This is a genomic window from Novosphingobium sp. BL-S-34 (assembly GCF_056857015.1).
This window is the reverse complement of record NZ_CM166472.1, coordinates 2,806,814-2,862,722: the sequence shown is the minus strand read 5'-3', so window position 1 is coordinate 2,862,722 and position 55,909 is coordinate 2,806,814. Positions and strand designations below refer to the sequence as shown.

Genomic DNA, 55,909 nt, shown 5'->3' with positions numbered 1-55,909 from the left:
CAAAAGTGACGAGCGCCCCGGCGGATTCGGTGTCGCCTTCCGGCAGCGCCAGCACCTGCCCGGTCTGAAACGTCAGGTTCCAGCGGCGGTTGCCGATCCATTCCGCTTCCTGCACTTTCGGCTGGAGCGCCGGCGCCGCTTCGAGCAGATGGCCGAGCTGGGTCACCTGCTGGCCCGCACCTGGGCCGGAGACGATCAGCTTGCCTTTGGCGTCCTTCCGGTTGATCGCTTCCAGTTCCTGCCCGGTCTCGTCGATGAGCACGAAACGGTCCGCCTTGCGGAGCACCGCATGGGGCTCTCGCTCGACGATGTCGATCACCAGCGTGTCCGGCAGCTGGCGCGAGACGCGCGCGTCCTTCACCCACGACAGACCCAGCAGTTCGCTGCGCAGCCCGTCGAGATCGACCTGGGTCATTGCCCGGTCGCGCTCGGCCAGGGCCTTTTCGTAGACTTTCAGCTCGTTGAGGTTCTTCACCCCGCGCACTTCGACGCGCTTCACCTCGAAACCGGCATCGGCGGCGACCTGGGCGAACTGCTTGCCCGCCAGCATCGGCACGCCGGCCGCATTGGCCACGACCCAGATGAGCAAGCCCGCGCCGCCGAGTATGGCGACGAGGAAGATCTTGTGAAGCTGCTCCTCGGTGAAGGGCAGCCAGCTCATCACCGTATCGACGGCGGTGCCGCTGGTCGCCTTGGCCTGGCGGACCTTGGCCTTGGTGTTCTGGGCCGCGGCGGCCTTTCGCGCTGTCTTCGGCTTGCGCCGGATCGTCTGGCTCATTTGGCCCCCTTGGCGACCTTTCCGGCGTCGGCAAGCGCTTCGGCAATCACTGCTTCCACGAGATCGGGATATTCCATGCCGCAGGCGCGCGCCTGCTCGGGAACCAGGCTGAGCGGCGTCATGCCGGGCTGGGTATTGACCTCCAGCAGGAACAGACCCTCGATCCCCTGCGTGTCGTCCCAGCGGAAGTCGGCGCGGCTGGCGCCCTTGCAGCCCAGCAACTGATGGGAGCGCAAGGCAAGGTCCTTGCAGGCCGCCGTAATCTCGTCCGGAATTTCCGCCGGGCAGACGTGCTCGGTCATGCCGTCGGTATACTTGGCGTCGAAGTCGTAGAAGCCGGACTTGGGCTTGAGTTCGGTGACCAGCAGAGCGCGATCACCGATCACCGCAGTGGTCAGTTCCCGGCCGCGAATGAAGGGTTCGGCGAGCAGGCGGTCGAATTCCTGCCACGGGCCCTTGGCGTCCGGCGCGATCGGATTACCGTAATTGCCCTCATCGGTGACGATGGCGACGCCCACGGAGGAACCCTCGTTGACGGGCTTGAGCACATAGGGACGCGGCAGTGGATCGCGTTCGTGGATCGTGGCGCTCTCGACGATGCGGCCGCCGGGCATGGGAATGCCGTGAGGTACGAGCGCCTGCTTGGTCAGCTCCTTGTCGATGGCGATGACCGACGTGGCGAGGCCCGAATGCGTGTAGGTAAGGCCCATCAGGTCCATCATGCCCTGCACCGTGCCGTCCTCGCCCGGCGCGCCGTGGAGCGCGTTGAACACGACGTCCGGCTTCGCCTCCGACAGGCGCAGCGCGACATCGCGGTCCATGTCGATGCGCGTGACCGTGTGGCCCTTGGACTCAAGCGCCTTGGCCACGCCCTCGCCGCTCATCAGCGAGACCGGCCGTTCGTTCGACCAACCGCCCATCAGGACCGCGACGTGGAGCTTGGAGAGGGTCACTGCGTCAACTCACTTCTTGCTTCAGCGGATAGTCCAACCCGCTGGATTTCCCATTCGAGCGTCACGCCCGAGTTTTCCTTGACCCGGCGGCGGACTTCCTCGCCCAGGGCCTCGATATCGCTGCTGGTGGCGTCGGCCACGTTGAGCAGGAAGTTGGTGTGCTTCTCGCTCACTTGCGCGCCGCCGAGAGTCAGGCCGCGGCATCCGGCTTCGTCCACGAGCTGCCAGGCCTTGTGGCCTTCCGGGTTCTTGAACGTCGAGCCGCCGGTCTTGCTGCGCAGCGGCTGGCTGGCTTCGCGGCTGGCGGAAATCCGGTCCATCTCGGCCTGGATCGCCTCGGATTCGCCCGCGCGGCCCTTGAAGCGCGCAGCGACGACCACGGCGCCTTCGGGCAGCTGCGAATGGCGATAGGTATAGCCGAGGTCGGCGTTGTTCAGGGTGACCAGCGTGCCGTCGCGCAGCACCACGTCGCAATCGACCAGCACGTCCTTGACCTCGACGCCATAGGCACCGCCGTTCATGCGCACGAAGCCGCCGACCGTGCCGGGGATCGAGCGCAGGAATTCGACACCGGCAATGCCGTTGTCGCGCGCGGTGGAGGAAACGAGGATGCCGCTGGCGCCGCCGCCGCATTCCAGTGTGACTTCATCGACGCGGCCGACTTTCGCGAAAGCCTTGCCGAGCCGGATCACCACGCCCGGAACGCCGCCGTCGCGCACGATCATGTTGGAGCCGAGGCCGAGCGCCATGACCGGGACCGACGGATCGAGATCGCGCAGGAAGCCCTGCAGATCGGCAAGATCCTTCGGCTCGAACAGCCACTCCGCCGCGCCGCCCGACTTGAACCAGACGAGCGGCGCCAGCGGCGCATCGGCCTTGAGCTTGCCGGCTACCTGGGGAAGGCTTGGCGCTTCGCTCAAGCAGCCCTCCGCTTGACGATCGCGTCGGCAAGACCGGCTGCCCACTTGGTGATGTCGCCCGCGCCGAGGCAGACGACCATGTCGCCCGCCTGAATCGACGTGGCCAGGACATCGGCCAGCGCGTCCGGTCCGGCGACGACTTGCGCCGAGCGATGTCCGCGCGCCTTCATGCCCGAAACCATGTGCTCGGAATCGACGCCTTCGATGGGCTGCTCGCCCGCGGCATAGACCGGGGCGGCGTAGACCACGTCGGCATCGTTGAAGGCCGCTTCGAAGTCTTCCATGTGATCGCGCAGGCGCGTGAAGCGATGCGGCTGGACCACGGCGATGACGCGATTGCGCACGCCTTCGCGGGCGGCTGCCAGCACGGCGCGGATTTCGACCGGGTGGTGGCCGTAATCGTCGATCACGGTGACGACACCGCCCTCGACCTCGACTTCGCCGACTTTGGTGAAGCGGCGCTTCACGCCGCCGAACTTGGAGAAGCCGGTCTGGATGCACTCTTCCGAACAGCCCATCTCCACCGCCACGCCCACGGCGGCGAGCGCGTTCTGGACGTTGTGGCGGCCCGGCATCGGCAATTCGATGCCCTCGATCCGGCGGAACGAGCCGTCGCGCTGGCGCAGGGCCACGTCGAAGCGGTTGCCGCCGGGGATCGGCGTCACGTTCTCGCCGCGAATGTCGGCCTGGGCGGAGAAGCCGTATGTCACCACGCGGCGGTCGCGCACCTTGGGGATGATCGCCTGCACTTCCGGGTGATCGATGCAGAGCATCGCCGCGCCGTAGAAGGGCACATTCTCGATGAATTCGACGAAGGAGTCCTTCACCTTGTCGAACGAGCCGTAGTGATCGAGGTGCTCGGGATCGATGTTGGTGACGACAGCGATGGTGCCGTCGAGGCGCAGGAACGAACCGTCGCTCTCGTCGGCTTCCACCACCATCCAGTCCGAAGCGCCGAGGCGCGCGTTCGAACCGTAGGAATTGATGATGCCGCCGTTGATGACAGTGGGATCGACCCCGCCGGCATCGAGCAGCGCCGCGACCATCGATGTCGTGGTGGTCTTGCCGTGCGTACCGGCCACGGCCACCGTGTTCTTGAGGCGCATCAGCTCGGCCAGCATTTCCGCGCGGCGGACCACCGGAATGCGGTTTTCGAGCGCGTAGACGACTTCGGGATTATCGCGCTTCACGGCGGTGGAAGTGACGACCACGGCGACGCCTTCGACGTTCTCCGCCGCCTGGCCGATCATCACCTTTATGCCCCGGCCGCGCAGGCCTTCGACCACGTAGCCCTCGGCAATGTCGGAGCCCTGCACCGAATAGCCCAGGTTGTGCATCACTTCGGCAATGCCGGACATGCCGATGCCGCCAATGCCCACGAAGTGGATCGTGCCGATGTCGGTGCCGACGCCCCTCACTGTGCGGGCTCCTTCGCGAGCTTGCTCTTGGCCAATCCACTTTGAGCACGCGCCTCGCCGCCCTTGGCGGGCATGGCTTTCTCCAGGCGGATCACGTCCATGATCGGGGCTGCGCCGAAGCTTTCGACAAGGTCGGCAAGATCGCTGGCGGCATTGGGATAACCGCAGTTCCACGAGGCGTGGGCGGCGTTGGCAAGGGTTTCGGGGTGCTGGGCCATGGCCTGAATCTGTTTCGCGAGCATGGTCGCGGTGAAGCTTTCCTGTCGGATTGCGCGGGCGCCGCCGGCCGCGACGATCTCGCGGGTATTGGCGGCCTGGTGGTCGTCGGTGGCAATCGGCAGCGGGATCAGGATCGCCGGTCGGCCGACCGCGGTAAGCTCCGCGATGGTCGAGGCGCCGGAGCGGCCGATGAAGAGATGGGCGCCGGCAAGCCGCTCGGCCATGTCTTCGAAATAAGTCGCGAGTTCGGCGGGGATGCCGTGGCCGGCATAGCGCGCGCGCACGGCATCGATATCCTCGGGCCGGCACTGCTGGATCACCTGGAGCCGCGAACGCAGCGCCGGGGGCAGCATGGCAAGGCCGTCAGGCACGACTTCGGAAAGCACGCGGGCGCCCTGGCTGCCGCCGGTCACCAGGATGCGCAGCAGGCTGTCCTCACCGAATTCGGGGAACGGCGCGTCGCGCAGGGCCAGGACTTCCTCGCGCACCGGATTGCCGACCAGCGTGACTTTGTCCGCCAGCTTTGGATCGAGCCGGTCCACTTGCGCAAAGGCCGTGGCGATGGCGTTGACCTTGCCGGCGAAGTAGCGATTCACCCGGCCGAGCACCGAGTTCTGCTCGTGCAGCACCGTCGGGATCTTCGCCGAACGGGCGGCGAGCATCGTCGGCAGGGCGGGATAGCCGCCAAAGCCGACCACGGCAGTCGGCTCGAAACTCTCGAACAGGCGCAGCGCCATCGCGCGGCCGGACAGGATGCCCTTGAGACCCTTGAGCCAGTTCAGCGGGTTCTTGCCGGCAATCCGGCCCTGCGGCAGGACATGAGCGGGCAGATAGTCGGGCTTGCCGGGAATGGCCGCGCCGCGCTCGTCGGTGATGAGCGCGACGTGATGGCCGCGACGGTCCAACTCCGCGGCGAGCGCGAAGGCGGGGATGAGGTGGCCGCCCGTTCCGCCCGCGGCGAGGACGTAGTGGCGGCTGACCGAGCCGGATACGGCCGAACTCATGAAGAAAAGTCTCCAACGGCGCGCAGTGAGAACTTCTCGCGCTTGATGAACGGATTGCGGCGCGTGATCGCCAGCAGCAGGCCGACGGTCATGCACATGGCCACCGTGGACGAGCCGCCGTAGCTGATCAGCGGCAAGGTCATGCCCTTCGACGGGAAGAGCTGCAGGTTGACCAGGATGTTGATGAAAGCCTGCCCGCCGAACTGCGAGGCGATGCCCGAGGCGGCGAGCACGGTGAAGAGGTCCTCCTCGTCCACCAGGCGCAGCATGACCCGCGTCAGCAGGGCAAGATAGATCATGACGATGACGACGCAGGCGATCAGCCCGAATTCCTCGCCGATGACGGAGAAGATGTAGTCGGTATGCGCTTCGGGCAGCGCCATCTTGCGCGCGCCCATCCAGAAGCCCTGCCCGAACCATCCCCCGTTCAGGAGCGTGCGCTGCGCAAGGTCCACCTGGTCGAAGGCATTGCCGCCGGACAGGAAGGAATCGATGCGGTTGCGGCCGTTGTCGTATGTGAAATACATCAGGACGATACCCGCGACGCCCAGCCCGGCGAACATGCCGATGCGCTTGAGCGGAATGCCCGCCAGCAGGATCATCACGAAGAACGTGCCCGAAAACAGCATGGTGGAACCGAAGTCCGGCTGCGCCATGAGCAGCGCGCCCAGCAGGCCCATGAGGCAGAAGCAGATCGCCACCACCGGAATATGCGGATCGCGCGCGCGCCAGGACAGGATCCAGGCCAGCAGGATCGGGAAGCCGGAGCCCAGGAACTGCGACGGCTGGATCGAAAAGCCCAGCTTCAGCCAGCGCCGCGCGCCGTTCACTTCGGAGCCGATCACCGGCACCAGCACCAGCCCGACCAGCATGACGGCAGCAATCAGGATGCCCACGCGGCGCGCGCTGTCCTTCGACAGGCTGGACGCCCAGAACATCGCGCAAAGGCCCACGAACTGCCAGCGCAAGTGCAGCCAGAAGAAGTGGAGCTGCGAGAGCTTTTCATGCGCGGTAGACAGGCGCCGCGCACTCGCGGGCGAACCGGCCGCCACCGCAACGGCGCCGATGCCCATGAGGATCAGCACGATGGCCAGGACGGTGCGGTCGATCTCCTGCCACCAGATCGCCAGCTGGCCCCGGCGGTTGCGGTTGTAGCGGACGTTGGCGGGCTGAACGCCCGAAGCGGAACCGGGAGCGGCAGTGGCCATCAGTGCTTCACCCCATCTTCGCCTTCACCCTCGGGCGTATCGGCGGATGCGCCCTGCTCCTGCTCGCCATGAAGTTCGAGCAGAGCCTCGACGATCTGGCGGAAGGCCAGTCCGCGCGCTTCGTAGTCGCGGAACTGGTCGAAGCTGGCACAGGCGGGCGAAAGCATGATGACGTCGCCGGGCCTGGCGCGGGTCATCGCATCGCGGATGGCTTCGGCCATCATCTCGCTGCGGTGCACTTCGGTGTAAGGCGCGAGGATTTCCGCGAAGCGCGGCCCGGCATCGCCGATGGTATAGGCAGCCGCGACATTGCCGAAGAACGGCGCGCATTCGTCAAGGTCGTCGCCCTTGGGAAGACCGCCGAGAATCCAGTGGAGGCGCGGCTCGGGATCGGGCGGAAACGCGGCCAGCGCCGGTGCGGTCGAGGCCGGGTTGGTCGCCTTGCTGTCGTTGATGTAGAGCACGCCGCCGGCCTCGGCCACGCGCTCCATGCGGTGCGGCAACCCGCTGAAGGTGCGCAGCGCGGGCTGCCACTGCTCCGCGGGAATGCCCAGGGCCTCGACGATGGCGACGGCCACCGCGGCGTTCTGCAGGTTGTGCGGGCCTTGCAGCGAGGGCCAGTCCTTCTGGAGCGGCGCAAGGTCCTGCCCGCCGACGCGGCGGACGGCGTCGGGCGCGCGGCGCAGTTCCTCGGTCTCGGCAATGTCGGAGGTCTCGCGGTCGCCGGTCCCGAAGATGGCGGGGCGCGCGGCGTCCTGCATCGCGAAGAGGCGCGCCTTGGACATGGCATAAGCCTCGAACCCGTCATAGCGGTCGAGATGGTCCGGCGTGATGTTGAGCAGCGCGGCCACGTCGCAGTCCAGGCTGCGGGTGAGATCGATCTGGTAGCTGGACAGCTCCAGCACGTAGACGCCGCCCTCCGGCAGCGGATCTTCGCCCAGCACCGGCACACCGATATTGCCGCCGACGCGGGTGGGCACACCGGCGCTTTCCAGCAGGTGGCAGACCAGCGACGTCGTGGTCGACTTGCCGTTGGTGCCGGTTATGCCGACGACGCGGTGCGCGGGAAGGCTGCCGCGGGCCAGCGCGAAAAGCTCGATATCGCCAATCACCGGCGCACCATGGCGGCGCGCGGCTTCGGCGATCGGGTGCTTGTTGAGCGGTACGCCCGGCGAGACGACTACGCCGTCATAGCCCGTCAGGTCGGCGGTGACGGGGTCCGCGACTTCGATGCTTTCCTCGTGACGGCGCGCGCAGAGGGCGTGGCGCGGCTCTTCGCGCGAATCCCACGCCATGACGTGGGCGCCGCTGGCCAGCAGCGTCTCCACCGCCGTGAGTCCGGAGCGCGCGAGTCCGAGCACCGCGTAGCGTTTTCCGGCAAAGGCGGGGGAGACGATCAAGACCCGGCGCCCCTTATCGCAGCTTGAGCGTGGAGAGGCCGAGGACGGCAAGGACGATTGAAATGATCCAGAAGCGGATCACGACGGTCGATTCCTTCCAGCCCTTCTGCTCGAAGTGGTGATGGATCGGCGCCATGCGGAACACGCGGCGGCCGGTGCGCTTGAACCAGAACACCTGGATGATGACCGAAGCCGCTTCCAGCACGAACAGCCCGCCGACGATGGCCAGCACGATCTCGTGGTGCGCGGCCACGGCAATGGCGCCGAGCGCGCCGCCGAGGGCAAGGCTGCCGGTATCGCCCATGAAGACGGCCGCGGGCGGGGCATTGAACCAGAGGAAGGCAAGGCAGGCGCCGATGATCCCGGCGCAGAACACGGCGAGTTCACCCGCGCGCGGAACGTGCGGAATGCCGAGGTAATTGGCGTAGTCGACGCGGCCCGCCAGGTAGCAGATGATCGCGAAAGTACCCGCTGCGATGATGACCGGCATCGTCGCCAGCCCGTCCAGGCCGTCGGTCAGGTTCACGGCATTGCCCGCGCCCACGATCACCACGGCCGCGAAGACGTAGTAGAATGGCCCGAGCGGAATGTAGCGGCCCGACAGGAAGGGCACATAGAGGTTGGTGTTGAGCTGGCTGACGATGATGTACGAGGCGATGCCCGCCACCACGAACTCCAGCCCCAGGCGCAACTTGCTCGACAGGCCGGCCGTGCTGCGCTTGGCGACCTTGTCATAGTCGTCCAGGAATCCGATGATCCCGAAGCCCACGGTCACGGCCACGCAGGCCCAGACGAAGGGGTTGGTCACGTCCATGAACAGGATCATCGAACTGACCAGCGCGGTGAGGATCATCAGCCCGCCCATCGTGGGGGTGCCGCGCTTGGCAAGGTGGCTCTGCGGGCCGTCCTCGCGGATCGGCTGGCCCTTGCCCTGGCGCACGCGCAGCATGTTGATGAAGCGCGGACCGATCAGCAGGCCAAGGCCCAGCGCCGTCATCAGCGCCGCGCCGGAACGGAACGTCTGGTAGCGGAAGAGGTTGGACAGTCCCTCGTAATGGAACCAATCTGCGATGAGATACAGCATCTTGCGGGGTTGCCCCCTACCCTTCCTGTTTGTCGAGCGCGTTCACGAGGGAAGACAGGCCCACCGAATTCGAGCCTTTGACCAGGATGACGTCATCCCGTTCGAGACCGAATTCGCGCAGTGCATCCACGGCTTCCCGCACGCTCAGGCAATGCGCGAAGGGCACCGTCTTGCCAAGCGGAAGACTAGCGGATTTCCCCAGTTCCCCTGAATGTTCGGCGGCTTCAAGAGCTTGGGCGAGCGGGGCCATCTCCTCGCCCACCAGCACGGCGTAATCGACTCCCGCCTCGCGGATCGGGCCGGCCAGCGCGGCGTGGTAATCGGGGCCGTGGCTGCCCAGTTCCTTCATCGCACCCAGCACGGCGATGCGGCGATGCGCGGGGGTGCGCCCGAGCTGGTCGAGCGTCGCCCGCATCGAGGCCGGATTGGCGTTGTAGCTCTCGTCGATCAGCAGCGCCTTGCCACCGTTGCGGGGCGACGCGGGGCGGCGACCGGCTGCATCGGCATCGACGTCGGGCTCCCCACCCGGAACGTCGATTTCCAGTCGCGCGCCCCGGCCCGGCAGCCCGCCCATTTCGGCGAGCGCCACGCCTGCAGCGCCAAGGTCACCTTTCACCCCGCGCACTGCGGCCATGACCGCGAGTGAATTGATCACGTGATGTTCGCCGGGCGACGCGACGGTATAGCAGACGCGCCGGTCGCCCATGTCGATGGTCACCAGCGAGCCGCCGCCGATCGCCGGCACCGCGTCCAGCAGACGGACGTCGGCGTCGCGGGCCTTGCCGAAGGAAACGACTTGCGCGCCGACGGCGACCGCGGCTTCCTTCAGCCGGTTGAAATAGGGGCTGTCGGCCGGAATCACGGCGATCCCGCCCTCTTCCAGCCCTTCGAATATCTCCGCCTTGGCATCGGCAATGGCCTCCATCGAGCCCAGCATCTCGATATGGGCCGGCGCGAGGGTGGTGATGACGGCGACGCCCGGACGGACCTGCCGGGTCAGCCCGGCGATCTCGCCCGCGTGGTTCATGCCCATTTCGAAGATGCCGAAACGGGCGCGCGCGGGCATGCGCGCCAGGCTGAGCGGCACGCCGACGTGGTTGTTGTAGCTCTTGACCGAGCGGTGGGCATCGCCGCGGCTGGCGCGGTCGAGCGCGGCCCAGATCGCTTCCTTGACGCCGGTCTTGCCCACCGACCCGGTCACGCCGATAATCGGGCCGCGGGCGCGCAGGCGGCCGGCGTTTCCGAGCAGTTCCAGCGCCTCGGTGGTGTTCTCCACCAGGATGTGCGGCCCATCGACCGGTCGGTCGACCACGGCCGCTGCCGCACCCTTGGCGAAAGCCCCCTCGACGAAGCGGTGGCCGTCCATGGCCTCGCCCTTGAGCGCGAAGAACAAGTCTCCGGGCTGAACGTCGCGGCTGTCGATCTCTACGCCGGAGACGGTGAACTCGCTGCTGGCCGCACCCTTGAGCACCCGCGCAAGCGTGGCGGAATCCCACAGGCCTTGCGTCGACGGGGCCAGCGGGTTCTCCTCCGCGGCGTCGCTTCCCCCGATCGAATCACTGGGCCAATCGAGGATCCGGGCTACAGCATTCATCGCACTACCTTCCCTGCGGACCAGACATTTCCCTGGCCACGGTTACGTCGTCGAATGGCAGGACGCGCACGGAGTCGCCGCTGCCGATGATCTGCCCCTGTTCATGCCCCTTGCCCGCGATGAGGACGATGTCCCCCCGGCCAGCCTCGGCGATGGCCGCGCCGATCGCCTCGCGCCGGTCACCGATTTCCCGCGCATCCTTGCCCATTCCGGCCAGGACCATCGCGCGGATCGCCGCTGGATCCTCGCCGCGCGGATTGTCGTCAGTGACGATCGCCACGTCCGCGCCTTCGCTGGCCACGCGGCCCATGTCCGGCCGCTTCCCCTGGTCGCGGTCGCCGCCGGCGCCGAAGACCACGATCAGGCGCCCTTCCACATGGGGACGGAGCGCCGCGATGGCCGCTTCCAGCGCGTCTGGCGTATGCGCATAGTCGACATAGACCGGCGCGCCTACCGAGGAAATCGCTGCGCGCTCAAGCCGCCCGCGCACGGTGACGAGGCGCTTCAGGGCATCGAAAGTCGTATGGGCAGCGCCGCCGCTGGCCAGCACCAGCCCTGCCGCCACCAGCGAATTGGCGGCCTGGTAGGCACCGATGAGCGGAAGCTCGAGCACGTAGGCTTTGCCCTCATGCTCGAGCTCCAGCTTCTGGCCGAGTCCGCCCGGCTTGCGACCCGAGAGGCGGATGCTGGTGCCCTTGGCACCCACGGTGAACGTCTTGAGCCCGCGCCTTTCGGCATGGGCAATGGCTTTGTCCGACCAGGCATCGTCGGCCCAGATCACGGCGGTGCCGCCATCGACGACCACTTCGTCGAACAGGCGCATCTTCGCCGCGAAGTAATCGTCCATGTCGGCATGATAATCGAGATGGTCGCGCGAGAGATTGGTGAAGGCGCCCACCGAAACGCGCGGTCCCTCGATGCGGTACTGCGAAAGGCCGTGGCTGGACGCCTCGTAGGCGACATGAGTGACGCCCTCCCGCGCGAGGCCGGTCAGGTTGGCGAGGAACGTGACGATGTCGGGCGTGGTCAGCCCGGTCGAGACGGTTTCGTCGCTCGTGGTGACGCCCAGCGTGCCGATCGAGGCCGCGCGTTGGCCCGCCATGCGCCAGATCTGGCGCGTCAGCTCGACCGTCGAGGTCTTGCCGTTAGTGCCGGTGACGGCCACCAGGGTCTCGGGAACCGGCTGGAAGAACGGCGCGGCGAGGCGCGCGAACAGGCGGCGCGGCTCAGGATCGGCGAAATGGACGGCGCCTTCGACTTTGGCATCGGGATGCGCCACCACGGCAATGGCGCCGGCCTTGACGGCGGCGGCGATGTAGTCCTCGCCATTGAACTTCGCACCGCGAAAAGCGCCGAAAACCGTGCCGGGCGCGACTTTGCGGTGGTCGATGGCAAAGCCGGTGACATTGCCCGTCTCGTCTGCACTGCCCGCAAGATTGCTGGCCGAAAGGGAGCCCTCGGCAAGAGGGATGCCGGCAGCGGCGCAGAGGGCAGACAATTTCATTCTTCGAGGCTCACTCTTCAGCGGTTCCGGCGGGGATCAGGGGCTTGAGGTCGGAAATGTCGATGTCGCGCGTTTCGTCGGGCATGACGCCCAGCAGCGGGCCGATGCGCGGGACGACGCGCTGGATCACCGGCGCCGAGTTCCAGGCCGCGGTGCGCTGGAACGAGGTGGCTTCCGTGCCCTGCGGCTCGTCCATCATGGCGATGACGACATAGCGCGGGCGGTCCATCGGGAAAGCCGCGGCGAACGTCGCCACCAGCGAGTGCTTGCGATAGCCGCCGACGCCGGGCTTTTCGGCAGAGCCGGTCTTGCCGCCCACGCGGAAGCCCGGCGCGTCGGCCTTGCGGCCCGTGCCGTAGGACACGATCATGCGCAGGAGCTGGCGCATGCGGGCGCTCGTGGCGGCGGTGAACACGCGGCGTCCTGCCGGAACCTGCGAAGGCTCCAGCTTTTTCAGGGTGGTCGGGCGCCAGATGCCGCCGTTGACGAGCGCGGCATAGGCGTTGGCCAGATGCAGCGGGGTAACCGCGATGCCGTGGCCATAGGCGACCGTCATGGTGCGCAGGCGCGGCCATTCGCCCCGCGGCCAGAGCGGGAAGCCGCGCGCCGGCAGTTCGACATAAGGCCGCTGGTTCATCGACAGCGATTCCATCGTCTTCTTGAGCCGCTCGCCGCCGAGTTCGTCCGCGATATGCGCCGTGACCGTGTTCGACGAATGGATCAGCGTTTCCAGCACGTTGAGCGAGCTGCCGTAGTTGTGCAGGTCGTGGATCGTGAACTTGCCGACGTGGAGCGGCGTCGCCGGCCAGCGACGGCGCAAGTCGGTGATCGTGCCGGCATCGAGCGCGGCCGCGACGGTGATCGGCTTGAAGGTGGAGCCGAGTTCATAGACCTGGTTGGTCACGCGATTGAAGCCGCGCGGCACGTCTCCGGCCTTGGCCTGCTCCTCGGTGATGACGAGGTCGCTGGGCTGGACGTGGTTGGGATCGAACGAGGGCAAGGAGGCCAGCGCCAGGATTTCCCCGGTGTCGACATCGAGGATCACGCCTGCCGCACCCTTGGCCTTGCTCAGCGCCATGCCCTTGCCGAGTTCGTCTTCCAGCGCGCTCTGCACGCGGAAGTCGATCGAGAGCACGGCCGGGGTCTCGCGGCCTTCGGGGCTGGTAAGCTGCTTGTCGAACGCCTCTTCCATGCCGACCTGGCCCTTGCCGAAGGTATCGACATAGCCCAGCACCGAGGCCGCCATGGACCCTTGCGGATAGAAGCGCGTGGCTTCCTGCGGATATTCGAGCGCCGGCTCACCCAGGGCGTGGACCTTGTTGGCGTCCTCCGGGAGGATCGACTTGCGCAAGTAGCCCGGCTTGTCGGACGAGAGCTTGGCGATCAGTTCGGCGCGGTCGAGATCGGGGAAGATGCGGATCAGCCCATCGGCGATCTCGGCCGGGGTGTGGACCAGCGAAGATCCCTCGGTCATCGCCTTGGGGTTGAACCAGAGCGAATAAGTACGGAATTCGCGCGCGAGCGGCACGCCGTTGCGGTCCACGATCTCGCCGCGCTGCGGGATCAGCAAGTCGGAAAGGTCGCCTCCGCGCACGGAGGGGCCGGTCACGCCCAGGTAGACGATGCGGAAGAAGGCCAGAAGCCCGATGAGCGTGAACACCCCCAGAATCCAGAGCGTGCGCATCTTCGCCGTCAGCAGCGACTGCTGACGGACGTTGAACAGCTTGCGCCGGCCGGTGGAAACCGTGGTGGGGATCGCTCCGATCGGGAAGGCCGGAGCGTTCACTGCTGGGCGGCCTCCGCCACCTCGATGCGCGCCAGGCGGCTGCCCAGCGCCGCGGCGTCACGCGCCATCTGGTCACGCTCGGGATCGCGGTTCTTGCCGCCCGCGCCCTTGGCTTCGCCCTGGGCGATGGCAGCGGCCGTGGCGCCGGAGACGGGCGACACCATGGCCAGCAGTCCGCCGTTGCCGCCCTCCGCTTGCGTGCCCTCGCCGGTCTTGTCGGCATTGGCATAGCGGATCGGCGCCGGCGCACCCGGCCCCACCGGCATGCCCAGCGCGGCAAGCTGGCGCTCGCCTTCGATGTACTGACCCGCGGTCGGCGCCTTGTAGCCGAACTCGACGTCGTTCAGTTCCTTGAGCGCCTGCTGGTTCGAACGGGTCTGGAATTCCGTTTCCAGGAAGTTGATGTCCTGCTGCACCCACACGATCCGCTTCTCGGTATCGTGAACCTGGCTCTTCACCGCGTTGACGCGCAGCGTCAGGCCGATCGTCAGCGCCCCGCAGACCAGCAGCACGGAAATCCATCCGATCGAATGGACGCGATCGCGAGTGAGGTTCATGCGGCGCTCCTGGGGTCTTCGCGGCCGTTCCGGGCCGATTTCGTGGGGCCAGTCGTTCTGGGTGAGGCTTCCGTGCGCACCGCGGCGCGCAGGGTTGCGGATCGGGAACGGGGATTGGCGGCAAGTTCCGCTTCCCCGGGCCGCACCGCCTTCGCCACGTGTTCGAACGTCGCCTGCGATCCCGAAGCGACTTGCGGCAGGTGCCGCGAAGTGCTTTGGGCCTGGCCGGCGGCATCGCGCAGGAAGCGCTTGACCTTGCGGTCCTCAAGGCTGTGGAAGGTCACGATCGCCAGCCGCCCCCCGGCGCGCAGCAGCGTTTCGGCCCCTTCCATCCCGGCGTCGAGTTCGTCCAGCTCTCCGTTCACATGGATACGGATCGCCTGGAAGCTGCGCGTCGCCGGATCCTTCGGCGCCGATGCTCCCTTGTAATTGGGGTTGTAGCCCACGGCCTTGCGCACCACGCTGGCGAGTTCGCCCGTGGTCGCGATGGGCCGCGCGGCCACGATCGCCCGCGCCACCCGGCGCGACTGACGTTCCTCGCCATAGAGGTAGAGCACGTCGGCGATCCCCGCCTCGTCCGCCTCGTTCACGAAGTCGGCGGCGGAAAGCCCGGACTGGCTCATGCGCATGTCGAGCGGGCCATCGGCGCCGAACGCGAAGCCCCGCTCCGCCTGGTCGAGCTGCATCGAGGACACGCCGATATCCATGACGACGCCGTCCACGCTGTCGACTCCCGCTTCTGCAAGGCCCTCGACCATTTCGGAGAAGCGCCGGGCGTGCAACACGAGGCGGGGCGGAACGGCGTCCAGCTCCGGCCATTTTTCGCGGTTATCCACGATTGCAGCGATGGCATCGGGATCCCGGTCGAAGGCGTGAACCGTCGCGCCCGCATCGAGCAGGCGGCGGGTATAGCCGCCCGCACCCAGGGTACCGTCGACGATGACGTCGCCGCCCCGGGGGTTCAGGGCGGCGACGACCTCCTCAAGGAGCACCGGAACGTGGGGAACGCCCTCGGGTATGGTGCGAGAGGCGCTCATTTCTTCGAAGCTTTCTGAAGTTCCTTGGCCGCAAGGCTGCCACAGGCGGTCTGTGCCGCCTTCCAGCTATCGTCCATCGTGTTGAGGTTTTCCGGGCTCCACACCGTGAAGAAGCGGCCATTGCCGCGGAAGTAGAGCTGGTCGGAGACATTGGCGAGCGCGCCGAGATCGTCGGGCAGGACGAAACGGCCGCTGCCGTCGAACGGCACTTCGTAGGAGGCGTAAATGTCGCTGGCGCGCTTTTCCGCGTCGAAGTCCTTGCCCGCGCGGACGGCCATTTCCTGCTGCTCGCGGATTTCCTGCTCGAAATCCTGGATGCGCGAGAGGCCGAAGCCGACGAGGCAGGGCCAGCGGTCATGGGTGGTCAGGCAGAGCAGGTCCTTGCCGCTCGATTCGCGCACGGTGCCGCGAAATGCATTGGGCAGCACGAAACGGTTCTTGTCGCGTAGCAGCGAGAAGCCCTGTCCGTTGTAGATGTATGGCTGCCCAGCCATGGTCCCTGTTCGCCCCTAAGGTTGCCTCTCGGGCATGACAGCGACCCTTCCCGCCACGCGCTCACGCGGCAGGGTTCCGGTACTGCAAGCAGCACACGGCGAGTCTCAGCCATTCCGATTGACAATGCTTTTATAACGGGAATTTTGGGGATTAAAGGGAAATGTGGGGATCAGAGGGAATTAATCGGCGGATTTCTTCGGATTTTAGACACGGGTCATCCCAGGTCCTGTTCCGTTAGCACCTGCGAAACCATGGATAGCGCTGATTTTACGCGGATTTTCCCTTATATCCGCATCGATCCCGGGCCTGCCCGTCAATCCCCACTTTTTGCCTGTTCGATGAGCCTGGCAAACGTTTTACGCCGCAAGTCCAGCGAGGACACATCTTCGGGGTCCTCGAGCAAGGCTGCGTCGGAAATGGCCAGGATCCGCCCCTTCCCCAGCCTGCATCGCGCCAGAACTGCATCCGCTTCGAAAAGGCAGGAGGCAGTCTCGTCCCCGCTTTTCCCGCCGGTCCCGGATTTTCCCGCCGGCACGGCGCCGTCCCCATCGCTCCCCGCTTTCCCCGAAATTCCCGAGGACGATGGTCCTTCCCCGGAATTCCCCGATGCGCGAAACCGGCCCGCAAGGTCGACCGGAAGCGGCCCGGCGGAAGTCTGGACCAGGCGTTCCCCGGCCCGCTGGCCCGCGTCGAACTCCAGCGCCAATCCCCAGTGCGCCAGGATGGGAGATAGCAGCACCATGTCCTGCGGCCGCCGAGGATCGCCCAGCGCGTGGCGCGACGGCATGGTCAGCATGGGGTCCGCGAACAGCAGCAGATGCCCGCCGTCCCGCACCCAGCGGTCCAGCGCCACGTTTTCCTGCGGCGAAAGCGGGCGGGGCTGCGCCAGCACCAGCAGCGCGCCCGAGGGGAGCGGCAATCGCCCGTTCGGCCCGGCCAGCGTGTCGAGCGGGGTCAGGCGGCCTGCCTCATCCAGCGGTGCAAGCGCCCAGTGCCGGGCGCGCTCAGGCGCCAGCAGTTCGCGTACATCGCCGCTTTCGCCCCAGACGATGGGCAGGCTGGTATAGAGGCCGATGACGCGATCGCGGCGCGGCGCCGCCGATTCGCCGCAACTCGTGAGTGTGGCCGCGAGCATGGCCGCGCCCGCCAGAAGCGTCAGCGCTGGGCGCAGCTTACTGGCCGTCTGCCGGAGCGCCGGTTACTTCGGGATCCGTCATCGGCGCGGGCGGAGCCGAGGGGCTGGGATCGGCGGCGGGAACCACGCCGATGTCCGCGAGCGGATCGCTGGACGCCTTCTTCGGCTTGGCATCGACCGCAACGACCTGCTGGATCGGATCGGAAGTATCGATCAGCCGGGTGCGATCGTTGATGATGTTCGCCAGGCCCACGATGAGCAGCATCGCGCAAAGGCCGAACAGCCCCACCTGGAGGCGGTGAACGGCCTGCGAACGCAGCTCGCGCGCAGTGGGCGGCACGAAGTGCTGCGGTGCGGTGATCGGTTCAACCATTGTAGGCGGAATGTGTCCTGCCATCGACAGACCGTTTACCTCAGGATCGCAGCCATGGGAAGACGGGCAGGTTCTTCGATTCCAGCCATTCCGGATTGAACAGCGAGGAGAGGTAGCGGAATCCGGTGTCGCACAGGATCGTGGCGACGCGCGCGTCGGCCTTGCCTTCGGCCACCAGCTTGCGTCCCAGCGCCACGGCGCCCGCCACATTGATGCCCGAGGACAGGCCGAGGCAGAGCCCCTCTTCCGAAAGCAGGCGGCGGACCCATTCGAGGCCCTCTTCGTCCGAGATGCGGAACTGGGTATCGATCGGCGCGCCTTCGAGGTTGGCAGTGATCCGTCCCTGCCCGATGCCTTCGGCGACCGACGAGCCTTCGGCCTTCAACTCGCCATGGGCATAGTAGTTGTAGAGCGCCGCGCCGTGCGGATCGGTGAGCGCAATGGTGATGTTCTCGTCGAAGGCCTTGAGGCCGAGGCCGGTACCCGCGATCGTGCCGCCGGTGCCCGCAGCGCAAGTGAAGCCGTCGATCCGGCCGTCCAGCTGCTGCCAGATTTCCGGCGCGGTGCTTTCGATATGGGCCTTGCGGTTGGCGATATTGTCGAACTGGTTGGCCCAGATCGCGCCCGGCGTCTCTTCGGCAAGGCGGCGCGAGGTGTGGACAAAGTGGCCGGGGTTGGAGAACGGCGCGGCCGGCACCAGGACCAGCTCGGCGCCCAGCGCGCGCAGCGTGTCCATCTTCTCGCGCGACTGCGTTTCCGGCATGACGATGATCGTCTTGTAGCCCAGCGCATTGGCCACCAGCGCGATGCCGATGCCGGTGTTGCCCGCCGTGCCTTCCACGATCGTGCCGCCGGGCTGGAGCAGGCCCTTCGCTTCGGCATCGCGCACGATCCACAAGGCCGCGCGATCCTTCACCGAGGCGCCGGGATTGGCGAATTCGCACTTGCCCCAGATCTCGCATCCGGCCGCTTCGCTCGGTCCCTTGAGCAGGACGAGCGGGGTGTTGCCGATGAGGTCGAGAGTGGAGCGCTGGGGGATCGGTGCAGTCATGGCGGCACAGGTAGGAAGTCAGACCGAAAGGCGCAAATGATTTGCGGAGTTTTTTGAGCAGGCCATTCGCCTTGCTCCCCGTCTTATGCCCGTCTCGTGGTCCGGCAAGCGCCCCGGCCCGCGGCGCCTGCCCGCTTTCCGCCTCGCCCCCCTCAAGAATTCATCCCGGAGGGGAGGTCCGATGGGACGCAGGCCGGTGCCCGCGCAAAACGGCCCGGAGGCCGTCTTGCCGGAGCGTCAGGTCATCGCAGAATCAGTCTTCCTGCGCGATCGTGACCTTGCAGCCTTCGAGCACCGAAGTGATCGGCACCTGGCAGGACAGGCGCGAGTATTCGTTGCGATGGTCCGAGCTGTCGAGCAGGTCGTTCTCGTCTTCGCTCATGGCCGGCAGCTTGTCGGCGAAGGCGGGATCGATGTGGACGTGGCAGGTCGCGCAGGAGCAGCAGCCGCCGCAGAGGGCCAGAAGCTCGTCGAAACCGCTGTCGCGGATCGTTTCCATGAGGGTGCGGCCTTCAAGGGCCTCAACGGTGGATTCTTCGCCCGATTGATTGATGACGATGATCTGCGGCATTCTCGTCGATCCTCTTTGATACTGCATGTATCATAACATGCTGGTTTCGGCCTTTGGGGCCGGCTGCTAATGGCTGCAATCCCCTTTTGCAAGGTAATCGAACTATGGGCTTGAGCGCTGGCGCACTGAAACTGGGACTCGACGCGATTGCGGGGCGAGAGCCCGCCATCGCCCGAGCGCTGGATGCGGCCGGCTACCCCGAACCGCGCATCCGCCCTACCGGATACGCCACGCTCCTGCGCACGATCGTGGGCCAGCAAGTGTCGGTGGCGGCGGCCTCTTCGGTGTGGCAGCGGCTCGAGGACCTGCTGGGCGAAGGGATCGCGCCCGAAACTTTGCTGGCCGCCGAATTCGAAGCCCTGCGCGGCTGCGGGCTTTCGCGTCAGAAGCAGGGTTATGCGCGCAGCCTTTGCGAACTGGTGATCGCCGGCACGCTCGACTTCGACGACTTGCCCGCGGACGACGAGGAGGCAATCGCCCAGCTTGTGCGCATCAAGGGCATCGGCCGCTGGTCCGCGGAAATCTATCTGCTTTTCGCGGAAGGCCGCCCGGACATCTGGCCGGCCGGCGACCTTGCGGTGCAGGCCGGCATGCACAAGATCCTCGGCCTGGAAGCGCGCCCGAGCGAGAAGGAAGCGCGGGAACTGGCCGAAGCCTGGCGCCCCCATCGCGGCGCCGCGGCGATCTTCACCTGGCACTGCTACAACAACCCGGCCCTTTAAGCGGCGCCCTAAACGGAGAGGGGCGCCTTCCGTAGCCCCGCTTCGCCGAGAAAACGGTTCTCCATCCACCGGCGCAGGCGCGGGGACTGCCGCTCGGTCAGGATCGATATTCCCGCGCTGGCCAGCACGATCAGCGCGATCAGGGCTGCGAACATCGGAAAACTGCGCCCGGCCTCGATCTCCCAGGACCGCAGAAGCTGGATCAGCGGCCAGTGGAACAGGTAGAGCGTGAAGGAAAAGCTGGCGAGCGTCCGGGCGGCTCCGTCCAGACGCAGGATCGGCGCCGAAAGCAGGTTCACCAGCGGACGCGCGGCCACCAGCGCCAGGGTCATGGCCAAGCCCATCAGCAGGTCCGACAACGCCCATTGCGACCATTCGGCATCGCCCGGCCACCACGCCTTGAGCAGGGGATTGAGCACCGTGTGATCGATCCGGAACAGGAACAGCGCCATCGCGCAGGCCGCCACGATCGCGACCGGCGCAGCCGCAAGGGGCAAGCGCCGGGCGGCCCGAACATGGGTCAGCGCCGCCCCCATCAGCCAGACCGGCATCAGCAGGAGAATGGCCCCGCCCGCCGCCGCGCAGCCCAGCGCCACCGCAAGAATGCGCGGCCAGCCCCGCAGGAACACGGCCAATGCGAAGATCGCATAGTACCAGACCTCGTAGCAGAGCGACCAATAGGGCGGGTTCCAGACCGGTCCGGCCACCCCCGGCCAGGCGCTGAGGAAAGCCAGCGGCGCCAGCAGTTGCTTCGTCACTTCCAGCGCTTCCGCGGGGGAATTGTCCATTCGCACCGGCATCGGCCCCGCCAGCACATAGGCCGCCAGCGTGCCGAACAGCAGCGAGGGCACCGCGACCGGCAGGATGCGCGACAGGCGCGCCACGGCATAGCGCGGCAGGCTGGACCGGCCGCTCAGCACGGACGTGCTGATCACGAGGCCCGAAAGCACGAAGAACACGATCACGCAGTAATGCTGCATGCGCACGCCGAAGGGAAACCAGCCGTGATAAAGCCCGAGCTGCACCGCATGACCGATGGCCACGAGCAGCGCCGCGCCAAAGCGCACGAAGTCCAGCACGACCGAGAGCGGCCGCGTCAGGAAAGGTTCCTCGGCAGGCGGGCTCACGGGAGCCGAATCAGTCGCGCGGGGCGGCCGCGTCGATGAAGCGGGCCAGTTCCAGGTCGCGGCGGCTCAGGCCATAGGCATCGTGGGTGGTCAGCGTGATCTCCACGCGGTTGTAGACGTTGAACCATTCAGGATGATGGTCGGCCTTGTCGGCCTGGATGGCCACGCGGGTCATGAAGCCGAAAGCCTCGTTGAAATCCGCGAATTTCAGCTTGCGCACGATGGCGAGGCCGTCCTCGCGCAAGTCCCAGCCGGGCAGTGCGGCCAGCGCTTCATCGCGTTCGGCGTCGGTAAGGCGGGCAATCGGCATGGGCGACTCCGTAAAGATGCAGCCAGCTTGGCACTGGGGGGGCTTTCCACTATCGCGTCACCCCATGCAAGGGGCCTCCATCGCCATCGACGACCTCGCCTGCCGGCGCGGCGACAGGCTGCTGTTTCGCGGCGTCTCGCTGCGGCTCGATGCCGGCGAGGCACTGCAGGTGACCGGGCGCAACGGCATCGGCAAGTCCAGCCTGCTGCGTATCCTGGCCGGCCTGGCCCCGGCCTTTTCCGGCGCCGTGACGACCGCAGGCAGCATCGGCCTGGTGGACGAACGCCCGGCGCTCGATCCGGGCTGGACGCTCGGCTCCGCCCTGGCGTTCTGGCAGCAGATGGACGGGAATGGCGAAGATCGGCACATGGCCCGCCTGGGTCTCTCGGGCCTGCTCGACGTGCCGGTGCGCTACTTGTCCACGGGGCAGAAGAAGCGCGCCGCCCTTGCCCGCCTGCTCGGCCAGGACGCGCGGATCTGGCTGCTCGACGAGCCGCTGAACGGGCTCGACAGCCATGCCGTCGCCCTGGTCGAGGCACTGGCGGCGGAGCATTGCAGCAAGGGCGGCATTGCGGTGATCGCTTCTCACCAGCCTTTCGCGCTGCCGGGCATGGCCACCCTCGCCCTTGCGGAGCACGCGGCATGAGCGTCAGGATCCGGCCCCTCCTCAAGCGAGACCTCACGCGCCTGCTGCTGGGCGGACGCGGCAGCGGGGCGCTGCTGCCGATCCTGTTCTTCCTCTCGGTGGCGATGCTCTATCCCTTCTCCGTCGGCCCCGATGCGCCGCTGCTGGCGCGGACCGGCGGCGGCGTGATCTGGGTCGCCGCCTTGCTGGCCGCGATCCTGCCGCTCGACCGCCTGGTGGAGCCCGACATCGAGATGGGCCTGTTCGATCAGTGGGCGCTGCGCGGCATCTCCGAGGAACTGGTGATCGCGGTGCGGGTGCTCGCCCATTGGCTGAGCTTCGGCCCCCCGCTCATGCTGGCCGCCCTGCCCGCCGCCGCCCTGCTCGGGCTGGACGGGCAGAGGCTCATGCTGGTCGAGATCGGGCTGCTGGCGGGTACGCCGGGCCTCGCCGCGCTGGGGGTGACGGTTGCCGCGCTCACGGCCGGCCTGCGCGGCGGCGCGGCGCTGGGGGGGCTGCTGATGATCCCCATGGCCGTGCCGGTGCTGATCTTCGGCGCGGGCAGCCTCGGCAGCGGCGGCACGGGCGGACTGGCCCTGACCGCGGCGGCAAGCCTGGTCCTGCTGGCCATCGCCCCTTTCGCCAGCGGCGCGGCGATCCGCGCGGCCCGCGGCTGACGATCTCGCGCGGCGCGCCGCCGGCGAGCGCTCGTTTCATCGCCACGGCGGTTGGCGCAGTTACCGCTGCCCAAGCATAGTGCGCTTCCAGATCCGGCCAGAACCGGACAGCGGGAGAATGCCATGGAAAGCCATCGGACGCTGATCGACAGGGCCAGGCGCGAAGCCGGGCTCGACGACTTCGGCGCAGACGGCTTTCGCGAGGGCCTGGAAATCCTGGTCGATTCCCTCGATCGCGAGGCCGGGCTCAATGCGCTGGGCGAAAGCGCCCTTGCGGAACGCATTGTCCTGCATCTCAAGCAGAGACTGGAAATCGAAGACTGGTATCGCCGCCATCCCGAGATCGCGGACGAGGAGATCCGCGCGCCGCTGTTCGGCGTCAGCCTGCCGCGCACCGGTTCCTCGGCGCTGTCGTTCCTGCTCGCGAGCGACCCGGCGATCCGCTACCTCAGGGTCTGGGAAAGCAGCCGCCCCTGTCCGCCGCCTGGCACTGTCGAAGGACCCGATCCCCGCCGGGGCGTCTCCGCCAGCAGCGCCGACGAGACGTTGAAAGGCGGCCGCCGCACGCCAAGCGGGATCGACGGCGCGATGGAGTGCCAGGACATCATGGCGCTCGATTTCAAGAGCCAGATATTCCAGGCTTTCGCCCAGGTTCCCCGCTATTCGGACTGGCTTCTCCAAGCCGACCTGACCGAGACTTACGCCTATCACAAGCGTGTGCTGAAGCTGCTGCAATGGCGGCAACCGGCGCGGCCCTGGCGGCTCAAGGCGCCCACGCACATGCTCTATCTCGATGCGCTGACGGCGGCGTTTCCCGATGCCCGCTTCGTCATGACTCACCGCGATCCCAGCGACGTGATCCTGTCCGTGGCCACGGTCTATGCCGACATCATCGGCAAGTTCACCGACCGGACCGATCATGCCTATCTCGGCGATCTCAACCTTCGGACCTGGTCCGAGGCGATGCGGCGGGCGATCGCCTTTCGCGATGGCGGCGGGGACCACCGTTTTCACGACATCCACTTCCGCGCCATGCTGCGCGACCCGCTGGGGCAAGTGCGCGAACTCTATGCCTGGCTGGGAGAGCCGGTCTCCCCGGAGTTCGCACGGGCAATGGCGGCATGGTGGGCATCGAACGAGAGCGAGCCCCGCATGGCCAAGCCCGATCCGGCGCGCTTCGGGCTCGATCCCGCAGCGGTGCGCGGCCATTTCGGCGACTATCTGGCGCACATGGAGCGGTGGGCGCCGTTCAGCGAAGCCGCTTGAACAACTTTCGGAAGAACCACAGGTGATGACAGATGGGTGAAGTAACCAGCGGCCCCGTAGACTTCGATGCCGCCGCGCGAGAGGCGCAGACGATTGCGGGAGGGCCGCGCTATGCGCCGCTGCGGCTCGACGAAGTGAGCCCGGAGGGACAGGAGCAGGTCGACGCGATCCGCGCGGCCTTCCACATACCCGACAGTCGCCCCTTCCCCGACGTCAGCCTGATCACCTTGCGCCATCCGGGCATGTTCAAGGGGCAGATGGTGCTGGGCATCGAATTGGCCGCCAGAGGCGCGATACCCGGCCGTGAGCGGGAACTGATGATCCTGCGCCTGGCCCTGCTCGCCGGCGCGCCGTTCGAATGGTGCGAACATGTGGATATCGGCAAGGCCTTCGGCATCACCGCCGAGGACCTCGAACGCGTGATCGCAGGCTCTGCCGCGCCCGGCTGGACCGAACACGAATCGGCCATGCTGCGCGCGGTCGAGGAACTGCTGGCCGATTACTGCCTGGGCGAGGAGACCTGGGACACGCTGGCCCGGACCTGGGACGAAAAGCAGATGCTGGAACTGCCCATGCTCGTCGGCGCCTATCTGATGACGGCGATGCAGCAGAATTCCCTGAAAATTCAGCCCAAGGGCGGTTTCGATTACCGCTGATCCCGGTTCGCGGGATTCGGCACGCCGATAGTCCGCGAATCGGCAGAACGAATCACTGCGAATCACCGAGTGTTTCGAAAGGCCGTCGCTCCCCGAGCGGCGGCCTTTTCTCGTGGAAAATATCGCCGGGTTTTTCGCACGGTTCACCGGCGGCGGATCCGGGGGCGCCTGTGGACAAGCGCGGCAGAACTCCGGGATAACGGCGGGATAAGTTGGGGATTTTCCTGGAAAAAACGGGCCGGGGCGGTTTCTCGCGTGGTGCGTGAAATCGCCCCGGCCCAGTCGACAGGAAGGGCAGACGGGCGCCCCATGACAAGCGCCGGCCCGAGGTCCTTGGTGCAGGCTTGACGGGCAAGACAAGCTGCGTAGACATAGCTAATGATAATCATTCTCAAATACAAGCCCATGGAGAACCAGGCATGTATCAGTACGTCGATCGCCCGCTGAATTCGCTCGACGAGGGGTGCCGTTTCCTCGTCTGGTCCATGCGCGCCTGGGTCACGACGCTGGCCCGCCGGCAATGCCCTGCGCAGGCACTGGCCCCCGCTTTCGCCAAGTGGCGGATGATCGGCGGGCTCCAGCCGTTCCACCGGGCCATGCTGCTGTTCAACCGCGATGCACTGGAGACTTTCGCCTTCTGCCCGATGGCCTGCAGCCATGTTTCCGAGCACGAGGCGGTGATTCTCGAACTCATCACCTCGCTGCGCGACCGCGGCCCCCAGCAGACGCGCGCCACGCTGGAACTGGTGGTTTCGGAAGACAGCGTGGGCGACGTGCTGGAAACGCTCTCGAAGCTCGGCGCGGCCATGGCCATTGCCGGCATTTTCCCCGGCGAACCGGTCGAAGCGAAGAACCAGCGGCATTGAACGGCGGCGCGGAGGGAGGCGCACTTCCCTCCGACGCTCCTCATTGAGCGGGAGCGGTGAGGACCGGCGGACTTATCCCCCGATCAATTCGCGCCCGATCAGCATGCGCCTGATCTCGTTCGTACCGGCGCCGATGTCGAGCAGCTTGGCGTCACGCAGATAGCGCTCGACCGGCCAGTCCTTGGTGTAGCCGGCCCCTCCCAGTGCCTGCACCGCCTCTCCCGAGACGCGGAAGGCGTTCTCGCTGGCGAGCAGGATCGCGCCGGCCGCGTCGAACCGGGTGGTCTGCCCCGCGTCGCAGGCCCGCGCGACGGCGTAGACATAGGCCCGCGCCGACTGCAGCGCGACGTACATGTCCGCCACTTTGGCCTGCATGAGCTGGAACGTGCCGATGGCGGTGCCGAACTGGCGGCGTTCGCGTACATAGGGGATCACGGTATCCAGGCAGGCCTGCATGATGCCGATCTGCAGACCCGCCAGCACCACCCGCTCGTAGTCGAGCCCGCTCATCAGCACTTTCACGCCGCCGTTCAGCGGGCCCATGACGTTCTCTTCGGGCACGAAGCAGTCGTCGAACACCAGTTCGCACGTCGGCGATCCGCGCATGCCCATCTTGTCGATCTTCTGGCCGATGGAGAATCCGGCCATGCCTTTCTCGATCAGGAAGGCGGTGATCCCCCTGGAGCCTGCCTCCGCATCGGTGCGGGCGTAGACGACCAGCACTTCCGCGTAAGTGCCGTTGGTGATCCAGAACTTGGTGCCGTTCAGGCGGAAGCCGCCCGGCACGGCGTCGGCCCGCAGCTTCATTCCGACCACGTCGGACCCTGCCCCCGCTTCGGACATGGCCAGGCTGCCCACATGCTCGCCGGAAATCAGGCCGGGCAGGTACTTGGCCTTCTGGGCCTCGTTCCCCCAGCGCCGGATCTGGTTCACGCAGAGGTTCGAGTGCGCGCCGTAGGACAGCCCGACCGAAGCCGAGGCCCGGCTGACTTCCTCCACCGCGATCACATGTTCGAGATAGCCCAGCCCGGTGCCGCCCCATTGCTCTTCCACGGTGATGCCGTGCAGGCCAAGCTCACCCATGGCGGGCCAGAGTTCGCGCGGAAACCAGTCCTCCGCATCGACCCTGGCCGCGAGCGGCGCGATCTGTTCGTCGGCGAAACGGGCCACGCTCTCGCGGATCATCTCCGCAGATTCGCCCAGCGCGAAGTCGAAATCCGGGGTTGCCTTCATGCCCTAGTCCCAATCTTTTCGAGCGCCGCTCTCCGGCGCCTTTCGTTAACCCGCAAGTTAGCGACCGGGCTCCCTGCAAACAAATTGAAACTTCCCGCCCGGTTCGATAAATTTTCCCAATGATAAAGCGCGCGCATATCCGCCATTTCCTGGCCGTTGCCGATTCCGGCAGCTTCAAGCAGGCCTCGGCGCGGCTCCACGTCACCCAGCCGACGGTCTCGACCAGCATTGCGGAACTGGAACGCCTGGTGGGATCGCCGCTGTTCGTGCGCGACCGGCGCCATGTCCGCCTGACCGAGCCGGGGGGCGCCTTCCTGCCGATCGCCCGCGACCTCGAAGCCGGCTTCCGCCGCGCGGACCAGTTCGGCCGGCCCATGCAGGAACAGTGGCCGGACCTGAAGCTGGGGGTGATCCCGAGCGTGTCCGGCCCCCTGCTGGAACGGCTCGCCCGCGAACTGGCCGGGGACTTCGGGATCGAACTGGTGGAGGGGGACGACCGCGATTTGCGTGGGCAACTCGGCAGCGGCAAGATCCAGCTGGCGCTGACGTTGCTGGGGGAAGACGAACAAGGCCCCTGCGCCCGCACATTGCTGGAGGAGCCCTACGTCCTGGTCATGCCGGAGACGCACCGCTTCGCCGGGGCGTCGCTCGTGGCGCCGCAGGACATCGCCGGGGACATCATGATCGCCAGGCGGTCCTGCGAGGTGCTTCAGGAAACCAGCCGCTTCTTCACCGATGCCGGGGTGCGCCCGCGCTTCGCCTTGCGCAGCGAGAACGAGGACCGCTGCATGCGCATGGTTGCGGCCGGCCTTGGCGTGACGGTGGCGCCCCTGTCGCTGGCTCCTGCGGGAACAGCGACGGCGGAGATCGCAGGCTATGGCCTGAGCCGCAGACTGGGTCTGGTACGCGGCGCGGAATTCCCGGGGGAGGCGGAGGAACGACTGGCGGCGACGCTGGAGATCGTCTCCGCCAGCCTTCCCTCCCTGGCCCGTCAATCCGGTGCGTCGCCCTCATAGCGCCCGCCGGCTGTCTCCATGCCGACCGGGTCTTGCCGTGTCGGCCGTGAATATCCTGTCTTGCCCTGAGCCCTGACTTGCGCGCCCTGTGCCTGCACCAGCCGCCCGGTAACGGGCCTGCCTGTACGAGACAGCACCGAGCGGGGGCGCTCCCGAACCGGGTGTCCCTTTTTACCCCCAAATGCGGAGAAGCGCCCCCTACCGTCATGCGGTTCGCGCACTGGCAGCGGCCTCGTTGGGAGAGCAGCCGCCGCCAGCGCGTTCGCACGTTTCGGTGTTGCCCATTAGGTAAAGAGCTGACACGATGCGATCAAACGCAATGAATTTGACGCAGCGTTGCAAAAATTAGAGCAGGTCCAGACAGTCCCGATGCCGGCATTTTCCCGTTTCCTGCGCTATTTCATGGCAGTCGGCCGCCTCGGCTCGATCCGCAAGGCCGCCGACGAGCTGAACGTGTCCGCCTCCGCCATCGACCGGCAGATCCTGAACGTGGAAGCCGAACTGGGCCTCCCGCTGTTCGAGCGCCTGCCCACCGGCCTGCGGCTCACCGCGGCCGGGGAGATGATGATGGCCTCCGGTGCCCACTGGCAGCAGGGCATGGCCAGCCTGCGCGGACGGATAGAGGACTTGCGCGGGCTGAAGCGCGGCCACGTCGACATCGCGGTGATCGACGCCCTGGCGACGGGCCATGTCCCTGCGACGCTCCACGCCATCCAGCAGCGCTATCCGGGCATCACCCTGGGCATCAAGGTGCTGGGCAACGACGCGGTCCGGCGGGCGGTGATCGACGGATCGGTGGATTGCGGCATCCTGTTCGAGCCGCAGTCCTACCGTGACCTTTCGGTCCGCGCCTTCACCGAAGTGGTGCTGGGCTTCGTCACGCCGCCCGGCCATCCTTTCGCCGCCCTGCCCGAGGCGCGCTTCTCGATCTGCGCGGATGAGCCGATGATCATCCCGGCCGAGCCGCTGGCGGTCTATCAGCAGATCGCCGTGCTGGAAGGTGCGACCGGGATCGCCCTGACGCGCAAGGCGAGTTCGGACAATATCCAGATGATCACCGCGCTGGTCACGCAGGGTGCCGGGGTGGGCGTGCTCACTTCGCTGGATGTCCGCACCGACGTGCAGCGGGGCAGCCTGGCCTTCACCCGCATTTCCGATTCGCTGCTGCGGCCGATGACCCTGGCGCTCTGCACGGCCTCGGCCCGCACGCCGTCTTATGCCGCGAACCTGGTGATCGGCGAATTCGAGCACGGATTTGCCGCGCTTGGCCATGCTGCTTCAACGGCTTAGGCCCCGCCCGGCCTCTGCGGGAAGCCCAGGCGGCATCGCGCGATTGCGGATTTCGCAAGAACGCGGTAACCGGAGCAGCTTCCTCCCCACATTCGCGTTCAGGATTTGCCCCGCATGAGTGAAGCTTCCGAGCCGCAGCTCCATTATCTCGAGTATTACGAAGACTTCCTTGCCAAGGTTCGCCAGCTTTCACGGCAGGTGCAGCAGGGCGAGTGGAAGCCCGAATTCGTCATCGGCCTCGGCCGCGGCGGATTGGTTCCGGCCGTCTATATCTCGCACCAGCTGTCGCTGCCGATGCTGTCGATCGACCATTCGTCCAAGATTCCCGGCTTTGCCGACGAACTGCTGGCGAAAGTCGCGGCGATGAGCGCCGATGGCACGCGCATGCTGTTCGTGGACGACATCAACGACACCGGCGGCACCATCGAATATATCCGCAGCCAGCTGACCGAAGGCGGCTGCGACCACGGCAACTTGCGCTTCGCGGTGGTGATCAACAACAAGAGTTCCAAGGTCGGCGTCGACCTCTGGGCCGAAGTGATCGACCGTACCGACGACAAGCGCTGGTTCGTGTTCCCCTGGGAATCGGTGGGCACACGCGAAAGCATCGTCGAGGAAGCGCTTTCGGTGCCCGAACGTCTGGCCTGAAGCCGGGGGTCATGCCCCGGGGCTTCCTCCTGGCTTCATGACCTCCAGCAATCCGGCGTCGTCCATCTCCGCCAGGTCCAGCATGGCGCGGTAGGGATCGCCCTCCAGCCCGAGCACTTGCGCAAAGGCCGGCTCGGTCTTCGCGCCTGCCCTCCGCGCCGCCAGGACCGCGTCCCGGAACGCCGTGCCGCCAAGGCCGAGCAGCCGCTGCTCCACCGTGAAGTGGCGCCAGCCGTGCTGCCCGGCGACCGGCCGCGCCTGGCCGAATATCTCGAATGCCAGCCCTTCCACCGAGAACGTGGCCACCACCGGGCGGTCCGCCTTGCGCCACTGCCACATGGCGAAATGTTCGAAACGTCCGCACTCCGCCCACAGGGCCGCGGCGAACAGGTCGGGATCGGGGGCATGGCAGAGCACGTCGATGTCGCTGCCGGGAACCGCCAGGCCAAGCGGGAACGTCCCGGCGACATGCGGATCGAACCGGGCGAGCCCCGGGAGAATACCGCTCGCCGCCAGGGCCGCCTGCCAGTCCGGCCCCCTCAGCGATGCGCCTCCAGATAGGCTTCCAGCCGGTCGAGATTGGCCGCGACGGCCTCCGCCGGCAGGAACGAGCCGGTGAAGCTGTTGCGCGCCAGGGTCCCCAGCGCTGCCTTGCCCAGCCCGCGGGCCGCCGCGACGGCGCGGTAATTGTCAGCCACGTAGCCGCCGAAGTAAGCCGGATCGTCGGAATTGATCGTGGCCTTGAGGCCGTGAGCGAGCATCGCGTCGATGGGGTGATCGGCCAGGTCGTCCACCACGCAGAGCTTGTGGTTGGAGAGCGGGCAGACGGTCAGCGTCATTTCCTCACGAACCAGGCGCGCGATCAGCGCGGGGTCTTCCAGCGCGCGGTTGCCGTGATCGATGCGGTGGACGCCCAGCAGGTCGAGCGCCTGATGGACATATGCGGGCGGGCCTTCCTCGCCGGCATGGGCGGTGATCCTGAGGCCCTTTTCGCGCGCGGCGGCGAAGACCCGCGCGAATTTCTCGGGCGGGTGGCCGACTTCGGAAGAATCCAGCCCCACGGCCTCGATCCGGTCGAGCCAGGGTTCCGCCTCGGCCAGAGTGGCGAAGGCGGCCTCCTCGGAGAGATGGCGCAGGAACGAGAGGATCAGGCTGCTGGTCATGCCATGCTCGGCATGGGCGGCCTCCATGGCGGAGAGCAGGCCCTCGATCACTTCGGCGAAAGGCACGCCGCGGTCGGTGTGGGTCTGGGGATCGAACATCAGTTCGGCGTGGACCACCCCGTCCGCCGCCGCACGGGCGAAGTAGGCGGCGGCGAGGTCGTGAAAGTCCTGCCGCGTCAGCAGTACGTTGGCACCCGCGTAGTAGATGTCGAGGAAGTCCTGCAGGTTCGAGAAGTCGTAGGCGGCACGCACTTCTTCCACCGTGGCGAAGGGGATCGACACGCCGTTGCGCTCGGCCAAGGCGAACATGAGTTCGGGCTCCAGGCTGCCTTCGATGTGGAGGTGAAGCTCGGCCTTGGGCAGGCCGGCGATGAAGCTGTCGAGATCGGTCATGTCTTGTCCCTGTTCCAGGCGCAGCGGCCCAGCAGATAAGTGCGCGCCACGGCGCGGTCGTCGCCCAGCACCTGCAACGCGAAGAGCCGCTCTGCAAGTCCGGCGTCGCGGGTGCGGCGCGCGAGCAGCGGCGTCGCGCAGGGGTCCAGCACCACGAAATCGGCTTCCTGTCCCACGTCCAGCCGTCCCACGCGGTCGCCGATGTGGAGCAGCGCCGCGCTTCCCCCGGTCGCCAGCCAGAGGGCGCGGAACGGGTCGAGCGCCGTGCCTTTCATTTGTGCCGCCTGATAGGCGATGCCCTGGGTGTGGAGCAGCGAGAACGTCGTGCCCGCCCCCACGTCCGTGCCGAGGCCCAGACGCAGGCCGTGCCGGTCTGCCTGCCCGAAATCGAAGCAGCCGGAACCGAGGAACAGGTTCGAACTGGGGCAGACCGCGATCCCCGCCCCACTTTCGTGGAGCCGGTGGCAGGCCCTCTCCGACAAGTGGACCCCATGCGCGAAGACCGCGCGGTCCGAGACGAGGCCGAAGCGGTCGTAGGCGTCGAGGTAGTCCGCCGCTTCGGGAAAGCGCGCCGCCACTTCCGCGCATTCGCGCAAGTTCTCGGCCAGGTGGGTGTGAAGCAGCACCTCGGGATGCTGGGCCAGGAGCGCACCGGCATCGGCAAGCTGCGTGTCGGAGCAGGCCAGCGCGAAGCGCGGCGTGACGGCGTAGCCCAGCCGCCCCCGGCCGCGCCAGCGGCGGATCAGCGCCTCGGTTCCGGCCCGGCCCGACGCGGGCGTGTCGCGCAGCCCTTCGGGGCCGAGGTCCATCAGCACTTTTCCGGAGACGATCCGCATGTCCCGCGCCAGCGCCGCCTCGAACAGGGCATCGACCGACTGTTCGTGGACCGTGGGATAGACCAGCGCGCTGGTCGTGCCGTTCCTCAGCAGTTCGTCGAGGAAGAAGGCCGCCACGACATCGGCGTGAGCCTTGTCGGCAAAGGCCTTTTCGGCCGGGAAGATGTGGCGTTCCAGCCAGTCGAGCAATTGGTCGCCATGCGCGGCGATGCGGTCGGTCTGGGGGTAGTGGACATGCGCGTCGACGAACCCCGGCACGACGAGGCCGGGCAGCGTCTCCACCGGCACTTGCCCGTAGCGTCCGGCCAGTTCGGCATAGGCCCCGCGCGCGGCGACCACCCCGTCCTCGACCACCAGCAGCCCGTCGGGCTCGTGACGGATCGCGGCGGGATCGTCCTGGGGGTCATGGGAAACGGAGAGGATTTCGGCGCGAAAGGCTTGGATCATCCGCCTTGTCCTAGCGGGCGAACGGCACGAAGGCGAGCGCCGACGCGCCGCTTCCCGCGCGGCGCCCCGTTCACCCGCCCGCCAGCCAGGCGAAGCGGGCGACGAAAAGCAGCGCCAGAACCAGCAGGAACCAGTCCTTCCGCTGGATTGTGCCGCGCACCAGCTTGAGCAAGGCATGGGCGGTGATGCCGAACGCCAGGCCGTTGGCGATGGAGAAAGTGAACGGGATCATCGCCACGGTCAGGAAGGCCGGGATCGCCGCCAGCGGGTCTTCCCATTCCACTTCGGTCAGCGGCAGCAACATGAGCCCGCCAACGATGATCAGCGCCGGTGCAGTCGCCGCCAGCGGAATGACCTGGGCATAAGGCGCCACGAACAGGGTGGCGAGGAACAGCAGGCCGGTCACCACCGCGGTCAGGCCGGTGCGCCCGCCCGCCTGCACGCCTGCCGCGCTTTCGACATAGCTGGTCACCGTGCTTGTCCCGGCCATCGAACCGACGATGGTGGCCGCGGCGTCGGTCACGAGAATACGGTTGAGCCGCGGGATCCGCCCCTGCCCGTCCATCAGCCCGGCCCGCTTGGTCACGGCCACGAGGGTGCCGATATTGTCGAACAGGTCGACGAAGAGAAAGACGAAGAGGATTTCGAACAGGCCCAGCCCATGGCTGCCCGAAAGCCCGAAGACGCCGGCGAGGTCCAGCTTGAAGGCCGTGCCGGTCAGGGCGTCCAGCGAATAGGGCTCGGGATGGACTGAAACCATGCCGCAGAGCCAGCCGAGCGCGGTCGTGGCGAGAATGCCGATCAGCATGGCGCCGCGCACGTTCCACACGGACAGCGCGCCGATCAGCACCAGTCCGAACAGGGCCAGCATGGCGCCGGGCTCCCTCAGGTTTCCGAGCGCGACGAAAGTCGCCGGATCGGCAACCACGATGCCGGCGCTTTTCAGCCCCACGAAGCCGATGAACAGGCCGATCCCCCCGGCCACCGCCGCGAAGAGATAGTGCGGGATCGCGGCGATGATGAGCTGCCGCACGCCCGTGACGGTCAGTGCCAGGAAGGCCACGCCCGACAGGAACACGCAGCCCAGCGCCACAGGCCAGGGCACGCCCATCTGCTGCACCACGGTGAAGCTGAAATAGGCATTGAGCCCCATGCCGGGCGCCAGCGCCAGCGGCGTATTGGCCACCAGCCCCATGAGGATGGACGCAAAAGCCGCCGCAAAACAGGTCGCTGCCGCCACCGAGGCCACCGGCATGCCCGCCGCGCCCAGGATCGCAGGGTTCACCAGCACGATATAGGCCATCGTCAGGAAGGTCGTCATGCCCGCCAGGACTTCGGTGCGGGCGGTGGTTCCCCGTTCCTTCAGCGCAAACCAGCGTTCCAGCGCGCCATCCGGCGGAGTGCCCGGTTCGAATTGCGTTTCGGTGCGCGTCACGTTCTCGTCCCCAACAGTTCGCGCGGCCGCGCGCGGCTGCGACGGCATTCGGCCGGTGGAGTCCTATCGGCAATTGCCGGAGGCGGCGCAACGGGCTTCGACGGTCATGCCCATCCGCTGGCCGACTATTCCCGGCCGGGACCGCCGGGATGGAGGATCAGCGCTCGTTCACCCATTCGCGCCGCAGGGCGGGTCCGGCCAGGCTCATCAGCAGGGCCGCGAGCACGTAGAGGCCCAGGCCCAGGAGCATGGAATAGCGCAGCGATTCCGCGCCATAGACCGGCGCCAGCGCCTTGGACAGCGCGCCGAGTGCGTAGATTCCGCCGCCCAGGCCGATGAGGTTGTTGATCAGCAGGAACAGGGCCGAAGCGGTCGCGCGGGCGGGCGGCTCGACGAGGTGCTGGACCGCGCTCGTCACCGGGCCGAGCCAGACATAGGCCAGCGCCTGCGGCAGCAGGAACAGCACGAAGGCGAGCGGCACGCTGGAGGTCCAGATCCCGCCCGCGAACAGCGGCACGGCCACGACATAGGCCATCGCCGGAACCCGCCCGTACCAGGCGCGGTCGGCGCGGCCGAGCCGGTCCGCAAGGAGGCCGCCGGCAAGCACCCCCACGGTCCCGCCGATCAGCAGGACCGCGCCGATGAACCAGGAGGTTTGGACGAGGTCCAGCCCGAAACTGCGCTGGAGCAGGCTGGGCAGCCAGAAGGCCAGGCCATAGCCCAGCATCGAGCTGGAAGCCGCGCCGAAGCTCAGCAGCCAGAAGGCACGCTTGCGGGCAAGCAGCGCGGCCACTTCCCCGAAGCGCACGGACGGTGCCATGCCCGGCGCGGGGCGGGGCTGGTCCCGAACCACGAACTTGAACAGCGGCGCGATCAGCAGGCCGGCAAGGCCCACCGCCACGAAAGCCGCGCGCCAGTCCACCCGCGCCGCGACATAGCCTCCGGCCAGCACGCCGGCCGCCGAACCGAGCGGGATGCCCAGCGAATAGACCGAAAGCGCGAAAGCCCGCCGCTCGCTGGGGAAGTGATCGCCGATCACCGCATAGGACGGCGCCACGCCGCCCGCCTCTCCCACACCGACGCCGAGCCGGGCGAGGAAGATATGCCAGAAGCCGGTGGCCGCGCCGCACAGCGCGGTGAACAGGCTCCACACCACCATGGAACCGGTAATGACCCAGGACCGGCTGGTCCGGTCGGCCAGCCAGGCCAGCGGGACTCCCAGCGTCGAATAGAGCATGGCGAAGGCGAGGCCGCCCAGCATGCCCATCTGCGCATCGTCGAGGCCCAGGTCCTTCTGGATCGGCGCGGCCAGGATCGCCAGGATCTGGCGGTCCACGAAGTTGAAGATATAGACCAGCAGCAGCATCGCCAGCACCAGCCGGGGCGAGGCCGACCTGCGGGCAGTTCCGGTGGATTGCCGGTGGGAGAGGTCATCGTGCATCGTCAGTCTCTTTCCTCATCCCGGACGGGATCCGGGACCACCATCGGTGAACAGCCCGCTCTCCGGCAGGATGCCCTGTTGCCCCGTCGCGCGGAAGACCCGGGCCTGAAGACGTCAGGGCCTGCCGGATCAAGCCCGCGACGACGGGACATGCTCGCGCAGGAAGGCGGAAATTGCAGCCAGGGCCGGCAGTTCGTCCAGCATCGGCGCATGGCCCACGCGCGGTACCTCGACCGCCGCGAACGGCCCCGCATGGCGCTGCGCCATGTCCCGCACGGTCTGGGCGGAAAGGAGATCGGAGAGCGCCCCGCGCACGACCAGCACGGGCGCCCCTTCCAGCAGGTCCCACAAGGGCCAGAGATCGGCGGGAACCGTCTGCGGATCGTCACCGTCGATGCTCTTCGCGATCGCGGGATCGTAGGCGAAGGACACGGTGCCGTCCGGGTTCTCGCGGCAGGTCCGATGGGCGAAGGCCAGCCAGTCCGGGCCGCCGAAATCCGGGAACGCCACGCCGTTGACCGCGCGGCATCGCGCCGCCGCCGCCTTCCACGATGTCATCGTGCCGCCCGGCCCGACATAGCCCTGGATGCGCGCCAGCCCGGCCGGGTCCAGCACGGGGCCGATGTCGTTGAACACGAAGCCGCTGGCGAGGTCCGGCCGCAGGGCGTTCATCACCATGGCCATCAGCCCGCCCATCGACGTGCCGATCAGGCAGGCCCGCGCGATGCCGAGCCCGTCCAGCAGCGCGAGCATGTCCTGCGCGTAGACGTCGGGCCGGTACTGCGCGGGATCCGGGTCCCATTCGGAAAGCCCCCTGCCCCGCTGGTCCGGCACGATCAGCCGGTAACGCCCGGCGAGGTGCGCGGCGAGCGGCTCGAAATCCGCGCTGTTGCGGGTGAGGCCGTGCATCAGCAGCAGGTCCGGCGCGCCGACCTCGTGCGCAGGGTAGTCCCGCGCGGCCAGTTCGAGCCTCCCGCAGGCGCTGCGGTAGCGGTGGAGGCGGTATTCCATGGCGGGCCTTGTCCTTTCGCCCCATGCCGGGCCGAACGATGGCAGGATGACGGGCCTCATCTTCCCCGGACGAGGCCCGCCCGGCGTGATCAGAATTCCAGCGTCCCGGTAACGAAGACCTGGCGCGGATTGCCGTAGAATGCCGTCAGCGTACCCTCCCTGCCGAGGGTCGGGATCAACCCGCCCGCGGGATTGCGCAGGATCGCGCCCGTCACCGGGTCGGCCCCGATGAAGGTATAGCCCGAAGTCTTGTATTCCTTGTCGAGAATGTTCTTGCCGTGGACGCCCAGGCTCCAGCGGCCGCCGGGCGCGGTATAGACCAGGCTGGCGTCGAGCAGCGTATAGCCCTTCTGGTCGATATAGGGGTTCGGGATCTCGAACTGATAGGTCTTGCTGCGGTAGGACAGCGTGGTGTTGAACGATACGTCGCCTTCGCCCACCGGCGCGTTGTAGGCCAGGGTCGCGCTGCTGGTCCACTTGGGCGTGTTCTGGACCTTGCGGAACTCCGCCACATCGACCGGCCCCTGGCCCGCGATCTGGGTGATGTATTCCTTGTAGCGAGCATTGATGTAGCCCACCGAACCGGACAGGTTCACACGGTCTCCCGAAGTCGCCAGGTTCTGCGCGAGCCGGGCGTTGGCCTCGAACTCCACGCCGTCGATCTTCGCCTTGCCGGCATTGGTGATGACGCCGCAGAAGGTCGGAATGCCGTTGACCGTGCAACCCGAGGAGCCGGGGATCTGCACGTCCTTGTAGTCCATGTGGAAGGCCGCCAGCGCCAGGTAGAGGCCGCCGCCGAACAGGTTGCCCTTGTAGCCGACCTCATAGCTGTCCACCGATTCCGGCTTGAAGCTGAGGTAGTCGGCCACTTCGCTGTCTTCGCGAATGCCGTCGCCATTGGTGTCCGGCGCGTTCACGCCGACGCCGCGCGGATCGAAGCCGCCGCCCTTGAAGCCCTGCGAAAAGCTGGCGTAGAGGTTGTGGTCCGGTGTCGGCTTGAAGCTGAGCGAGGCGCGCGGGGTGAACTTCTTGAACACCGCCTTGCCCGAGAAGTCGGTGCCGGGCGCTCCGAAAGCCACGCCAAGCCCGCCAAACACCGGAGAGCCGCCGCCGAGGTAGTTCTGCCGCAGGATCTGCGCCTTGCGCTCGTCCCAGGTATAGCGGCCGCCGACCGCGAGGCTGAGCTGGTCGGTGAAGTCGAACGTGAAATCGCCGAAGATGGCCCAGGTGCTGGTGTCGACGTCGGCCTGGGTATAGGCGGTCAGCCCGTTGACGGTGGTGAACAGGCGCACGTCGAAGGCCGTGTCCGCCTTGGCCCCCAGGTAATAGGCGCCGATCATGCCCTGCAGCCAGCTGCCGTTGTCGTAGAGCAGCTGGAATTCCTGGCTGACCTGCTCGTTGTTGTAGAAGGCCGGCACGTCGACATCGATGGCGGGCAAGGCGTCGAAGTCGATCGGCGAGGCGCTCTTGTCCTTGCGCCAGGCGCTGATCGAGCGGAACGTCAGGGCATCGGTCAGTTCGGCGCTGGCGTTGATGGCCAGGCCGTAAGCCTTCACGTCCTGCCTGGGATCGACCAGCCCGCCCTGGCTGTCGAACACGTCGTCCAGCACCGGCGTACCCGAGACCATGCCCGGGATCAGGCGATGGCCGCCGCGCGAGTTGGACTTGTCACGCGAATAATCGCCGGAGATGCGGATCAGCACGGGCTGGCCCTTGCCGCCGATCTCGACCGTGCCGCGCCCGGCCCAGATGTCCTTGTTGTAGTTCTCCTCGCCCGTGGTCAGGTTCTTGCCGAAGCCGCCGCGCGAAAGGCGTGCCACCGATCCGCCGACGCGGACGAGGTCCGTGATCGGGGTGGAAACGGTCAACACGCCGTCGGCCTGGTCGTAAGTGCCGTAAGTGCCGCGCAGCTTGAGCGAGAAATGATCGGGCAGTTCGCGGGTGACGTACTTCACCGCGCCGCCGATGGTGTTGCGCCCGTAAAGGGTGCCCTGCGGGCCGCGCAGCACTTCGATGCGCTCGACGTCGTAGATGTCGAGCACGGCGGCCTGCGGGCGGTTGAGGTAGACGTCGTCGAGATAGATGCCCACGCCCTGCTCGAAGCCGGACACCGGATCCTGCTGGCCGATGCCGCGGATGAAGGCGGACAGGGTGGAGTTGGTCCCGCGCGAGACTTCCAGCGTCACGTTCGGGGTGGTCTGCGCGATGTCGGTGATGTCGAGCGCGCCGGACTTGGCCAGTTGGTCTCCGCTGAAGCTGGTCACGGCGATCGGCACGTCCACCAGGCGTTCCTCGCGGCGGCGGGCGGTGACGACGATCTCTCCGGTGCCGAGGTCCTGTGCGGCGGCTGGAGCGGCAGGCTGGCCAGCGGCCCGGTCGGGGCTGGCGTCCTGGGCAAGGGCCGGTTCGGCCAGGCCGAACGCAGCCGCCCCGATCGCGGCCGCAAGCGCCAGATAGCTCGAACCCATGCCGCCGTTACGCGCCTTGTGCATCGCTGAAACTCCCAATGAACCTTTATCTTGTCCGCCCTCCATATTGAAACATGAACCGTCTTTCAACATTGAAGATTTGCCACGGGCTCGATGAGGGTCTAACTGTGCTTTCGTGACCACAGATAGCGCCAAGCCATCGCCCTCGGCCCACCGGGACAGCGCACCCGAGCCGGCCATTTCGGCCAAGGTCCCGCGCACGGAGCGCGGGCGGCGCACCTTGCGGAAACTGCTGGACGCGGCCGCCATCGAATTCGGGGAGCGCGGCTTTCACGAAGCCTCGATCACCGGCATCACCACCCGCGCCGGCACCGCGCTGGGCAGCTTCTACACCTACTTCGATTCCAAGGACGAGATCTTCCGTGCTCTGGTAGACGATCTCTCCGGCAAGGTACGCCATGCCGCCCGAGAGGCGCTGGAAGAGCCCCTGCCCGCGCTCGACGCCGAAAAGGCCGCGCTCACCGCGTTCCTGCGCTTCGCCCGCGAGCACAAGGAAATCTACCGCATCATCGACGAGAGCGAATTCGTCGATCCAGCCAGCTTCCGCATCCACTACGAATCCACCGCCCGCCGCATCCGTGAGCGCCTGACCGAGGGCGCCCGCAAAGGCGAACTGCGCGAGGGGCTGGGCGAGGCCCATGCCTGGGCGATCATGGGCATGAACGTGTTCCTCGGGCTGCGTTATGCCGTCTGGTCGAACGACGGCACGCCGGAGGAACTGGCGGATCTTGCCAATTCGATCCTGCGCGAAGGGATCATGGCGCAGGACGGGGCGGTACAGAATGAGGCCAGTCAGGATGAAGGCGGTCAGGACGAAGACTGACGCTTCCCGCGTTATTCTGTTTGGGCGCCCTCGATGCCGACCCGGCCCCTTCGGCATCCGGCCGGTCGTTAACTTCCGTCCCTCGTCAGTCCCCTTGCGGGACAGCGCCCGCAGCGGACTGGCAATCGCGGCGGCTTTCCGCAATGTTGAAATGGTGAAAGCTGCCGAACCGACAGGACAAATCCTCCCGTGAATGCCCGCCTCCTACTCGCCTCCGGCGTGCTTGCGATTGCCGTGATCGTCGGCGTCTTCGCGCTGTCGTCCTCGAAGCCGGCCGCCCCGGTTGCACGCATCGCCGCCGTCAGCCCGGCCAGGACGCCTGCGCCTGCCGCCAAGCCCTCCGCCCAACCCTCCGCGCCGCCCAAAGACGAGCCTTTCGTCATCAAGCGCATCCTGCCGATCGAGGGCGCCATCAAATATGGCGACTGGCACTGGGACGAAGCGGAAGTTCCCTCCGGTCCGATCGTCGTGACCGTGGACCTCGACGCGCGGGTGCTTTCGGTATTTCGGGGCGGCTACGAGATCGGCACGACCGCCGTCCTGCTCGGCACCGAGGACACGCCGACCCCGCTCGGCGTCTTCCCGATCACCGAGAAGGACAAGGACCACGTCTCCAACATCTACACCGGCGCGCCGATGCCCTACATGCAGCGGCTGACCAATGACGGCATCACGCTTCACGGGTCCAAGGTCGAACTGGGCTACGCCAGCCACGGCTGCGTGGGCATGCCGGTGGACTTCGCGGCCAAGCTCTTCGCCACCACGAAGGTCGGCGACAAGGTCTATATCACGCGCGGCAAGCAGGTGGGCCTGGGCGACGATCTGGCAGGAGCCTGAACGCCGTCGCCCGTTTCTCCATGACCCTTGCGCACCTTCCCGCAATGCCCGAATGACGCCGCGACCATGACCGAGACCAGCCTCTACGACCGCATCGGCGGCGCGCCGACCATCGACGCTCTTGTCGACAGCTTCTACGCCCGCATGGACGCGCTGGCCGAAGCGCGCACGATCCGCGCGATGCACCCGCAGGACCTCGCGCCGCTGGGGCAGGTGCTCAAGGACTACCTCTCCGAATGGCTCGGCGGCCCGGCGCTGTTCTCCCCGGTGCGCGGCCATCCGCGCATGCGCCAGCGCCATATGCGCGTGGCGATCGACTCCGCCGCGCGCGACGCCTGGCTGCTCTGCATGCGCGGCGCCCTGGCCGAGACCGTGGCCGACGACGCGGCCCGCGCCGCCATCGACGATGCCATGGCCCGCCTGGCCGACTGGATGCGCAACGTGCCCGATAAGGAAGGGCCCGATCAGGACCCCGCCGAAACCACGATTAGCCAGAACTAATATCCTCTCAGGCCAATCCCCTTCGCCTTTCCTGCGGCTGGGGTCCTAGAATGACGGCCTGAAATTTTGATAATGCAGGAGAGCACGTGATGAGTGGTATCGTCGTCCAGAACATCGAGCGGGCCGATCCCGCGGTGATCGACGGCCTCGCCAAGTGCGGCGTCGCAACCGTCCACGAAGCCCAGGGCCGCACCGGCCTTCTCGCCAGCTACATGACCCCGATCTACCGCGGTGCGCGCATCGCCGGCTCGGCCGTGACCATCAGCGCGCCTCCGGGCGACAACTGGATGGTCCATGTCGCCATCGAACAGCTCAAGGAAGGCGACGTGCTGCTGCTCGCGCCGACCAGCCCTTGCGAGGACGGCTACTTCGGCGATCTCCTGGCCACCAGCGCCATCGCGCGCGGCTGCCGCGGTCTCATCATCGACGCAGGCGTGCGTGACGTGCGCGACCTGACCGAGATGGAATTCCCCGTCTGGTCCAAGGCGATCTACGCCCAGGGCACCGTCAAGAACACGCTCGGCTCGGTCAACGTGCCGGTCGTCTGCGCCAATGCCGCCGTGAATCCCGGCGACGTGATCGTGGCCGACGATGACGGCGTGGTCGTGGTGCCGCGTGAAAAGGCCGCCGAAGTGCTCGCCGCCGCACAGGCCCGCGAAGCCAACGAAGGCGAAAAGCGCGAGAAGCTCGCCGCCGGCGTCCTCGGCCTCGACATGTACAAGATGCGCGAGCGCCTGGAGAAGGAAGGCCTCAAGTATGTCTGAGCGGATCACCTCGTGGCATGCGGCCCCGAGCAAGCCGCTCTACACCCCGCCCGCAGGCGCCGTTGACGCGCATTGCCACGTCTTCGGCCCGATGGCTGAGTTCCCGTTCAGCGCCAAGGCCAAGTACCTCCCCGAGGACGCCGGGCCGGACAAGCTCTTCGCTTTGCGCGATCACCTGGGCTTCGCCCGCAACGTGATCGTGCAGGCGAGCTGCCACGGCACCGACAATGCCGCGACGCTCGACGCCATCGCGAAGTCCAACGGCAAAGCGCGCGGCGTGGCCGTGGTCGATCCCGCGATCTCGGATGCGGACCTTGCGGCGCTGCATGAAGGCGGCGTTCGCGGCATCCGCTTCAACTTCCTCAAGCGCCTCGTCGACGATGCGCCGAAGGACAAGTTCCTCGAAGTCGCCGGTCGCCTGCCCGAGGGCTGGCACGTCGTGATCTACTTCGAGGCCGACATCCTCGACGAAATGCGCGCCTTCATCGACGCGATCCCGGTGCCGGTCGTCATCGACCACATGGGCCGCCCCGACGTGACTCAGGGCCCCGACGGCGTGGACATGAAGGCGTTCCGCGCCCTGCTCGACAGCCGCGAGGACATCTGGTTCAAGGCCACCTGCCCCGACCGTCTCGATCCCACGAACGACCCGTGGGACAAGTTCGCCGAAGCGGTCGCGCCGCTGGTGGCGGACTATCCCGACCGCGTGATCTGGGGCACCGACTGGCCGCACCCGAACATGCAGGACAACATCCCGGACGACGGCCACCTCGTCGACATGATCCCCCGCATCGCCCCCACGGCAGAGCTTCAGCAGAAGCTGCTCGTGACCAATCCGATGCGGTTGTACTGGCCGGAAGAGGTTTAAGGCCAGATCACAAGGTTCGTCATTGCGAGCGTAGCGAAGCAATCCAGGAGCGGTCTTGCGCCGCTCTGGATTGCTTCGTCGGCTTCGCCTCCTCGCAATGACGAAATAATGGTGGGCGCTCGACAGCGGAAATGTACCGGCGCACGCCGCATTCGCGGTCAGCGCGCCATTTGCGTCGGAAGACATTAAAGGCTCCACCGCAAGGAGCGCACACCAGATAGGCGGCGCGCGGCGTAGACATTCCGAGGGTCCGGGGGATCATCCCCCGGGTCTCCTCTTGTTACTTCAGCCTTTCCGCATGCCAGCCAATATGCTCGGCCATGAACGACGAGATGAAGTAGTACGAATGGTCGTACCCCTCCTGCATCCGGATCGTCGCAGGCTGGCCAACCTCGGCGCAGACCTCTTCCAGCAGATAAGTCTTGAGCTGCCCTTCCAGGAAGCCATCCGCCGTACCCTGATCCACCAGCAGGTCGGGCAGGCGAGCACCGTCCTCGATCAGCGCGCAGGCGTCGTATTCCCGCCAGGCCGCCCGGTCCGTACCGATATAGCCCGTCAGCGCCTTCTCGCCCCAGGGGCAGGAGAGCGGCGAGACGATCGGCGCAAAAGCGCTGACCGAGCGGAAGCGTGAGGGATCACGCAAGGCGATCGTCAGCGCGCCATGGCCGCCCATGGAGTGGCCGGTGATGCCCTGCCGCGCCATGTCGGCGGGGAAGTGCTCGGCGATCACGGCGGGGAGTTCGATCTCCAGATAGGAGCGCATGCGGAAGTTTGCCTTCCACGGTGCCTGCGTCGCATCGACGTAGAAGCCCGCGCCCTTGCCGAAGTCGTAGCCTTCGTCGTCCGGCACCTCATCGCCGCGCGGGCTGGTATCCGGCGCGACGAGGATCACGCCGTGCTCGGCGCAGGCGCGGCGGAATTCGCCCTTTTCGGTGACGTTGGCGTGGGTGCAGGTGAGGCCCGAGAGGAACCACAGCACCGGCAGCTTCGCGCCCGGAGCGTGCCCAGAAGCGACGTCCGGCACGAAGACCGAGAAGGTCATCGCCGTGCCCGTCTCGGCGGAGGCGTGGGTGTAGACACCCTGCACGCCCCCGAAGGCCTTGGCGGTCGAAACCGTCTCCATCAGAAGACGACGACCGAGCGGATCGACTTGCCTTCGTGCATCAGGTCGAAGGCGGTGTTGATCTCTTCCAGGCCCATGACGTGGGTAATCATGGGGTCGATCTCGATCTTGCCGGTCATGTACATGTCGACGATCTTCGGCACGTCGGTGCGGCCCTTGGCCCCGCCGAACGCGGTGCCGCGCCAGTTGCGGCCGGTCACGAGCTGGAACGGGCGCGTCTCGATGGTCTTGCCCGCTTCGGCCACGCCGATGATGATCGAGGTGCCCCAGCCGCGGTGGCAGGCTTCCAGCGCGGTGCGCATCACTTCGGTATTGCCGGTGGCGTCGAAGGTGTAGTCCGCGCCGCCATCGGTCATCAGCACGATCTTGGCGACCACGTCCTCGCGGCTCATGCCCTTGGTGTTGAGGAAGTCGGTCATGCCGAAACGGCGGCCCCATTCCTCGCGGTCGGGGTTGATGTCGACGCCGATGATCTTGTTCGCACCGGCAAGCCGCGCGCCCTGGATCACGTTGAGGCCGATGCCGCCGAGGCCGAAGATCACCACGTTGTCACCCACCTGCACTTTGGCGGTGTTGATGACGGCGCCGACGCCGGTGGTGACGCCGCAACCGATGTAGCAGGACGACTGGAACGGCGCGTCTTCACGGATCTTGGCGACGGCGATTTCCGGCAGCACGGTGAAGTTCGAGAAGGTCGAGCAGCCCATGTAGTGGTAGATCGGCTGGCCCTTGTAGGAAAAGCGCGTGGTGCCGTCCGGCATCAGGCCCTTGCCCTGGGTCGCGCGGATCGCAGTGCAGAGGTTGGTCTTGCCCGAAAGGCACGACTTACACTGGCGGCATTCCGGGGTGTAGAGGGGGATCACATGATCGCCCGGCACCACCGAAGTCACGCCCGCGCCCACTTCGCGCACGATGCCCGCACCTTCGTGGCCGAGCACGCTGGGGAAGATCCCCTCACTGTCGAAACCGTCCAGCGTATAGGCATCGGTGTGGCAGATGCCGGTCGCCATGATCTCGACCAGGACTTCGCCCGTCTTGGGGCCTTCCAGATCCAGTTCGACGATTTCGAGCGGCTTCTTGGCCTCGAAGGCGACGGCGGCGCGGGTCTTCATGGGGTATGCTCCTAAATCTCTGAAGGCCTTTGTAGGACCGCGCCTTGCTGTGATAAAGCGGCCAGTCTGAAAAGGATTATAACCATACGGGGACAGTGATGCTCGGCCAGTGGGACGGGATCGAAGAGTTCGTGATCGTGGCGCGGCTCGGCAGCTTCACCCAGGCGGCCGAGGCTTATGGCGCGTCAGTCACGCATATGAGCCGCGCGCTGGCGCGGCTGGAGGCACGCTTGCAGGTGCAACTCCTGCACCGCACCACGCGCTCGCTGCGGCTGACGGAAACGGGGCAGATCTTCCTCGAAACCTGCCGCCGCCTGATCGAGGAGCGCGACGAGGCCGTCGCCGCCATCACCGCGCAAGGCGAGCCGCGCGGGCACCTGCGGGTGACGTGTTCCTATGCACTGGGCGAGAAGTTCGTGGCGCCGCTGGTGCGCGAATTGTCGCAGGCCTATCCGGCGATTTCGGTGACGCTGGACCTCGACAACGGCCTCGTCGACCTGATCGCCGATGGCTACGACCTGGCGATCCGCACGGGGCACCTCGAAGACTCCCGGCTGGTGGCGACACGGGTGGCATCGCGCGCGCTGGTCACCCTCGCCTCCCCTGCCTACCTCGACGCGCACGGGCGCCCTGCTGATATCGCGGAGCTTTCCCGCCACGAATGCCTCGTGGGCTCGGCGGTGCAGTGGCATTTCCGGGGCGGCAAGACCTTTCGGCCGCAAGGGCGCTGGCGCTGCAACAGCGGCAATGCCCTGCTGGAAGCGGCGCTGGCCGGCATGGGCTTGTGCCAGTTGCCGGCGTTCTACCTGGGAGATCACGTCACGACGGGGCGGCTGGAGCCCGTGCTTGCCGCGCTGGCTCCGGAAGAAGAGCCGATCTGGGCGGTCTATCCCCAGCGGCGCCACCTTTCGCCCAAAGTCAGCGCGCTGGTGGCACACTTGCGCGCGGAGCTTCCGACCAGGCTGGCCAGGGCGAGCGCCTGATCGTCGTCCCGGACCCCATTCGGGACGACGCAAGCGGTCTTAGCCGATTACCAGCGGTGGCGTGCCGCCTTCTTCCACATCGTCATTGGCATGTTCGACGGGATCGTCGATCGTCGGTTCGGGAACGCGGAAATAGCCGTGCCGCTCCGCCCGCTCGCCGATCTGCTGGCTCGACGTCAGGCTGATCAGCCAAGGCGAGGCCAGCAGGCCCAGCGTCAGCGGCGAGAGCCAGAGCGCCGTCACCGGGTCGATGAAGGCCGTGGCCGCGAAGACCAGGCCGAGCGCGATGTGTTCCTTCAGGTCCGGCAGCACTTCCCGCACGGAAATGCGGCGGGCATCGCGTTCCTGCGTGTTCCAGTGCGCGGGAATACCCAGGGCCAGGCCGAACAGCGCCTTGACCTGCATGACCATGGTCACCGGCGCGAGCAGGATCGCCAGCGGCACTTCCAGCGCGACCGAGCGCAGAACGCCGCCGAAGCCGCCGAAGCTGCGGCGACGCGTCCTGTCGGCCAGGACCCAGATCGTGCCCATCAGCTTCGGCCCGAACAGCAGCAGCACGGTCAGCCAGAGCACGCTCGGCGGCGTGCCGACGCCGAGGAGCTGCCCGCCCTTGCTGGCGGCCGCCTGGACGATCGAGGTGATGAGCAGCAGCAGCCAGCCCGGCGAGGTGAGATAGGCCGAGGCGCCGATCAGCAGGTGAAGGCGGCTGGCCCAGTGCAGGCCAGAGGCGTCGAGCAGGCGCATGTGCTGGAGGTTGCCCTGCATCCAGCGCCGGTCGCGGATGGCGTGATCGACGATGGTGGGCGGGAACTCCTCGTAGCTACCGTCGATCATCACCATGTGCACGGCCCAGCCGCGGCGGCGCAGCAAGGCGGATTCGAGCATGTCGTGGCTGAGGATGTGCCCGCCGAACGGCGGCTTGCCCGGGAGTTCCGGCAAGCCGCAGGAATCCGCGAAAGCCCGCGTGCGGACGATGGCGTTATGGCCCCAGAAGTTCGATTCCGCGCCCGACCACCAGAGCAGCCCGGCCGAGGCGATCGGCCCGTAGGCTTCGCTCGCGAAGCGCATCCAGCGCTGGAACACGGTCTGCGCATTGATGATCATCGGCACGGTCTGGAGCAGGCCGATCGAGGGCCGCTCCTCCATGATCGCCGCCATGCCGACGATGGCATCCCCGCTCATCAGGGAGTCGGCATCGAGGATCAGCATGTTCTCATAAGCGCCGCCGAAGCGCTGGACCCATTCGGCGATATTGCCGGGCTTGCGCGCGATGTTCTTCTCGCGGCGGCGGTAATAGACGTTGATCGGCGCTTCCGCCGCGATCTCGCGCCAAGCCGCTTCCTCGCGCTTGCCGTGGAAGGCGTTGGAATCGCTGAGGACGAAGAAATCGATCCATTCGGCCGCGCCCGAAGCTGCGATCGAATTGGTCATGGCCCGGACGCGGCCGAAGGTGGCTTCCACGCTTTCGTTGTAGACCGGCATGAGCACGGCCGTGCGATGGCGCAGCGAGGAGGCCGGGCTGGGAATCGCGGTGAAACCGGGATGCTTGCCGCTGATGAGCTGCAGGAAACCGATGGTGGACGTGACGAAGCCGAAGGAAATCCAGCAGAACAGCGGCACGAAGAACAGCAGCAGGATCACTTCGATCACGTCCAGCCCGTCGCGGGAGAACGCGAAACGCACTTCGCTGGAAGCGGCCAGGCCGATCGTGGCGGTGAGCGCGATCAGCAGCAGGCGCTTGACCAGCATGCCATGCGGGCTGGTCGGCACGGCGATGGTGCCGGGCGCGATCCCGTCGAGATCCTGGACCGGCATGGCCAGCGGCGCTTCGGGCGGGAGCGGATGCAAGGCGCGGTTCATGGCTGGACTCCCTGGATCACCGTTTCACTGAGCGCCTGCTCCCCGCGCTTCAGATATACCCTGAATTCGGGCGAGGGGACAGCGGAAGGCCGCACGTCCAGCGTCACGCGCCAACGCCCCTCCTGCCCGGCCACCGGATAGGCGGCGGAATGGAGCAGAGCCTTGGCGGGAAGATTGGTGTCCGCCGTCACGCCGCTGTCGCGCGTCAGGCCCTTCAGCGCCGGCCCTTCGAAATCGAACACGAACTTGCGGGCTTCCTGCGTTGTCGGCGTGTCGCCCGGTCGTCCCGCCGCACCCTGCCAGCTATCGACGCAGCGCGCTGCCGCGCCTGCACCCGTGGCGACACTGGGGTCCTGCGAGGTCCAGGTGAGGCGATAGGAGAAGTCGCGGCTCTGCCCTGCCCTGGCGGGTTGGTCGGAGACCCAGAAGGCGGCGATATTGTCCTGCGTCTCGGCATCGGTGGGCATGCGGTAGAGCATCACGGTGCCGGCGCCCCAGTCGCCCTTGGGTTCGATCCAGAGCGAAGGGCGGCGGTCGTAGAAGGCTCCGTCGTCCTGGTAATGGTCGAAGGCCTGGTCGCGCTGGAGCAGGCCGAAGCCCTTCACATGGTCCGCGCGCATGGCATTGGTGCGGTTCACCGAGGGGTTGGAGAGCGGCACCCAGATGCGCTCGCCGCTGCCGGACCAGAGCGCAAGACCGTCGGAATCGTGGATCTCCGGGCGCCAGTCTCGCCGCTTGGCGGAATCGGACTGGTCGTACCAGAACATGCTGGTCATGGGCGCGGCGCCCAGGCGCTCGATGTCGCGGCGGAAGAAGAGCGAGACCCTTACGTCCTGCGTCACCGCCGCGCCGGACGCGCCCTTGCGGCAATCGAAGGCATAGGCGCCGGTGAGGCTCGGTCCGTCGAGCAGCGCATGGATGCGGACGTGGTCGGCGCCGAGATTCTCGATCCAGAAGGCCGTGAAGGATGGAAATTCCTCAGCCTTGGGCAGTCCCGTGTCGACGGCGATGCCGCGCGCCGAAAGGCCGTACTGATCGCGCGAACCGGACGCGCGGAAGTAGGAAGCGCCGAGATAGGCCATCCAGTCCGAATGCTGGTCGGCGGTCATCACGCGGAAACCGGCGGGATCGCCCTGCTTGCCGCCCACGAACAGCCCCCGGGCATCGATCAACTCGCGCGCGGAGCTGCCCTCCACCAGATGCAGCTTCACCGCATGGGGCGACGTGCCGCGCGCGGTGGGAAACAGGCGAACATTGCCGCCGAGCGCCTGGGCCTGGCCATATGTCAGCTTGCCCACGGCATCGAAGTCGGCCACGGCGTGGGGCGAGGTCTGCGGCTCGGCCCAGGGACGGGCGGCCAGCGCGCGGGCCTGCCCTACCAGGATATCCCAGGAAAACGGCTTGGGCGCGGCGAATTTGGGTTGCACCGCAGCCTCGGCCAGGCGCGGAAAGGCGGCAAGACCCGCCATCAGCGCCAGGAGCCCGGAAAATTCACGGCGAGCCAGCGAGCGTTCCGTAACTGGAACGCCGGCTTTCAGCCCCACTTCTGGGCTCTCGCCCCTCATGTTCGTTCGGTTCATGCGGTCAATACGCATAGACGAAACCAAAGTTTCGTTGCGCAGCAGGGGTCCCTCTATTGTTTCGCGCGATCACTTGCCCGGCGGGTTGCGCCATCCGATGATGACTTCGTCGCCCGGCTTGAGATCGTTGGCGAAGACTTCGGTGCGCTTGCCATCGCCGGCGCCCGTGGAAACATAGACCCGGCGCGGTTCTCCGTCCGGGGAAACGAGATAGATGCGCGCCCTGCTGCGATCGGCCGAGTTCTCCGGTTCGAACGTCAGGGCGGCATCGGGCACCAGCATCACGCCCTTGCGCGCCGGCAAGGCGATCTCCACCGTGGCGGCCATGCCGGGGCGCACCGTTTCGGCGGGCTTTTCCAGCGTGAAGGCCGCGCGGCGCGATCCGGGGGCATCGGCGCGGTCCACCAGCACGCGGGCAAGCGTGGCCTGCTGCACTGCGTCCGGCATCGCATCCAGCCGCACGCGGGCGAGCGTGCCGGTGCCGATCTCGGCATTGCCCGCCTTGGCGAGGGGAACCTCGATCTCCAGCGTCTCGTCGCTGGCGGCCAGCGTGAACAGGCGCATGCCGCTGCGCACGCGCTGGCCGGTGCTGATATTGCGATCGACCACGAAGCCCGAGAACGGTGCGCGCACCACGGCGGCGGCCAATGTCTCGCTATGGGCCTTGAGGCTGCTCCTGGCCGCGGAAAGGCGCGATTCCGCTGCGGAAACTTCACGCGTTGCGCGGTCGACGGCGGCGCGGGCGGTCTCCAGTTCATTGATGGCGGGAACGCGGTGGCCGGAGCGGCGCCATACGTCCTCGAAGCGGCCCAGCCGCCCCGCCGCGTCTTCCCGCGCGGCGCGGGCGGCGGCAAGGTCGGATTCGGCGGCCGAGACCAGCGAGCGATCCGCCGCCATCGTGCTGCGCAGCGGTTCGGCGTCGATCGTGGCGAGGACCTGCCCCTCCTCGACCCGCCCACCGGCCGGCACGCCCTCGGCCGAGACCGTGCCATCGAGCGCAGCGGCCAGGACCACTTCCCCGCTGCCGTGGATGGTGCCGCGTTCGGACACGAGCGGAACCACGTCGCCCTGTTCGACCATGGCGGTGTAATAAGGAGAATCCGTGCCGCTCAGGAACCGCACGAGCAGCAGGATCGCGGCAATCGCCGCCACCGTGAGCAGCGCAATGCTGAGCATATGCCCCCGGCCCCGCCGGGCGCCGGCTCCCAGGAAAGTATCGAGCGCACCCGCTTCGGCGTCAGTCACAGGCCGCAGTCCCCATCGGCGGATCGAGATCGGCGGCCGACCAGCCCCCGCCTTCCAGCTTGTGCAGGCGGATGATCGCCGCGGCCCGGTCTGCCTTCAGGCCCACGCGGGCCTCGTCGGCGGCCAGGGCGGCTGCTTCGGCCACATAGAGCGTCGCGAAATCGCCGAAACCGCCCTTGTAGGCGGCGCGGGCATCGGTGACGGCGCGTTTGGCCTGCGCCGCGGTGTCGTCCAGCCCGGACTGGCGGGCGTCGAACGCCGCCATCGCCTGACGGTGCGACGCGATCTCGGCGCGGGCGCCCTGCTCGGCCTTGTCCAGCTTCTGCAGGGCCTCTCGCAAGGCCGGCGCGGTCTCCGCGTCTTCCGGCGCGGCGCGCGCGGCGTCGAGCTGGGCCTGAGTGATGGAATCGCGCGCCAGGCTGGCTTCGAGGCGGCTCTGCAACGCCAGGAGGTCGGCGCGGTGGAGCGGTGCGTCTGCGGGCAGCGCGGCGCCGGGCGCCAGCGCCGGCACCGGCGCGCTTTCGCCCAGCGCGGTCAGCAATTCGGTATCGGTCATCCCCGTCAAACCGGCGAGATTGGCCCGCGCGGCATCGAAACGCGCGCGGGTGGCGGCAACGTCGGCATCGACCACGCCGGCCATGCTGTTGCCCAGTCCGCCGTCGATGGCCGTCACCAGACCGGCCTGGCGGCGGAATTCGGCGATCACGGCATTGTCGCGGAACTGGTCGAGCCGCTCGGTGCGCAGGACGAGGATCTGCTGCAGGCGGCGCACCTGCACATAGGCGAGCGCCACTTCGGTCGCGCGGTCGGCGCGGGCCTGCGCATAAGCATAGGCCCAGGCCATGCGCGCCGCGTCACGCTCGGACGACTGGTCCTTGCCGACCAGCGCGCGCACTTTGCCCGCCAGCCGCCGGGAAGCGGCCGCGTCGGTTTCCTCCTGGGTGTGGAGGCGGGCGGCGCGGCAGGCCAGATCGGTATCGGCGGCAATGCCGCGCTCGATGAGGTTGATGAGCAGCGGATCGCCGCCGTTCTTCCACCAGTCGCCATCGGCAGGCGCCTCGACCGCGGGCGCGATCGTCAGGTTGGTGTGGGTTTCCGGCACGGCAGACGTGGCGCACCCGGCCAGCGCACAGGCCAGGACCAGTACGAGGGGGCCGCCGCCGCGGCGCAAGACAGTGTGGTTTCGCACATGGGCTGCGATAGCAGCAATGTCCGCAGAGGCAATCGTGCTGCGCATGCGAAGCCACCAACTTCTTGTGCCAAGGGGCAAAAACGCATCAATCCGGCCGCTGTGGACGACCTCCCGGCCTCCAGCCGCTTTCCGAACCATTTCCCGTTGTCCCCTCAATGCATTTCGGTCGAACGCTGCCGAAACGCATGGAAGTGCTTTGGGTTGTCGAAGGTTGCGAAAAGAAGAAATTGCAGGAGATCGGTAACCCCCTGCATCCGCAATACCATAGGTGCCGTCTGGAAAGACAAAATGTGGGCAGCGGCGGGCCGCGCCCTGCCAATAACCGCGCGCCGTGTCTGTTCGGAAAGGCCCGGGGCACGCCCCGGGCCTTCCTCCCGCCTGTTGTCAGACCGGCAAGCCGACGTAGTTCTCGGCAATCACCCTCCGCGCGTGTTCGCTCGACGCGATGTAATCGAGTTCGGCCAGTTGCATGCGGCGTTCGAACGGACCGTCTTCGGGGAAGCGGTGCATCAGCTTGGTCAGCGACCAGCTGAACCGTTCCGAAGCCCAGACCCGGCGCAGCGCCTTGGCCGAATAGCCCGCGACGGCATCGTTGTCGCCCGATTGGAAGAAGCCGGTCAGGGCCTCGCAGGCGTAATAGACGTCGCTGGCGGCAAGGTTCAGGCCCTTGGCGCCGGTCGGCGGCACGATATGCGCGGAATCGCCGCAAAGCAGCAGGCTGCCGTGGCGCATCGGCTCGAAAACGAACGAGCGCAGCGGCGCGATGGACTTTTCGATCGAGGGACCGCGGGTGATATGCGCGGCAGCGTCCGAGCCGAGACGGATCGCCAGTTCATCCCAGATGCGGTCGTCGCTCCAGTCCTCCAGCTTCTCGGTCAGTGGCACGTCGATGTAGTAGCGGCTGCGCGTGTGGCTGCGCTGCGAGGCGAGCGCGAAGCCGCGTTCGTGGTGCGCGTAGATCAGCTCATGATTGCAGGGCGGCACGTCGGCCAGGATACCGAGCCAGCCGAAGGGATAGACGCGCTCGAAAGTCTGGCCGACACTGGCGGAGATCGCTGCGCGCGAAGGGCCGTGGAAGCCGTCGCAGCCGACGATGAAGCGCGCGTCGATGCGGTGCTCGGCGCCGTCTCCGGACCCCCCTGCCTTGTAAGTGAGGTAAGGTGCGTCGCTCTCGATGTCGTGCAGCGCGACATCGGCGGCCTGGTAGATCACCTCAAGCCCGCGCTCTTCGCTCGCTTCCATCAGGTCGCGGGTCAGTTCGGTCTGGCCATAGACCATGACCTGCTTGCCCGTGAGCGCCTTGATGTCGATGCGGATCAGACGCTCGCCATCGGCGAGGTTGAAGCCGTCGTGCGGCAGGCCCTCCGCCTTCATGCGCGCGTCGAGGCCGAGGCGCTCCATCAGCGCGACCGTGCCCTGTTCGAGCACGCCGGCGCGAATGCGCGAAAGCACGTAGTCGCCGGTCTGGCGCTCTACCACGACGCAGTCGATGCCTTCGGTCCGCAGCAGATGCCCGAGCAGGAGTCCGGCCGGTCCGGCGCCGACGATGGCTACTTGAGTGCGCATGATCGCTATCTCCCAATCCATGCCTTGCGGGCTCTCTCGCCGAAACTTCGGGGAGCACCGCTTCGCCATCCGGATTGACAGGACGCGCGGGTTGGCGGAATGCACCGGACGGCCTTTCTTACGGTACTTTCGAGACACGCCATGACAACAGCCCGGCCCGTTCCCTCTTATGTCCTCTACGGCGAGGACATCCCCGATAGCTCACCGGAATTCGGGCATATCGAGACGATCGCCGCGCGAAGTTCCCTGCATGACTGGGAAATCGCCCCGCATCGCCATGTCCGCGGCGTACAGGTCATGCTGGTATCGAAGGGACAGGTCACGCTCACCATAGACGACACGACCGAGACGCTGGAGGCCCCCTGCCACATCGTGATTCCCGCCGGCAGCATCCATGGCTTTCGCTTCCGGCCCGAGACGATCGGCTATGTGCTGATGCTCAGCAGCGGTTTCGCGGAGCGGCGAAGCAGTTCCGGCGATCCCTTGCTCCACGCCGCAACCCATGGCCGCTTCGCGCCGACGCCGGTGGAAATAGTGAAGCGGGTGGAATTCCTCTGCGCCGAGATGCTGGCGATCCCGCAGGACTGGCGGCGGCCGAACGCGCTGTTCCTGTCGATGGCCGAAGCGGTGCTGCGTTCGCTGCTGCCGGAAGACGAAGCGGCGGACGAAGGCAGCGGCGACCAGCGCATTTCGCACTTGCGCCACCTCGTCGAACTGCACTTTCGGGACCAGTTGCCGCTGGGCTGGTACGCCGAGCGGCTGGGCATGACCACGCGCACCCTCACCCGCCTGTGTCGCGCCAAGCTGGGCTGCTCACCGCAGGAACTGCTCCACGCCCGGCTCGCCCTGGAGGCGCAGCGGCTGCTCTGCTTCGCCAATGCCAGCGTCGTGCAGGTCTCCAACGAACTCGGCTTTTCCGACCCTTCGTATTTCTCGCGGTTCTACCTGCGGATGACGGGGCACCGGCCGCGCCTGGACAAGTCCACGCATGCGCATGGGAGTGAAGACTAAAGGAAAAGCAGGGGAGCATAGGCCCCCCTGCAACGCGCAAGTTCGACATTCCCAAGTCCTGGGGGATGATCCCCCAGGACTTCCTCTTCCTCACTTGCCCAGAGTAACCGGCCCGATCAGCCCCGAAGGCCGAAGCGGCGCATCGGCGCGATACGTCGGCATCGCCGTCCAGGTGATCGGCTTGGCACCCGGTTGAGCATCACCGACCAGCCGGTTGACCCAGAGATTGGCCACTTTCACCTCGATGGTGTTGCTGCCGCTCTTCACCGCCTTGCCCACGTCGATCCGGTAAGGCGCATGCCAGACCGCGCCGACCGGCTTGCCGTTCACCGTGACTTCCGCCAGATCGCCCACCTGCCCGAGATCGAGCCAGAGCGGTTGCCCGGCCTTGGCACCCCTGGGCAGCGTGAAGCTGCGCGAATACGTCGCTTCTCCGGAGAAGTACTTCACGCCCGCTTCCGCATTCCGTTCGAGCGGGGCCAGCTTCGCCATCTCGATCGAGGCCGGCGCGCCGCGGTCTGCCTGGAAATGCACGGTCCAGCCATCATCGAGCGAGGCCAGGGTCTGCGCCGGCCGGGCGGGGAGCGTCAGGCTCTGCTTCGCGGCGGCCTTGCGGAACACCACGAAGAGGGCATCGCCTTCGACCAGCGAGAGCGGCACGATGGTTTCGCCGTTCTCGATCCGGTAGCCGACCGGCTCGCTCGTCCCGGTCTCGGGATGCCAGAGTTCCGGTGCCTTGCCGGTGACGCGGAAGTGCGCCTCGATGGACTGGGCGCCCTGCGGGTTGGAAAGGTAGTAGATCTCGCCTTGCGCGTCGCGGCGGTGGACGAAGGGGATCTTCGCACCCGCCAGCGTACTGGTGAACCGGAAGTCCGGGGCCACGCCCAGCGTCTTCAGGGCGCCTTCCACATCCTTGCCGGCCATTACGCGGCCCTTGCCGACCGTGGCATCGCCGCTGCCGGGCCAGAGTTTCGCCACCAGTGCCGACCACTCGCCGTCCCTGACGCTCGCAGCGCCCCCCATCATACTGGGCGTCGCGGTCGGTGCGTCGCCGATCACCGTGGCCCCGCCTTCGACGAGTGCGGCCAGCTTCTTCAGTGCACCCAGCGTCATGCGCTGCGAGGAACCGCCGAGGTAGATCGCCCGGTACCGCGCCCCGCTGGGCGCGACGACTTCGCTGCCGTCGTTGGAAAGCAGCCCGGTCAGCGCGTCGAAACTCAGAAAATCGTAGGCATGCGAAACCGGGGCATCGGCCACCGGCTTGTCACCATAAAGCCCGGTCAGCGGCGCTTCTTCGCCGTAGAAATAGGCGATGTCCGCCACGTTGCGCCCGGCCTGAAGCAGCAGCGAGGAGCGCGAGATGTAGTCCACCCAGGGTTTCGCCATCTCGCCCCAGCTTTCCATCCGGTTGAAATACTGGCCGAAGATGAAGAGCGAGAGGCCGGGCTTCTTGTCGTCGACCGGAACGTGCACCGAGGTATGGACAACCGGGCGGTTGACCCCGTTCACGAACTCCATGTCGATGAAGCGCTTGAGGTCCTTGGGCGCGAAAGCCCAGGGCGACATCGAGGCGGTCATCGATTCCGCCGCGACGAGGTTCTGCCCATAAAGATGCGCGACCGAGGCGGCGCCCTTCATATCGGCGATCAGGGTCTGGCGCGGGCCTTCATCGCGGAAGGTCCACATCGCGGCCATCGGGATATCCG

The 55,909-nt window shown here is 67.1% G+C and carries 52 protein-coding genes (2 of these 52 cut by a window edge); 16 read left to right on the top strand and 36 right to left on the bottom strand.

What is annotated here, in order from left to right:
- From AC1VV3_RS13690 to AC1VV3_RS13605, 18 genes are all read right to left on the bottom strand, one after another.
- On the bottom strand, window positions 1–778 hold the 5' portion of the coding sequence (locus tag AC1VV3_RS13690; RefSeq protein ID WP_132261769.1) for a cell division protein FtsQ/DivIB. The gene continues 188 nt to the left of window position 1, outside the view; the window shows 778 of its 966 coding nt (coding positions 1–778); the start codon lies at window positions 776–778; the stop codon falls past the left edge of the window.
- The gene (locus AC1VV3_RS13685) at window positions 775–1,731 is read right to left on the bottom strand and encodes a D-alanine--D-alanine ligase (protein WP_431568685.1); all 957 of its coding nucleotides are present in this window, start codon (window positions 1,729–1,731) and stop codon (window positions 775–777) included. Before AC1VV3_RS13685 ends, AC1VV3_RS13690 begins: the two co-directional genes overlap by 4 nt.
- Entirely contained in the window at window positions 1,728–2,651 is a 924-nt protein-coding gene (gene murB / locus AC1VV3_RS13680) for a UDP-N-acetylmuramate dehydrogenase (protein ID WP_431568684.1), read from the bottom strand. The genes AC1VV3_RS13685 and murB overlap by 4 nt, the downstream gene beginning before the upstream one ends.
- Complete coding sequence (gene murC, locus AC1VV3_RS13675) at window positions 2,648–4,069, bottom strand: UDP-N-acetylmuramate--L-alanine ligase (RefSeq protein WP_431568683.1); 1,422 nt, start codon at window positions 4,067–4,069, stop codon at window positions 2,648–2,650. The genes murB and murC overlap by 4 nt, the downstream gene beginning before the upstream one ends.
- On the bottom strand, window positions 4,066–5,292 hold the full coding sequence (gene murG / locus AC1VV3_RS13670; RefSeq protein ID WP_431568682.1) for an undecaprenyldiphospho-muramoylpentapeptide beta-N-acetylglucosaminyltransferase: 1,227 nt from the start codon (window positions 5,290–5,292) through the stop codon (window positions 4,066–4,068). The genes murC and murG overlap by 4 nt, the downstream gene beginning before the upstream one ends.
- Window positions 5,289–6,500, bottom strand: a complete 1,212-nt coding sequence (locus tag AC1VV3_RS13665; RefSeq protein WP_134095114.1) for an FtsW/RodA/SpoVE family cell cycle protein — start codon at window positions 6,498–6,500, stop codon at window positions 5,289–5,291. The genes murG and AC1VV3_RS13665 overlap by 4 nt, the downstream gene beginning before the upstream one ends.
- A complete protein-coding gene (gene murD, locus AC1VV3_RS13660) occupies window positions 6,500–7,900 on the bottom strand; it encodes a UDP-N-acetylmuramoyl-L-alanine--D-glutamate ligase (RefSeq protein WP_431568681.1) in 1,401 nt (466 codons plus the stop codon). The genes AC1VV3_RS13665 and murD overlap by 1 nt, the downstream gene beginning before the upstream one ends.
- A 13-nt stretch (window positions 7,901–7,913) precedes the next feature.
- Window positions 7,914–8,984 carry a phospho-N-acetylmuramoyl-pentapeptide-transferase gene (gene mraY, locus AC1VV3_RS13655; protein ID WP_132261758.1) on the bottom strand — a complete coding sequence of 357 codons (1,071 nt, stop codon included), beginning with the start codon at window positions 8,982–8,984 and terminating at the stop codon, window positions 7,914–7,916.
- Window positions 8,985–9,000: 16 nt separating this feature from the next.
- Window positions 9,001–10,578, bottom strand: coding sequence for a UDP-N-acetylmuramoyl-tripeptide--D-alanyl-D-alanine ligase (locus tag AC1VV3_RS13650; protein ID WP_431568680.1), 1,578 nt, complete (start codon window positions 10,576–10,578; stop codon window positions 9,001–9,003).
- 4 nt (window positions 10,579–10,582) lie between these two features.
- Window positions 10,583–12,082, bottom strand: coding sequence for a UDP-N-acetylmuramoyl-L-alanyl-D-glutamate--2,6-diaminopimelate ligase (locus AC1VV3_RS13645; RefSeq protein ID WP_431568679.1), 1,500 nt, complete (start codon window positions 12,080–12,082; stop codon window positions 10,583–10,585).
- 10 nt (window positions 12,083–12,092) lie between these two features.
- Window positions 12,093–13,868 (bottom strand): peptidoglycan D,D-transpeptidase FtsI family protein, encoded by a 1,776-nt coding sequence (locus AC1VV3_RS13640; protein WP_132261754.1) that lies wholly within the window; start codon window positions 13,866–13,868, stop codon window positions 12,093–12,095.
- Complete coding sequence (locus AC1VV3_RS13635; protein ID WP_132261752.1) at window positions 13,865–14,425, bottom strand: hypothetical protein; 561 nt, start codon at window positions 14,423–14,425, stop codon at window positions 13,865–13,867. The genes AC1VV3_RS13640 and AC1VV3_RS13635 overlap by 4 nt, the downstream gene beginning before the upstream one ends.
- Entirely contained in the window at window positions 14,422–15,462 is a 1,041-nt protein-coding gene (rsmH, locus tag AC1VV3_RS13630; RefSeq protein WP_431568678.1) for a 16S rRNA (cytosine(1402)-N(4))-methyltransferase RsmH, read from the bottom strand. Before rsmH ends, AC1VV3_RS13635 begins: the two co-directional genes overlap by 4 nt.
- Window positions 15,459–15,956, bottom strand: coding sequence for a division/cell wall cluster transcriptional repressor MraZ (locus AC1VV3_RS13625; RefSeq protein ID WP_132261749.1), 498 nt, complete (start codon window positions 15,954–15,956; stop codon window positions 15,459–15,461). The genes rsmH and AC1VV3_RS13625 overlap by 4 nt, the downstream gene beginning before the upstream one ends.
- Window positions 15,957–16,270: 314 nt before the next feature.
- Window positions 16,271–17,092: a DUF4350 domain-containing protein gene (locus tag AC1VV3_RS13620; RefSeq protein ID WP_431568677.1), complete on the bottom strand. Its 822-nt coding sequence runs from the start codon at window positions 17,090–17,092 to the stop codon at window positions 16,271–16,273.
- A gap of 37 nt (window positions 17,093–17,129) precedes the next feature.
- Window positions 17,130–17,465, bottom strand: a complete 336-nt coding sequence (locus tag AC1VV3_RS13615) for a hypothetical protein (protein ID WP_431568676.1) — start codon at window positions 17,463–17,465, stop codon at window positions 17,130–17,132.
- 40 nt (window positions 17,466–17,505) lie between these two features.
- Window positions 17,506–18,516 carry a cysteine synthase A gene (locus tag AC1VV3_RS13610; protein ID WP_132261746.1) on the bottom strand — a complete coding sequence of 337 codons (1,011 nt, stop codon included), beginning with the start codon at window positions 18,514–18,516 and terminating at the stop codon, window positions 17,506–17,508.
- 253 nt (window positions 18,517–18,769) lie between these two features.
- A complete protein-coding gene (locus AC1VV3_RS13605; protein ID WP_132261744.1) occupies window positions 18,770–19,087 on the bottom strand; it encodes a 2Fe-2S iron-sulfur cluster-binding protein in 318 nt (105 codons plus the stop codon).
- Window positions 19,088–19,191: 104 nt separating this feature from the next.
- On the opposite strand from AC1VV3_RS13605, the gene AC1VV3_RS13600 reads away from it, so the two are divergent.
- Window positions 19,192–19,809 carry a DNA-3-methyladenine glycosylase family protein gene (locus AC1VV3_RS13600; RefSeq protein WP_132261743.1) on the top strand — a complete coding sequence of 206 codons (618 nt, stop codon included), beginning with the start codon at window positions 19,192–19,194 and terminating at the stop codon, window positions 19,807–19,809.
- An 8-nt stretch (window positions 19,810–19,817) separates the two neighbouring features.
- Here AC1VV3_RS13600 and AC1VV3_RS13595 read toward each other — a convergent pair whose 3' ends face one another.
- Both AC1VV3_RS13595 and AC1VV3_RS13590 read right to left on the bottom strand, forming a co-directional pair.
- Window positions 19,818–20,936, bottom strand: a complete 1,119-nt coding sequence (locus AC1VV3_RS13595) for an acyltransferase family protein (protein ID WP_431568675.1) — start codon at window positions 20,934–20,936, stop codon at window positions 19,818–19,820.
- A gap of 10 nt (window positions 20,937–20,946) precedes the next feature.
- Window positions 20,947–21,246: a 4a-hydroxytetrahydrobiopterin dehydratase gene (locus AC1VV3_RS13590; RefSeq protein ID WP_482961918.1), complete on the bottom strand. Its 300-nt coding sequence runs from the start codon at window positions 21,244–21,246 to the stop codon at window positions 20,947–20,949.
- A gap of 64 nt (window positions 21,247–21,310) precedes the next feature.
- On the opposite strand from AC1VV3_RS13590, the gene ccmA reads away from it, so the two are divergent.
- The 5 genes from ccmA (at window position 21,311) to AC1VV3_RS13565 (ending at window position 25,336) form a co-directional block, all read left to right on the top strand.
- Window positions 21,311–21,892 carry a heme ABC exporter ATP-binding protein CcmA gene (gene ccmA, locus AC1VV3_RS13585; protein ID WP_132261738.1) on the top strand — a complete coding sequence of 194 codons (582 nt, stop codon included), beginning with the start codon at window positions 21,311–21,313 and terminating at the stop codon, window positions 21,890–21,892.
- Window positions 21,889–22,548, top strand: a complete 660-nt coding sequence (locus AC1VV3_RS13580; RefSeq protein WP_431568674.1) for a heme exporter protein CcmB — start codon at window positions 21,889–21,891, stop codon at window positions 22,546–22,548. The genes ccmA and AC1VV3_RS13580 overlap by 4 nt, the downstream gene beginning before the upstream one ends.
- Window positions 22,549–22,671: 123 nt before the next feature.
- Window positions 22,672–23,814, top strand: a complete 1,143-nt coding sequence (locus tag AC1VV3_RS13575; RefSeq protein ID WP_431568673.1) for a sulfotransferase family protein — start codon at window positions 22,672–22,674, stop codon at window positions 23,812–23,814.
- A gap of 32 nt (window positions 23,815–23,846) precedes the next feature.
- A complete protein-coding gene (locus tag AC1VV3_RS13570) occupies window positions 23,847–24,470 on the top strand; it encodes a carboxymuconolactone decarboxylase family protein (protein ID WP_134095122.1) in 624 nt (207 codons plus the stop codon).
- A 419-nt stretch (window positions 24,471–24,889) separates the two neighbouring features.
- On the top strand, window positions 24,890–25,336 hold the full coding sequence (locus tag AC1VV3_RS13565; protein ID WP_132261730.1) for a hypothetical protein: 447 nt from the start codon (window positions 24,890–24,892) through the stop codon (window positions 25,334–25,336).
- A gap of 72 nt (window positions 25,337–25,408) precedes the next feature.
- Here AC1VV3_RS13565 and AC1VV3_RS13560 read toward each other — a convergent pair whose 3' ends face one another.
- Window positions 25,409–26,569, bottom strand: a complete 1,161-nt coding sequence (locus AC1VV3_RS13560; protein WP_132261728.1) for an isovaleryl-CoA dehydrogenase — start codon at window positions 26,567–26,569, stop codon at window positions 25,409–25,411.
- A gap of 119 nt (window positions 26,570–26,688) precedes the next feature.
- On the opposite strand from AC1VV3_RS13560, the gene AC1VV3_RS13555 reads away from it, so the two are divergent.
- From AC1VV3_RS13555 to AC1VV3_RS13545, 3 genes are all read left to right on the top strand, one after another.
- Window positions 26,689–27,585, top strand: coding sequence for a LysR family transcriptional regulator (locus AC1VV3_RS13555; RefSeq protein ID WP_431568672.1), 897 nt, complete (start codon window positions 26,689–26,691; stop codon window positions 27,583–27,585).
- Between the two features lie 369 nt (window positions 27,586–27,954).
- Window positions 27,955–28,875, top strand: coding sequence for a LysR family transcriptional regulator (locus tag AC1VV3_RS13550; RefSeq protein ID WP_132261725.1), 921 nt, complete (start codon window positions 27,955–27,957; stop codon window positions 28,873–28,875).
- Window positions 28,876–28,989: 114 nt separating this feature from the next.
- The gene (locus AC1VV3_RS13545) at window positions 28,990–29,523 is read left to right on the top strand and encodes a phosphoribosyltransferase (protein ID WP_132261723.1); all 534 of its coding nucleotides are present in this window, start codon (window positions 28,990–28,992) and stop codon (window positions 29,521–29,523) included.
- A gap of 9 nt (window positions 29,524–29,532) precedes the next feature.
- On the opposite strand, the gene AC1VV3_RS13540 is transcribed toward AC1VV3_RS13545, so the two are convergent.
- The 7 genes from AC1VV3_RS13540 to AC1VV3_RS13510 form a co-directional block, all read right to left on the bottom strand.
- Window positions 29,533–30,024 carry a DUF4269 domain-containing protein gene (locus AC1VV3_RS13540; RefSeq protein WP_465128290.1) on the bottom strand — a complete coding sequence of 164 codons (492 nt, stop codon included), beginning with the start codon at window positions 30,022–30,024 and terminating at the stop codon, window positions 29,533–29,535.
- Window positions 30,025–30,062: 38 nt separating this feature from the next.
- On the bottom strand, window positions 30,063–31,079 hold the full coding sequence (locus AC1VV3_RS13535) for an adenosine deaminase (RefSeq protein WP_134095128.1): 1,017 nt from the start codon (window positions 31,077–31,079) through the stop codon (window positions 30,063–30,065).
- The gene (gene guaD / locus AC1VV3_RS13530; RefSeq protein ID WP_431568671.1) at window positions 31,076–32,362 is read right to left on the bottom strand and encodes a guanine deaminase; all 1,287 of its coding nucleotides are present in this window, start codon (window positions 32,360–32,362) and stop codon (window positions 31,076–31,078) included. Before guaD ends, AC1VV3_RS13535 begins: the two co-directional genes overlap by 4 nt.
- A 70-nt stretch (window positions 32,363–32,432) precedes the next feature.
- A complete protein-coding gene (locus AC1VV3_RS13525) occupies window positions 32,433–33,797 on the bottom strand; it encodes an NCS2 family permease (RefSeq protein ID WP_431568670.1) in 1,365 nt (454 codons plus the stop codon).
- Between the two features lie 157 nt (window positions 33,798–33,954).
- Window positions 33,955–35,238, bottom strand: coding sequence for a spinster family MFS transporter (locus AC1VV3_RS13520; protein ID WP_431568669.1), 1,284 nt, complete (start codon window positions 35,236–35,238; stop codon window positions 33,955–33,957).
- Window positions 35,239–35,367: 129 nt separating this feature from the next.
- Window positions 35,368–36,249 carry an alpha/beta fold hydrolase gene (locus tag AC1VV3_RS13515; protein WP_132261713.1) on the bottom strand — a complete coding sequence of 294 codons (882 nt, stop codon included), beginning with the start codon at window positions 36,247–36,249 and terminating at the stop codon, window positions 35,368–35,370.
- 89 nt (window positions 36,250–36,338) lie between these two features.
- Window positions 36,339–38,741: a TonB-dependent receptor gene (locus AC1VV3_RS13510; protein ID WP_243841117.1), complete on the bottom strand. Its 2,403-nt coding sequence runs from the start codon at window positions 38,739–38,741 to the stop codon at window positions 36,339–36,341.
- 112 nt (window positions 38,742–38,853) lie between these two features.
- Here AC1VV3_RS13510 and AC1VV3_RS13505 point away from each other — a divergent pair, with 112 nt between their 5' ends.
- The 5 genes from AC1VV3_RS13505 (at window position 38,854) to AC1VV3_RS13485 (ending at window position 42,531) form a co-directional block, all read left to right on the top strand.
- The gene (locus AC1VV3_RS13505) at window positions 38,854–39,561 is read left to right on the top strand and encodes a TetR/AcrR family transcriptional regulator (RefSeq protein WP_431568668.1); all 708 of its coding nucleotides are present in this window, start codon (window positions 38,854–38,856) and stop codon (window positions 39,559–39,561) included.
- Window positions 39,562–39,750: 189 nt separating this feature from the next.
- Entirely contained in the window at window positions 39,751–40,398 is a 648-nt protein-coding gene (locus AC1VV3_RS13500) for a L,D-transpeptidase family protein (protein WP_482961917.1), read from the top strand.
- A gap of 66 nt (window positions 40,399–40,464) precedes the next feature.
- Window positions 40,465–40,899 carry a group II truncated hemoglobin gene (locus AC1VV3_RS13495; RefSeq protein ID WP_134095134.1) on the top strand — a complete coding sequence of 145 codons (435 nt, stop codon included), beginning with the start codon at window positions 40,465–40,467 and terminating at the stop codon, window positions 40,897–40,899.
- Between the two features lie 89 nt (window positions 40,900–40,988).
- Entirely contained in the window at window positions 40,989–41,663 is a 675-nt protein-coding gene (gene ligK / locus AC1VV3_RS13490) for a 4-carboxy-4-hydroxy-2-oxoadipate aldolase/oxaloacetate decarboxylase (protein WP_086491799.1), read from the top strand.
- Entirely contained in the window at window positions 41,656–42,531 is an 876-nt protein-coding gene (locus tag AC1VV3_RS13485; RefSeq protein WP_431568666.1) for an amidohydrolase family protein, read from the top strand. The genes ligK and AC1VV3_RS13485 overlap by 8 nt, the downstream gene beginning before the upstream one ends.
- Window positions 42,532–42,811: 280 nt before the next feature.
- Here AC1VV3_RS13485 and fghA read toward each other — a convergent pair whose 3' ends face one another.
- Window positions 42,812–43,654, bottom strand: coding sequence for an S-formylglutathione hydrolase (gene fghA, locus AC1VV3_RS13480; RefSeq protein WP_431568665.1), 843 nt, complete (start codon window positions 43,652–43,654; stop codon window positions 42,812–42,814).
- Complete coding sequence (locus tag AC1VV3_RS13475) at window positions 43,654–44,766, bottom strand: S-(hydroxymethyl)glutathione dehydrogenase/class III alcohol dehydrogenase (protein WP_431568664.1); 1,113 nt, start codon at window positions 44,764–44,766, stop codon at window positions 43,654–43,656. Before AC1VV3_RS13475 ends, fghA begins: the two co-directional genes overlap by 1 nt.
- 98 nt (window positions 44,767–44,864) lie before the next feature.
- Between AC1VV3_RS13475 and AC1VV3_RS13470 the strand changes: the two genes are divergently transcribed.
- Complete coding sequence (locus tag AC1VV3_RS13470; protein WP_431568663.1) at window positions 44,865–45,749, top strand: LysR substrate-binding domain-containing protein; 885 nt, start codon at window positions 44,865–44,867, stop codon at window positions 45,747–45,749.
- Between the two features lie 39 nt (window positions 45,750–45,788).
- Here AC1VV3_RS13470 and mdoH read toward each other — a convergent pair whose 3' ends face one another.
- The 5 genes from mdoH to pobA all read right to left on the bottom strand — a co-directional run bounded on the left by mdoH (window position 45,789) and on the right by pobA (window position 53,192).
- Window positions 45,789–47,609, bottom strand: coding sequence for a glucans biosynthesis glucosyltransferase MdoH (mdoH, locus tag AC1VV3_RS13465; protein WP_132261699.1), 1,821 nt, complete (start codon window positions 47,607–47,609; stop codon window positions 45,789–45,791).
- Window positions 47,606–49,189, bottom strand: a complete 1,584-nt coding sequence (locus tag AC1VV3_RS13460; protein WP_482961916.1) for an OpgD/OpgG family glucan biosynthesis protein — start codon at window positions 49,187–49,189, stop codon at window positions 47,606–47,608. Before AC1VV3_RS13460 ends, mdoH begins: the two co-directional genes overlap by 4 nt.
- Window positions 49,190–49,258: 69 nt before the next feature.
- Window positions 49,259–50,434, bottom strand: coding sequence for an efflux RND transporter periplasmic adaptor subunit (locus AC1VV3_RS13455; RefSeq protein ID WP_431568661.1), 1,176 nt, complete (start codon window positions 50,432–50,434; stop codon window positions 49,259–49,261).
- Window positions 50,427–51,623 carry a TolC family protein gene (locus AC1VV3_RS13450; RefSeq protein ID WP_431568660.1) on the bottom strand — a complete coding sequence of 399 codons (1,197 nt, stop codon included), beginning with the start codon at window positions 51,621–51,623 and terminating at the stop codon, window positions 50,427–50,429. Before AC1VV3_RS13450 ends, AC1VV3_RS13455 begins: the two co-directional genes overlap by 8 nt.
- Window positions 51,624–52,010: 387 nt before the next feature.
- Entirely contained in the window at window positions 52,011–53,192 is a 1,182-nt protein-coding gene (pobA, locus tag AC1VV3_RS13445; protein WP_431568659.1) for a 4-hydroxybenzoate 3-monooxygenase, read from the bottom strand.
- Between the two features lie 141 nt (window positions 53,193–53,333).
- Here pobA and AC1VV3_RS13440 point away from each other — a divergent pair, with 141 nt between their 5' ends.
- A complete protein-coding gene (locus tag AC1VV3_RS13440) occupies window positions 53,334–54,203 on the top strand; it encodes a helix-turn-helix domain-containing protein (protein WP_134095143.1) in 870 nt (289 codons plus the stop codon).
- 90 nt (window positions 54,204–54,293) lie between these two features.
- Here AC1VV3_RS13440 and AC1VV3_RS13435 read toward each other — a convergent pair whose 3' ends face one another.
- On the bottom strand, window positions 54,294–55,909 hold the final stretch of the coding sequence (locus AC1VV3_RS13435) for a glycosyl hydrolase (RefSeq protein WP_482961915.1). The gene runs 1,813 nt beyond the window's last position; only the last 1,616 of its 3,429 coding nucleotides appear in the window; its start codon lies off the right edge, out of view; it ends in the stop codon at window positions 54,294–54,296.

What these genes read in the sequence shown, in the direction of transcription:
- AC1VV3_RS13495 (WP_134095134.1), top strand. Translation starts at nt 40,465, where the DNA reads ATGACCGAGACCAGCCTCTACGACCGCATCGGCGGCGCGCCGACCATC.
- mdoH (WP_132261699.1), bottom strand. Translation starts at nt 47,609, where the DNA reads ATGAACCGCGCCTTGCATCCGCTCCCGCCCGAAGCGCCGCTGGCCATG.
- AC1VV3_RS13615 (WP_431568676.1), bottom strand. Translation starts at nt 17,465, where the DNA reads ATGGTTGAACCGATCACCGCACCGCAGCACTTCGTGCCGCCCACTGCG.
- AC1VV3_RS13665 (WP_134095114.1), bottom strand. Translation starts at nt 6,500, where the DNA reads ATGGCCACTGCCGCTCCCGGTTCCGCTTCGGGCGTTCAGCCCGCCAAC.
- pobA (WP_431568659.1), bottom strand. Translation starts at nt 53,192, where the DNA reads ATGCGCACTCAAGTAGCCATCGTCGGCGCCGGACCGGCCGGACTCCTG.
- AC1VV3_RS13470 (WP_431568663.1), top strand. Translation starts at nt 44,865, where the DNA reads ATGCTCGGCCAGTGGGACGGGATCGAAGAGTTCGTGATCGTGGCGCGG.
- mraY (WP_132261758.1), bottom strand. Translation starts at nt 8,984, where the DNA reads ATGCTGTATCTCATCGCAGATTGGTTCCATTACGAGGGACTGTCCAAC.
- fghA (WP_431568665.1), bottom strand. Translation starts at nt 43,654, where the DNA reads ATGGAGACGGTTTCGACCGCCAAGGCCTTCGGGGGCGTGCAGGGTGTC.
- AC1VV3_RS13545 (WP_132261723.1), top strand. Translation starts at nt 28,990, where the DNA reads ATGAGTGAAGCTTCCGAGCCGCAGCTCCATTATCTCGAGTATTACGAA.
- AC1VV3_RS13645 (WP_431568679.1), bottom strand. Translation starts at nt 12,082, where the DNA reads ATGAAATTGTCTGCCCTCTGCGCCGCTGCCGGCATCCCTCTTGCCGAG.
- AC1VV3_RS13520 (WP_431568669.1), bottom strand. Translation starts at nt 35,238, where the DNA reads ATGCACGATGACCTCTCCCACCGGCAATCCACCGGAACTGCCCGCAGG.
- AC1VV3_RS13565 (WP_132261730.1), top strand. Translation starts at nt 24,890, where the DNA reads ATGTATCAGTACGTCGATCGCCCGCTGAATTCGCTCGACGAGGGGTGC.
- AC1VV3_RS13475 (WP_431568664.1), bottom strand. Translation starts at nt 44,766, where the DNA reads ATGAAGACCCGCGCCGCCGTCGCCTTCGAGGCCAAGAAGCCGCTCGAA.
- AC1VV3_RS13555 (WP_431568672.1), top strand. Translation starts at nt 26,689, where the DNA reads ATGATAAAGCGCGCGCATATCCGCCATTTCCTGGCCGTTGCCGATTCC.
- AC1VV3_RS13610 (WP_132261746.1), bottom strand. Translation starts at nt 18,516, where the DNA reads ATGACTGCACCGATCCCCCAGCGCTCCACTCTCGACCTCATCGGCAAC.
- AC1VV3_RS13535 (WP_134095128.1), bottom strand. Translation starts at nt 31,079, where the DNA reads ATGACCGATCTCGACAGCTTCATCGCCGGCCTGCCCAAGGCCGAGCTT.
- murG (WP_431568682.1), bottom strand. Translation starts at nt 5,292, where the DNA reads ATGAGTTCGGCCGTATCCGGCTCGGTCAGCCGCCACTACGTCCTCGCC.
- ccmA (WP_132261738.1), top strand. Translation starts at nt 21,311, where the DNA reads ATGCAAGGGGCCTCCATCGCCATCGACGACCTCGCCTGCCGGCGCGGC.
- AC1VV3_RS13460 (WP_482961916.1), bottom strand. Translation starts at nt 49,189, where the DNA reads ATGAACCGAACGAACATGAGGGGCGAGAGCCCAGAAGTGGGGCTGAAA.
- guaD (WP_431568671.1), bottom strand. Translation starts at nt 32,362, where the DNA reads ATGATCCAAGCCTTTCGCGCCGAAATCCTCTCCGTTTCCCATGACCCC.
- AC1VV3_RS13600 (WP_132261743.1), top strand. Translation starts at nt 19,192, where the DNA reads ATGGGCTTGAGCGCTGGCGCACTGAAACTGGGACTCGACGCGATTGCG.
- AC1VV3_RS13605 (WP_132261744.1), bottom strand. Translation starts at nt 19,087, where the DNA reads ATGCCGCAGATCATCGTCATCAATCAATCGGGCGAAGAATCCACCGTT.
- rsmH (WP_431568678.1), bottom strand. Translation starts at nt 15,462, where the DNA reads ATGAGCGCCTCTCGCACCATACCCGAGGGCGTTCCCCACGTTCCGGTG.
- AC1VV3_RS13620 (WP_431568677.1), bottom strand. Translation starts at nt 17,092, where the DNA reads ATGCTCGCGGCCACACTCACGAGTTGCGGCGAATCGGCGGCGCCGCGC.
- AC1VV3_RS13485 (WP_431568666.1), top strand. Translation starts at nt 41,656, where the DNA reads ATGTCTGAGCGGATCACCTCGTGGCATGCGGCCCCGAGCAAGCCGCTC.
- ligK (WP_086491799.1), top strand. Translation starts at nt 40,989, where the DNA reads ATGAGTGGTATCGTCGTCCAGAACATCGAGCGGGCCGATCCCGCGGTG.
- AC1VV3_RS13575 (WP_431568673.1), top strand. Translation starts at nt 22,672, where the DNA reads ATGGAAAGCCATCGGACGCTGATCGACAGGGCCAGGCGCGAAGCCGGG.
- AC1VV3_RS13650 (WP_431568680.1), bottom strand. Translation starts at nt 10,578, where the DNA reads ATGAATGCTGTAGCCCGGATCCTCGATTGGCCCAGTGATTCGATCGGG.
- AC1VV3_RS13510 (WP_243841117.1), bottom strand. Translation starts at nt 38,741, where the DNA reads ATGCACAAGGCGCGTAACGGCGGCATGGGTTCGAGCTATCTGGCGCTT.
- AC1VV3_RS13515 (WP_132261713.1), bottom strand. Translation starts at nt 36,249, where the DNA reads ATGGAATACCGCCTCCACCGCTACCGCAGCGCCTGCGGGAGGCTCGAA.
- AC1VV3_RS13550 (WP_132261725.1), top strand. Translation starts at nt 27,955, where the DNA reads ATGCCGGCATTTTCCCGTTTCCTGCGCTATTTCATGGCAGTCGGCCGC.
- AC1VV3_RS13560 (WP_132261728.1), bottom strand. Translation starts at nt 26,569, where the DNA reads ATGAAGGCAACCCCGGATTTCGACTTCGCGCTGGGCGAATCTGCGGAG.
- AC1VV3_RS13440 (WP_134095143.1), top strand. Translation starts at nt 53,334, where the DNA reads ATGACAACAGCCCGGCCCGTTCCCTCTTATGTCCTCTACGGCGAGGAC.
- AC1VV3_RS13635 (WP_132261752.1), bottom strand. Translation starts at nt 14,425, where the DNA reads ATGAACCTCACTCGCGATCGCGTCCATTCGATCGGATGGATTTCCGTG.
- AC1VV3_RS13590 (WP_482961918.1), bottom strand. Translation starts at nt 21,246, where the DNA reads ATGCCGATTGCCCGCCTTACCGACGCCGAACGCGATGAAGCGCTGGCC.
- AC1VV3_RS13570 (WP_134095122.1), top strand. Translation starts at nt 23,847, where the DNA reads ATGGGTGAAGTAACCAGCGGCCCCGTAGACTTCGATGCCGCCGCGCGA.
- AC1VV3_RS13625 (WP_132261749.1), bottom strand. Translation starts at nt 15,956, where the DNA reads ATGGCTGGGCAGCCATACATCTACAACGGACAGGGCTTCTCGCTGCTA.
- AC1VV3_RS13580 (WP_431568674.1), top strand. Translation starts at nt 21,889, where the DNA reads ATGAGCGTCAGGATCCGGCCCCTCCTCAAGCGAGACCTCACGCGCCTG.